Source organism: Corynebacterium sp. BF-R-2 (assembly GCF_024586525.1).
GTDB lineage: Bacteria > Actinomycetota > Actinomycetes > Mycobacteriales > Mycobacteriaceae > Corynebacterium > Corynebacterium singulare.
This window is the reverse complement of record NZ_JAMFTP010000002.1, coordinates 171011-223883: the sequence shown is the minus strand read 5'-3', so window position 1 is coordinate 223883 and position 52873 is coordinate 171011. Positions and strand designations below refer to the sequence as shown.

At 59.9% G+C, this 52873-nt stretch carries 49 protein-coding genes, 1 tRNA gene and 2 pseudogenes (1 of these 52 only partly in view); 21 read left to right on the top strand and 31 right to left on the bottom strand.

What is annotated here, in order from left to right:
- Positions 1–123: 123 nt before the first annotated feature.
- From M5J09_RS02180 to M5J09_RS02155, 6 genes and pseudogenes are all read right to left on the bottom strand, one after another.
- A pseudogene (locus tag M5J09_RS02180) lies at positions 124–414 on the bottom strand (transposase); the annotation flags it as partial.
- 375 nt (positions 415–789) lie between these two features.
- The gene (locus M5J09_RS02175; RefSeq protein ID WP_029158873.1) at positions 790–2562 is read right to left on the bottom strand and encodes an ABC transporter ATP-binding protein; all 1773 of its coding nucleotides are present in this window, start codon (positions 2560–2562) and stop codon (positions 790–792) included.
- On the bottom strand, positions 2555–4303 hold the full coding sequence (locus M5J09_RS02170; protein ID WP_257156809.1) for an ABC transporter ATP-binding protein: 1749 nt from the start codon (positions 4301–4303) through the stop codon (positions 2555–2557). Before M5J09_RS02170 ends, M5J09_RS02175 begins: the two co-directional genes overlap by 8 nt.
- Before the next feature lie 7 nt (positions 4304–4310).
- Entirely contained in the window at positions 4311–5780 is a 1470-nt protein-coding gene (locus M5J09_RS02165; protein WP_257156808.1) for an ABC transporter ATP-binding protein, read from the bottom strand.
- Positions 5777–6448 (bottom strand): energy-coupling factor transporter transmembrane protein EcfT, encoded by a 672-nt coding sequence (locus tag M5J09_RS02160; protein ID WP_232748473.1) that lies wholly within the window; start codon positions 6446–6448, stop codon positions 5777–5779. The genes M5J09_RS02165 and M5J09_RS02160 overlap by 4 nt, the downstream gene beginning before the upstream one ends.
- Before the next feature lie 50 nt (positions 6449–6498).
- Complete coding sequence (locus M5J09_RS02155) at positions 6499–7134, bottom strand: MptD family putative ECF transporter S component (protein WP_012714931.1); 636 nt, start codon at positions 7132–7134, stop codon at positions 6499–6501.
- A 140-nt stretch (positions 7135–7274) separates the two neighbouring features.
- Between M5J09_RS02155 and M5J09_RS02150 the strand changes: the two are divergent.
- Positions 7275–7552, top strand: a pseudogene (locus M5J09_RS02150) (IS481 family transposase); the annotation flags it as partial.
- Between the two features lie 21 nt (positions 7553–7573).
- Here the strand turns inward: M5J09_RS02150 and M5J09_RS02145 are convergent.
- The 5 genes from M5J09_RS02145 to M5J09_RS02125 all read right to left on the bottom strand — a co-directional run bounded on the left by M5J09_RS02145 (position 7574) and on the right by M5J09_RS02125 (position 10157).
- A tRNA-Arg gene (locus M5J09_RS02145) sits at positions 7574–7646 on the bottom strand.
- A gap of 71 nt (positions 7647–7717) precedes the next feature.
- Entirely contained in the window at positions 7718–8011 is a 294-nt protein-coding gene (locus M5J09_RS02140) for a mycoredoxin (RefSeq protein WP_010187687.1), read from the bottom strand.
- Positions 8011–8556, bottom strand: a complete 546-nt coding sequence (locus tag M5J09_RS02135; protein ID WP_070447306.1) for a dihydrofolate reductase — start codon at positions 8554–8556, stop codon at positions 8011–8013. The genes M5J09_RS02140 and M5J09_RS02135 overlap by 1 nt, the downstream gene beginning before the upstream one ends.
- On the bottom strand, positions 8556–9362 hold the full coding sequence (locus M5J09_RS02130) for a thymidylate synthase (RefSeq protein WP_144791629.1): 807 nt from the start codon (positions 9360–9362) through the stop codon (positions 8556–8558). Before M5J09_RS02130 ends, M5J09_RS02135 begins: the two co-directional genes overlap by 1 nt.
- Before the next feature lie 36 nt (positions 9363–9398).
- Positions 9399–10157 carry a 3'(2'),5'-bisphosphate nucleotidase CysQ gene (locus M5J09_RS02125; protein WP_186302136.1) on the bottom strand — a complete coding sequence of 253 codons (759 nt, stop codon included), beginning with the start codon at positions 10155–10157 and terminating at the stop codon, positions 9399–9401.
- 34 nt (positions 10158–10191) lie between these two features.
- On the opposite strand from M5J09_RS02125, the gene M5J09_RS02120 reads away from it, so the two are divergent.
- The 4 genes from M5J09_RS02120 (at position 10192) to M5J09_RS02105 (ending at position 17634) form a co-directional block, all read left to right on the top strand.
- The gene (locus M5J09_RS02120; RefSeq protein WP_257156807.1) at positions 10192–15135 is read left to right on the top strand and encodes a DEAD/DEAH box helicase; all 4944 of its coding nucleotides are present in this window, start codon (positions 10192–10194) and stop codon (positions 15133–15135) included.
- A gap of 138 nt (positions 15136–15273) precedes the next feature.
- A complete protein-coding gene (locus tag M5J09_RS02115) occupies positions 15274–16095 on the top strand; it encodes a DNA-formamidopyrimidine glycosylase family protein (RefSeq protein WP_257156806.1) in 822 nt (273 codons plus the stop codon).
- A 10-nt stretch (positions 16096–16105) separates the two neighbouring features.
- The gene (locus tag M5J09_RS02110; protein WP_042530020.1) at positions 16106–16519 is read left to right on the top strand and encodes a YccF domain-containing protein; all 414 of its coding nucleotides are present in this window, start codon (positions 16106–16108) and stop codon (positions 16517–16519) included.
- A 50-nt stretch (positions 16520–16569) separates the two neighbouring features.
- Positions 16570–17634 carry an HNH endonuclease signature motif containing protein gene (locus M5J09_RS02105; protein WP_257156805.1) on the top strand — a complete coding sequence of 355 codons (1065 nt, stop codon included), beginning with the start codon at positions 16570–16572 and terminating at the stop codon, positions 17632–17634.
- Positions 17635–17779: 145 nt separating this feature from the next.
- Here M5J09_RS02105 and pgi read toward each other — a convergent pair whose 3' ends face one another.
- The 4 genes from pgi to M5J09_RS02085 all read right to left on the bottom strand — a co-directional run bounded on the left by pgi (position 17780) and on the right by M5J09_RS02085 (position 21799).
- Positions 17780–19414, bottom strand: a complete 1635-nt coding sequence (gene pgi, locus M5J09_RS02100) for a glucose-6-phosphate isomerase (protein WP_257156804.1) — start codon at positions 19412–19414, stop codon at positions 17780–17782.
- Between the two features lie 82 nt (positions 19415–19496).
- Positions 19497–20417, bottom strand: coding sequence for a S1 family peptidase (locus tag M5J09_RS02095; protein WP_257156803.1), 921 nt, complete (start codon positions 20415–20417; stop codon positions 19497–19499).
- A 151-nt stretch (positions 20418–20568) separates the two neighbouring features.
- Positions 20569–21411, bottom strand: a complete 843-nt coding sequence (locus M5J09_RS02090) for a hypothetical protein (RefSeq protein WP_042530027.1) — start codon at positions 21409–21411, stop codon at positions 20569–20571.
- A gap of 25 nt (positions 21412–21436) precedes the next feature.
- The gene (locus tag M5J09_RS02085) at positions 21437–21799 is read right to left on the bottom strand and encodes a chorismate mutase (protein ID WP_042533137.1); all 363 of its coding nucleotides are present in this window, start codon (positions 21797–21799) and stop codon (positions 21437–21439) included.
- A 121-nt stretch (positions 21800–21920) separates the two neighbouring features.
- Here M5J09_RS02085 and pcrA point away from each other — a divergent pair, with 121 nt between their 5' ends.
- Positions 21921–24503, top strand: a complete 2583-nt coding sequence (gene pcrA / locus M5J09_RS02080) for a DNA helicase PcrA (RefSeq protein WP_374982090.1) — start codon at positions 21921–21923, stop codon at positions 24501–24503.
- A gap of 4 nt (positions 24504–24507) precedes the next feature.
- On the opposite strand, the gene M5J09_RS02075 is transcribed toward pcrA, so the two are convergent.
- From M5J09_RS02075 to M5J09_RS02055, 5 genes are all read right to left on the bottom strand, one after another.
- Complete coding sequence (locus M5J09_RS02075) at positions 24508–25260, bottom strand: M23 family metallopeptidase (RefSeq protein WP_257156802.1); 753 nt, start codon at positions 25258–25260, stop codon at positions 24508–24510.
- A gap of 421 nt (positions 25261–25681) precedes the next feature.
- Positions 25682–28369 (bottom strand): FtsX-like permease family protein, encoded by a 2688-nt coding sequence (locus M5J09_RS02070; protein ID WP_257156801.1) that lies wholly within the window; start codon positions 28367–28369, stop codon positions 25682–25684.
- Between the two features lies 1 nt (position 28370).
- Positions 28371–29087 (bottom strand): ABC transporter ATP-binding protein, encoded by a 717-nt coding sequence (locus M5J09_RS02065; RefSeq protein WP_042530035.1) that lies wholly within the window; start codon positions 29085–29087, stop codon positions 28371–28373.
- A complete protein-coding gene (locus M5J09_RS02060; RefSeq protein ID WP_042530037.1) occupies positions 29084–29635 on the bottom strand; it encodes a PadR family transcriptional regulator in 552 nt (183 codons plus the stop codon). Before M5J09_RS02060 ends, M5J09_RS02065 begins: the two co-directional genes overlap by 4 nt.
- Positions 29636–29857: 222 nt before the next feature.
- Positions 29858–30610: a M23 family metallopeptidase gene (locus tag M5J09_RS02055; protein ID WP_257156800.1), complete on the bottom strand. Its 753-nt coding sequence runs from the start codon at positions 30608–30610 to the stop codon at positions 29858–29860.
- A gap of 407 nt (positions 30611–31017) precedes the next feature.
- On the opposite strand from M5J09_RS02055, the gene M5J09_RS02050 reads away from it, so the two are divergent.
- Genes M5J09_RS02050 through purH form a run of 3 tightly spaced genes read left to right on the top strand, consistent with a single transcriptional unit; the run spans position 31018 to position 34942 of the window.
- Entirely contained in the window at positions 31018–32721 is a 1704-nt protein-coding gene (locus tag M5J09_RS02050) for a DUF6350 family protein (RefSeq protein WP_257156799.1), read from the top strand.
- Between the two features lie 42 nt (positions 32722–32763).
- Complete coding sequence (gene purN / locus M5J09_RS02045) at positions 32764–33369, top strand: phosphoribosylglycinamide formyltransferase (RefSeq protein WP_042530039.1); 606 nt, start codon at positions 32764–32766, stop codon at positions 33367–33369.
- A 40-nt stretch (positions 33370–33409) separates the two neighbouring features.
- Positions 33410–34942, top strand: a complete 1533-nt coding sequence (purH, locus tag M5J09_RS02040) for a bifunctional phosphoribosylaminoimidazolecarboxamide formyltransferase/IMP cyclohydrolase (protein WP_257156798.1) — start codon at positions 33410–33412, stop codon at positions 34940–34942.
- A gap of 107 nt (positions 34943–35049) precedes the next feature.
- On the opposite strand, the gene M5J09_RS02035 is transcribed toward purH, so the two are convergent.
- A complete protein-coding gene (locus M5J09_RS02035) occupies positions 35050–35961 on the bottom strand; it encodes a hypothetical protein (protein WP_257156797.1) in 912 nt (303 codons plus the stop codon).
- A gap of 238 nt (positions 35962–36199) precedes the next feature.
- On the opposite strand from M5J09_RS02035, the gene M5J09_RS02030 reads away from it, so the two are divergent.
- Both M5J09_RS02030 and M5J09_RS02025 read left to right on the top strand, forming a co-directional pair.
- Positions 36200–37066, top strand: a complete 867-nt coding sequence (locus tag M5J09_RS02030) for a hypothetical protein (protein WP_257156796.1) — start codon at positions 36200–36202, stop codon at positions 37064–37066.
- 8 nt (positions 37067–37074) lie between these two features.
- Positions 37075–37971 (top strand): hypothetical protein, encoded by an 897-nt coding sequence (locus tag M5J09_RS02025; RefSeq protein WP_257156795.1) that lies wholly within the window; start codon positions 37075–37077, stop codon positions 37969–37971.
- A gap of 25 nt (positions 37972–37996) precedes the next feature.
- Here M5J09_RS02025 and M5J09_RS02020 read toward each other — a convergent pair whose 3' ends face one another.
- A complete protein-coding gene (locus tag M5J09_RS02020) occupies positions 37997–38644 on the bottom strand; it encodes a hypothetical protein (RefSeq protein ID WP_257156794.1) in 648 nt (215 codons plus the stop codon).
- A gap of 144 nt (positions 38645–38788) precedes the next feature.
- Here M5J09_RS02020 and M5J09_RS02015 point away from each other — a divergent pair, with 144 nt between their 5' ends.
- Positions 38789–40066, top strand: coding sequence for a serine/threonine-protein kinase (locus tag M5J09_RS02015; RefSeq protein WP_257156793.1), 1278 nt, complete (start codon positions 38789–38791; stop codon positions 40064–40066).
- Positions 40067–40163: 97 nt separating this feature from the next.
- Positions 40164–40844 (top strand): hypothetical protein, encoded by a 681-nt coding sequence (locus M5J09_RS02010; RefSeq protein WP_042530050.1) that lies wholly within the window; start codon positions 40164–40166, stop codon positions 40842–40844.
- 15 nt (positions 40845–40859) lie between these two features.
- On the opposite strand, the gene M5J09_RS02005 is transcribed toward M5J09_RS02010, so the two are convergent.
- The 6 genes from M5J09_RS02005 to rpmB all read right to left on the bottom strand — a co-directional run bounded on the left by M5J09_RS02005 (position 40860) and on the right by rpmB (position 43675).
- A complete protein-coding gene (locus tag M5J09_RS02005; RefSeq protein ID WP_257156792.1) occupies positions 40860–41576 on the bottom strand; it encodes a TetR/AcrR family transcriptional regulator in 717 nt (238 codons plus the stop codon).
- Positions 41577–41661: 85 nt separating this feature from the next.
- Positions 41662–42456: a hypothetical protein gene (locus tag M5J09_RS02000; RefSeq protein WP_144791557.1), complete on the bottom strand. Its 795-nt coding sequence runs from the start codon at positions 42454–42456 to the stop codon at positions 41662–41664.
- Between the two features lie 236 nt (positions 42457–42692).
- A complete protein-coding gene (gene rpsR / locus M5J09_RS01995) occupies positions 42693–42947 on the bottom strand; it encodes a 30S ribosomal protein S18 (RefSeq protein WP_010187626.1) in 255 nt (84 codons plus the stop codon).
- A gap of 15 nt (positions 42948–42962) precedes the next feature.
- Positions 42963–43268 (bottom strand): 30S ribosomal protein S14, encoded by a 306-nt coding sequence (rpsN, locus tag M5J09_RS01990; protein WP_042530056.1) that lies wholly within the window; start codon positions 43266–43268, stop codon positions 42963–42965.
- A 3-nt stretch (positions 43269–43271) separates the two neighbouring features.
- Positions 43272–43436 carry a 50S ribosomal protein L33 gene (gene rpmG / locus M5J09_RS01985; RefSeq protein ID WP_042530058.1) on the bottom strand — a complete coding sequence of 55 codons (165 nt, stop codon included), beginning with the start codon at positions 43434–43436 and terminating at the stop codon, positions 43272–43274.
- Between the two features lie 2 nt (positions 43437–43438).
- The gene (gene rpmB / locus M5J09_RS01980; RefSeq protein WP_005279911.1) at positions 43439–43675 is read right to left on the bottom strand and encodes a 50S ribosomal protein L28; all 237 of its coding nucleotides are present in this window, start codon (positions 43673–43675) and stop codon (positions 43439–43441) included.
- Positions 43676–44288: 613 nt separating this feature from the next.
- Between rpmB and M5J09_RS01975 the strand changes: the two genes are divergently transcribed.
- From M5J09_RS01975 to M5J09_RS01945, 7 genes are all read left to right on the top strand, one after another.
- Positions 44289–44558, top strand: a complete 270-nt coding sequence (locus M5J09_RS01975; RefSeq protein ID WP_005530151.1) for a type B 50S ribosomal protein L31 — start codon at positions 44289–44291, stop codon at positions 44556–44558.
- A 15-nt stretch (positions 44559–44573) separates the two neighbouring features.
- The gene (rpmF, locus tag M5J09_RS01970; RefSeq protein WP_039674524.1) at positions 44574–44747 is read left to right on the top strand and encodes a 50S ribosomal protein L32; all 174 of its coding nucleotides are present in this window, start codon (positions 44574–44576) and stop codon (positions 44745–44747) included.
- Positions 44748–44976: 229 nt separating this feature from the next.
- Positions 44977–45675 carry a response regulator transcription factor gene (locus M5J09_RS01965; protein ID WP_042530063.1) on the top strand — a complete coding sequence of 233 codons (699 nt, stop codon included), beginning with the start codon at positions 44977–44979 and terminating at the stop codon, positions 45673–45675.
- The gene (locus tag M5J09_RS01960; RefSeq protein WP_257156791.1) at positions 45672–47225 is read left to right on the top strand and encodes a HAMP domain-containing sensor histidine kinase; all 1554 of its coding nucleotides are present in this window, start codon (positions 45672–45674) and stop codon (positions 47223–47225) included. Before M5J09_RS01965 ends, M5J09_RS01960 begins: the two co-directional genes overlap by 4 nt.
- Before the next feature lie 110 nt (positions 47226–47335).
- Positions 47336–48877 (top strand): S1C family serine protease, encoded by a 1542-nt coding sequence (locus M5J09_RS01955; RefSeq protein ID WP_257156790.1) that lies wholly within the window; start codon positions 47336–47338, stop codon positions 48875–48877.
- 154 nt (positions 48878–49031) lie between these two features.
- Positions 49032–49598 carry a molybdenum cofactor biosynthesis protein B gene (locus M5J09_RS01950; protein WP_042533145.1) on the top strand — a complete coding sequence of 189 codons (567 nt, stop codon included), beginning with the start codon at positions 49032–49034 and terminating at the stop codon, positions 49596–49598.
- Positions 49598–49846 carry a hypothetical protein gene (locus M5J09_RS01945; RefSeq protein WP_042530068.1) on the top strand — a complete coding sequence of 83 codons (249 nt, stop codon included), beginning with the start codon at positions 49598–49600 and terminating at the stop codon, positions 49844–49846. Before M5J09_RS01950 ends, M5J09_RS01945 begins: the two co-directional genes overlap by 1 nt.
- An 89-nt stretch (positions 49847–49935) precedes the next feature.
- On the opposite strand, the gene mscL is transcribed toward M5J09_RS01945, so the two are convergent.
- From mscL to M5J09_RS01930, 3 genes are all read right to left on the bottom strand, one after another.
- A complete protein-coding gene (gene mscL, locus M5J09_RS01940; RefSeq protein WP_239179977.1) occupies positions 49936–50367 on the bottom strand; it encodes a large conductance mechanosensitive channel protein MscL in 432 nt (143 codons plus the stop codon).
- Between the two features lie 315 nt (positions 50368–50682).
- The gene (locus tag M5J09_RS01935; RefSeq protein WP_257156789.1) at positions 50683–51351 is read right to left on the bottom strand and encodes an SAF domain-containing protein; all 669 of its coding nucleotides are present in this window, start codon (positions 51349–51351) and stop codon (positions 50683–50685) included.
- 42 nt (positions 51352–51393) lie between these two features.
- Positions 51394–51960, bottom strand: a complete 567-nt coding sequence (locus tag M5J09_RS01930) for a 5-formyltetrahydrofolate cyclo-ligase (protein ID WP_257156788.1) — start codon at positions 51958–51960, stop codon at positions 51394–51396.
- 70 nt (positions 51961–52030) lie between these two features.
- On the opposite strand from M5J09_RS01930, the gene M5J09_RS01925 reads away from it, so the two are divergent.
- Positions 52031–52873, top strand: the 5' portion of a protein-coding gene (locus M5J09_RS01925; protein ID WP_257156787.1) for a UTP--glucose-1-phosphate uridylyltransferase. It continues 87 nt past the right edge of the window; the window shows 843 of its 930 coding nt (coding positions 1–843); it begins with the start codon at positions 52031–52033; its stop codon lies beyond the right edge, outside the window.

Sequence of the window (52873 nt, the reverse complement as noted above, 5' to 3'; positions counted from 1 at the left end):
GTCGATCGGATTAAAGGCCCGGCCGCTGGCCCCGACAAGGCCAGCTGCCCGGCCCTACCACCTAGTCGGAATCCAGCCCTACCACCGTTCCGCAACACCCCTACCAACAAGCCGCTCTCAGCAATTACCAGCGTGGATACGTGAGAGTTGACGCATAGCCAAACCTGGAAGGTAGCGAACGTCGATTCCGATATCTTGGGCAACCGCGACAGTTAGTCGCCCAATGTTGTTGGGCTGGTCCACGACGACAAGGACCTTGTGGTCGTTTGCGATAAACGTTGAAAAGAGTTTGCGCAGGGATTTTTCGTTTTGGTTGATGCGCTTTGATAGTACTTGGACGCCGTCGATATCTAAGACGCAAGCGTGGTGAAAGTATTTGCCAACGTCCATGCCGATGACATAGTCGTAGGTCATGCCAGACCTCCTAGCGAATTGAACGAGTATGAGACTTATTTCATCGCTGGTGATCGGACATACTTCACGCTGGCATCCACATTACTTTGAGACCTCACACATCCTGTGTGGGTCAGGTTCCTATTAGCAGTCTGGAGTATGTCACTGCCTTCGGCGGCATCACCCCCCGGATCATTTTCAGACAGGGACGAAAACAAGCCATACCGAAGCCAGCGACTAGTTCCACTGCCACAAGGGCAGAAGGAACGCAGATAAACATAGCCTGCCCCAGCATGGGGCTAGGAGTACGAATCCTGGGCTCCTTAAAGCGGAACTGCTAACAACGTAATGGGGAGAAGGGTGCCCCCGCAAACAACGCCGATCTCGGTGCCCGCGTTAATCGCGTCCCGAACTGATTTTCCACCCGCGTGCTGCTTTGCGTTGCTGCCAGAAGTGACGGTAGATACCGGGGACATCGGAAAGCTCAGAATGCGTGCCCAGCTGGCTGACTTGCCCGTGTTCATCCAAGACTACGATTTGATCAGCAGATTTGATTGTATCCAGCTTATGGGCGATGACAATAAAAGTAGATTGCTCCCGTAGCTCGTCCATCGCAGCAAGAATGTTTGCCTCATTTTCTGCATCGAGCGCGGAGGTAGCCTCATCAAAGAGTACAATCGGCGCTTGCTTGAGAAGCGCGCGAGCTACAGATACGCGCTGGCGTTCACCACCGGATAGAAGCCGACCGCCTTCACCAACAGGAGTATGCCACCCTAGGCGGTTGGCAATAGAAGTCACGCCTGAAAGATCAGCTGCGCGGAAGACTTCCTCATCGGAGGCGTCGGGACGACCAACGCGGATATTAGCGATTAACGAGTCGTCGAAGAGGTAGACATCCTGAAAAACCATGGACAGTCTGGACATTAACTGTTCGGTTCCAAGCTCGCGGATATCTACGCCGTCAACCATCACCGCCCCGGAATCTACATCCCAGAATCGCGAAATAAGGCGCGCAATTGTGGTCTTTCCGGAGCCAGAAGGACCGACAATGGCGGTAACGGTGCCTGGTCGAGCATGGAAAGCGATATCTACCAATACTGGTTTATCGCCGTATCCAAACGTGACATTACGCAGCTCTACACTTCCCGAACCATCGCCTGGGCGCGGAGTAGTGGGTTCCGGTAGGGAAGGGGCATCGGTGATGAGCTCAGTTTCTGTGAGCGCGATACGGCCGGCATCTAAACCGACGAAAGAAGAACCCAGCTGCTCAAGCGTGCGGGTAAACCTCAAGCTGATTCCGATGATCGCAATTGTTTCTAGTGGCGATAGGGCGCCTTCAACGGCAAGATCCGCGGAGACCATAATGAGAGCCACAATGAAGATCTGCACTACTATGCCGTTGAGTAGCAAAGCTAATGTGGATACCCATAGCTCGCGTATTCGTGCTTTATGGTCGATTTCTAGCGCTTGCTCTAGTGGCGCAAAAACTTGTGATTGTCCTGCCGCGCGCAGGGCTGGTTGACGGTTAGCAAATTCTACGATGCGCTGGGAGAGCTCTTTACTCGGCCCCAGTGCGCGGTTCGATGCTTTCTCACGAATCCATGCAGCCAACTGCATCACCACGAGCGCCAATGGTGCGATGATAAGAAGGACCAAGCCCAGCTTCGGGTTCCAGAAACACGCTCCTACTAACAAGGTGACAAGTGCCGCGCTATCGCGGTATATCGTTCCTTGAATATGCGCAATGGTCTCGGCCGCCACCATAAAGCGATCTGAAACGAGGCGAGATAGGCCGCCGGTATTAGCCGGTACGAACCAGCCGAGCGGTAGCGTTGCTAATTTATCGCCCACAGTCGTGTGCGCGGCTCGGATGAAATCCAAGGCCGTGTGGTAAGAGGCCATGGTTGCGAAAAATCGTAGCGCAAAAGCTACGAGCGCAATTGCCAAAAGCGTCCACATCCATGGTGCGATCGTCGTATCCCCATCGAGTGCCTTTGTAAGTGGCACGAGCGTGAGAACGGCGAGGCCATCAAGCACGCCAACGATAAGCGATAGACAAGCATACCTTTTATTGAGCTTATGGCCTACAGGACTTTGCAGCTTTTTGACACTGCGAGTGAGTAGCGGATCACGAAGACGCGAACTAACAGGCGTAGTGGCATTAGACATGAGAATTATCCTTCATAGGCTTGAGGCAGATTATTTGGTCTGCTCCTTGGATGGACTCCGGCTTGTGGGCGATGACTAAGACGGTCTTGCCTCTGACGAGTGTGGCTAGAGCTGCTTGAATTTCTGCTTCGCAGTCAGGATCAGTTGCCGCAGTAGCTTCATCCAGGATCAAGATTGGGGCATTGGTAATGATTGCCCGGGCAATAGAAATGCGTTGCTGTTGTCCACCGGATAAAGAGGTGTCCTCACCAACAACGGTGTCGAGCCCAGCCGGTAAAGCGCGAATATCAGCAGCTATGTGCGCAGCCTCTGCGGCTTGCCAGATCTCTTCATCGCGGGCTTCTGGGCGTGCAAGGCGAATGTTTTCCCGAATACTCATACGCAGTAAGTGAGGATCTTGTAAGACGAAAGCCACAATGCGGTACAAACTGTCGAAAGTGAGATCACGGATATCCACGTTGTTGATAGTGATTGTGCCCGAATCTGGATCCTGGAAACGCGCCAGCATCGTTGCTGCTGTGGATTTGCCAGACCCGGAGGGGCCAATCAATGCCGTGACAGTGCCTGCATTTAGTTGCGCAGAAAAGTCTTGGAGGACTGGTGTGTCTGGGGCGTAGCTAAAGCTGACCTTATGGAACTCCACCTCCATGTCTTGACTACTGGCATCGAGGCTCTTTTGGCCTTCTTTCACATGGGAAATTGTCATGACTTCATCAAGGCGCAACGCCGCATTGCCAGCGAGCTGGTAAGACCACATCATTTGGCCGACGGTTTGAATCGTGCCCGGGAGCACCAGCGCAATTAACGTTGTTGCGATGACTTCAGCGACCGTGACATAGCCACCAGCTATCAGCAGGGAACCGGCTCCTACATTGATAAGGATGAGGACAGGAACCGCCACCACAGACTCTGAGATTGCGGAAACACGCAGAAGCGGACGTAACCACTCGTAATAGAATTCCGCGAATTTTTGGGCAGCTTCGCGATATCGAGCGTGGGCTTTGCCAACGGTGCCGAAAGCCTTGACGACGGAAATACCTTCGAAGAACTCCACCGCAGTCGCAGAGACCTCACCCAGATAATTATCCATTTCCGCAGTTTTTGTGCCCATATCTTTCATTGAATACGCTTGGATTGCTAGGAAAATGGGCACAGTGGCAATAGAAAGTAGACCAAGGCGCCAATCCAAGATAAAGGCATAAACCAGAAGCGCGAGGGGCGTAAAGATCGCGGCGACCTTCTCTACAGGAGCGTGGGCTGTCAGGGTGTGCAGAGTTAGCGTATCGTCCTCGACGGCTTTGCGGACTTTGCCGGAATTAGTCTGGCTAAACCACGAGAGTGGTGCTTTCGCAATAGCGGTAATAATTCGGCGCCGGTTAATCCCCACCAGCTTTGCATCAGCGAAGTGGGTGATCGCAAGGGCAAGGAAATAGAAGAATAGCTGGCCCAAAAATGCAGCAAGTAGCCATTTCACAATGGACGAGACGTCACCAGTATTGCCGTCGATTAGAGCATTTCCCAGTGCCACCAACGCGACGTAGGGTGCTACGGCCAGTACCGAGGATATAAGCGCGAGAAACTGTGCGAAGTAGATGGTTGTTTGCACTGGGGCCAGTAGCTTTTTTAGAGCGACCTGGCCGGCTTTTTGTTTTGCGCGAGCCTCTTCTTCCGGTGACGCACCGTGTGATTCTGGTGCGTGGGTTCCGCTTGATTCTGTGGAACTTTGTTTTACTTCAGACATTACTTTCTCAATTCTTGTTGATGTCAGTCATATCGATGATTCTGGTGACTGATTCTTGGATGAATTCGTGGTCATGGGTGATGACGATGACCACTGATCCGCTTGCTGCAAGAGATCGAAGGAGCGCAGAGATGGATTGCAGTTGGCGCCAGCCCACGCCAGAGGTAGGTTCATCGAAGATGTAGACCTCTGCTTGCTTGGCTTGGGCTGAAGCTATGGCTAAGCGTTGCCGTTGCCCACCGGACAGAGACTGCGGATGCCGTTGGGCCATTCCTGCCAGATCGAGGCGATGGAGAATCTCATTGACATCGATATGGTCCCGCTTCTTCTTTGCCAGTCCGAGCGTTACTTCTTCTTCGGTGGTGGCTGCGAATAACTGGCGGCCAACATCTTGCATCACCATGTACGCGGTACGTCTGCGGGCAGCCGCTCCTACTCGTTTGCTGTTCAAACGAAGACTACCGCCGCGTTTGGGAGAAGCAAGACCACAAATGATCCTGGCGAGGGTGGTTTTTCCAGCGCCGTTGGGCCCGATTAAGGCGGTGACTTCGCCGCTGGGGAAAAATACGTGGTCAATGTTTAGCACCTCATGCGTGCCATAAGAAAAACAGATGTTGCTTAACTCGAGTCCGCTCCGCTGGGGATCGGCGTTTTCGAGCGTGGGTGGTACCGGCACGCTCGCGGGCAGGGGAACATGGTGTAAGCTGCGTAGCCCCAATTGTTTGCGTTCGGGTTCGTCTAAGGCATAAAACTCCTGAGCGCGGAAACTCCGCGTTATTTTTCCCTGAGTCAAGTAAATAACTTGGTCAGCGATATCTTTTAAGAAAAAGAGACGGTGATCAGCGATAATGATCGTTGTGCCTAATTCCTTCAAGCGGTGTAGCACGCGTGCAAGAATATCGATGCTTTCCATAGAGAGATTGGACGTGGGTTCATCGAGAAGCACGAGACTGCCCGGGGACACAAGCGCGCATGCGCATGCCACGGTTTGTAACTGCCCACCGGATAATTCTTTGAATCGCCGGCCCCGAAGATCGTTAATGCCTAGTAGCTCGACCGCTGATTGAATCCTCGACTCAATTTCTTTGGGATCTACACCAAGGTTTTCTAGCCCGAAGGCCAATTCTGCATTGACGCTTTCAGTGAAAAATTGTGTCCTTGGATTCTGGAATACTGAGGCGCTGAACTCGATGGCTCGGGACAGCGGTTCTTCCGCAGGGGTAAAAGCCTGGTCATCCTTTATAATAGTGATGGTGCCTAGTAGCTCTCCTGGATTGAAATGGGGGATGAGTCCGTTGATCAACTTGAGTACCGTGGACTTTCCCGATCCGGAATCACCGGTAATCAGTAGACACTGTCCTGGAGAGACAGAAAAAGACACATCAGATACACCTTGAATACCTGGCCGAGCTCCCAATGGATATGTAAAAGAAACGTTGTGGGCGTCTACACTGGTTGCGATACTGCGTTCGTTCATAAGTGGACCTCCGTGGGAAGCCAGACAGAGGCAACAACGAGGCCCAACCCAGCTAGTGCAGTTGCATCGACAAGCTTGAAGGAAAGATCGGCGGTGGTGGTTGGGCGTGCGGGTCCTCCCAATCCCCGGACAAGAGCAGAGGCAGCGAGCTCATCACCAGCGCGGACGACGGCACCTAATAAGGGGATGATCAACATCGCGGACGATTGTGTGGGCTGTGTGATCCAGCTTTTTACTCCAGGCTGGAGACCCCGAAGGACCATGGCATCGCGGATGGCTTTGGCTTCTGCCACGATGATCGGCAAAACGCGCAGGAAAACCGCCGGTGGAATGGTGGCCCAGCCTGGTAAACGCAGGTCCCGCAGTGCTGAGGTCAACGTGGATGGTGTGAGAGTGAGCAAGCCGAATGTGCCGATGGACATGCTGATGACAAAACGGCTTAGCCACGAAAAAATTGCCGCTGAAAAAGCGAAAAATGTGGAGCCAGGAAGCTGTAATAGGCCCCAGTACCCTAGATAGGATAATGCAAAAGCGAACAGGCAAATAAGACCATAGTGTGGCTTTACTGTAGCTAGTGCGATGGAGCTGAAAGCGATAGAAATCAGCAGTGTCGGTAGGTGGCCGTGGCTGAGAGCTACCGCATTGATTACTAGAACAGAAAGCAGCACGGTCCGTGGATCGATCGAAGATCGATGAAGCACGCCCTGTTTTTGCAGGCTCACAGGAGACCAGCGCTTTCAAAGTGTTTGCGGCTGACGCGAACTCCGACCTTTCCTCCGATAAAGCCGACGATGAGCGCACAAATGGCCAGTACTCCAATGGTCCATGGCTGGAAGATATCCGACATGGCATCGGCATATTCTTGACCCATTTGGTCTGCGATATCGACGTAGTAGGAGTCCGTATCCAGAATTAGCGGGATAAAAGGCATAGAAATCCAGACACAGAAGACGCTGTAGGCAATAGGGAAGGATTTGGCAATACTGAGGTGGCTTTTTGTAATAATCAAATCCGCGATAAACCCTAGAATTATGCTTCCCAGCAGGGTCCAGAAGTAGTGTCCGGTGAGCATGAATGCTAGTCCGTTAATACCACCGACGAGGGTGAAAGCACCCATTTTGGGCGTGCGGGCGGCATAAAGCGCTAGCACGATTCCGTTTGCGATTGCCGCGATGAACCATCCAATAAACATGAATTGTGGTCCTGCGAATCCAATCATTCCGCTTACAAAGGTGATTACAAAGTAAAGTGCAGCAAAGATGCCAGCGTTGATGAGATCTCTGGTGTTTAAACGTGCCGTCGACCCACTGGATGAGCTTGCACTCCGTGCGGGCGTAGAGGACTGTTGGGTCATAGTAAACCTCGATTTATGAACAGCAGGAAAGGTAAGGCTTACCTAAGTTAGGTAATACTGTTTATAAAACATTTCAAGTTTTGATCTGAAGATTCACCCTTAATGGGGGTGAATGCAGATAAGTAGACATCAAACCAGACCACGACTACCGACTAAGTACCGACAAAATCGGCACCAACGGCAAGACAACCCTGCGATGGGGAGGCAAACTACGCCGCCTCTACATCGGACGCAGATGGGGCGGGGAACCAATCACTATGGTCTGCATCGACAACCACGTCGACGTCAAAATAGCCATCACTGGGGCACAAATCGCCGCCTACACACTCACCGAAGAAAAGATCTACTACAACTAGAAAGACAACGAACTCAACCCCAGTCGGGGCAACTAAAAAATCTCGAGACACCGACCGGAACGATGTCTCGAGACTTCACAGCGTGCCCCAGAGAAGATTCGAACTTCCGACACCGGCTTTAGGAGAGCCGTGCTCTATCCCCTGAGCTACTGGGGCGGGGGTGCGTTGCGCACCTAGGTAAGACTAGCAGCCCCGCGTGGGGCGGCGTTAAATGCGTCGCCTTTCGTTTATTCGCCGGCCAGCTCCGCGTACTTGGCGCGGACCTCGCTGGCGGAAGGGTTGGTGGCGTGGGTGCCGTCGGAGTAGAGGACGGTGGGCACGATGCGGTTGCCGTCGTTGACGGACTCGATCCAGGCGTTGATGTCGGCGGTGTCGGGGGAATCCGCTTCGACGTTGACGAGCTCGTATGGGGTTTCGGTGCGGTCCAGGTTTTTGATCAGCTTGGCACAGAACGGGCACCAATCGGCGAAGAAGATGGTGACGTGCTCAGTGGTTTCGGGAGTGGCAACGTTGGTGCTCATTAAGCAGCAGCCTTTCTGTCGTAGGTGAGGAAACGGTATTTCATCGGCAGCTCGCTGGGCGGCTGGCCGGGAATGGTGAGGTGGCCTGATTCGGAGGTCAGCCAGTCACTATCGGCAGACAGACTGAACTCTTCAGGCACGGTGGGGGCCAGTACGACATCTGCGCCGTAGGCATCGCCGACTTGTACACCCATGAGGGTGAGCTCGATGGTATCCACGCGCTCGAGGGCGGAATGGTAGAGCTGGCCGCCGCCGATGATCCAGGCGTCGCCAGGCGCAGCATCAAGCGCGGCGTCGAGGTTATCCACCACGGTGGCGCCCGCAGACCACTCGCCGGGCTCGCGGCTAGAGAGCACGATGTTCTCCCGGCCTGGCAACGGGCGGAACTTGGGGTTGAGGGACTCCCACGTCTTGCGGCCCATGATGACAGGCGCACCCATGGTCACTTCTTTGAAGTGCTTCAGGTCTTCCGGCACGTGCCAGGGCATGACCACGCCGTCACCGATGACGCCGTCGAGGGACTGGGCCCAGATTGCGCCCAGCATTAGACGGACACCTGTGCCTTGATGGTGGGGTGGGGGTCGTAGCCGATGACCTCAAAATCATCGAAGTCATAGTCAAAGAGGCTCTCAGCCTTGTGGAGCTTGAGCTGCGGGTACTCGCGGGGCTCACGGGAGAGTTGCTCTTTGACCTGCTCTATGTGGTCGTTGTAGATGTGGCAATCGCCGCCGGTCCAGATGAGATCGCCCACCTCTAAACCTGCTTGCTGGGCAAACATGTGGGTCAGCGCGGCATAGGATGCCAAGTTGAAGGGCACGCCCAAGAACATGTCGGCGGAGCGCTGGTAGACCTGCATGGACAGCTTGCCGTTAGCGACATAAAGCTGGAAGAGCAGGTGGCAGGGCATGAGCGCCATCTTGTCCAGCTCAGAGACGTTCCACGCGGAGACCAAGTTGCGGCGCGAATCCGGGTTGTTCTTGAGCGTGTCCAGGGCGACCTGGATCTGGTCGATGTGCTGGCCATCCGGCGTGGGCCACGAGCGCCACTGCACGCCGTAGACGGGGCCCAGCTCGCCGTCCTCGTCGGCCCACTCGTTCCAGATGCGGACCTTGTTTTCCTGCAGCCACTTGACGTTGGACTCGCCGCGCAGGAACCACAGCAGTTCACCAATCACGCCGTGGAAGTAGACCTTTTTGGTGGTCAGCAGGGGAAAAGACTCCGCCAGGTTATAGCGAAGCTGGGCACCGAACAGGGAGCGGGTGCCGGTGCCAGTGCGGTCGCCTTTGGGAGCGCCTTCTTCCAAGACGCGGCGCAGGAGGTCCTCGTACGGAGTCTCAATCATGGTCGCCATGATAGCGCCCTTGCGTCCGTGCCATGTGCGCGGGGCTTAGTAGCCGCCGTTGGCCTCCGCGTAGGTGGCGGCGTGCTCCAGAATCTCCTCTGCCAGCTCCGGGCGGCAGATCAAAAGATCCGGGATGAAGGTGTCCTCGTTATTGAATTTGATGGGGGAGCCATCCAGTCGCGAGCAGTGCAGACCCGCCGCCAGAGCCACGCCCACCGGGGCGGCCTGGTCCCACTCGTACTGGCCGCCGGCGTGGATGTATCCGTCATAGTCACCGAGCAGCACGTGGATGGCCTTCGCACCCGCGGAGCCTACGCCGACGGTCTCAAAGCCCATCTTCTCCGCGACATAATCCGCTACCTTCGGCGGGCGGTTGCGGGAAACCACGAACTTCTTTGACAGCGGGCCGGTTACCGCGCGCACGTCAGAGGACTTAAAGGTCACACCCATGTCCGGCATGCCGACGGCCGCGTGGGTAGGGGTGCCGTTTTCCACCAGCGCAATGTGGACGGCCCAGTCCTGGCGGCCGGTAGCGAACTCCTTGGTGCCGTCGAGCGGGTCAACGATCCACACGCGTTCCTTCTTTAGACGGCTCAAGTCATCGGCAGCCTCCTCCGACAGGACGCCGTCCTTCGGACGGTGCTGCTCGAGGACGCGGGAGATCCACTCCTGAGCGGCCTCATCGCCGGCATCACCCAGCGCCAAGCCGCGCAGCAGGCCACCGTTGCGCACGCCTTTGAGGATTTCGCCGCAGCCATCGGCGAGGGAGTTGGTTAGACGGGAATCAGAAATCTCAACGGTCATAGTGACCAGATTAGCGCGCGCGATACAGTAGGGCATGTCTAAAAACGTTCTGGCGAAGTTCCGCCCACAGGTGGCCGGGTGGTTCCAGGACGTTTTCGCCGCCCCCACCCCCGTCCAAGAGCAGGCATGGGAGGCGATTTCCGGTGGTGCGAATGCGCTGGTTGTAGCGCCAACCGGCTCCGGTAAGACGCTCGCGGCCTTTCTGTGGGCGCTGAATTCTTTGGTGGAACGCGAGGGCCAGACTGCGCTGCCGCTGAGCAATGAACCCTCCCGCGAGGGCACTCATGCCGGCGTGAGAGTGCTGTATATCTCACCTCTCAAGGCCTTGGGCGTGGACGTGGAGAACAATCTGCGCGCCCCGCTCAACGGCATTGCCCGCACCGCTGAGCGGCTGGGCCTGGAGGTGCCGGATATTACCGTCGGTGTGCGCTCCGGGGATACCCCGCAGGCAGAGCGCGCCCGCCAGGTACGCAAGCCACCGGACATCCTCATTACCACGCCGGAATCGGCCTACTTGATGCTCACCTCCAAGGCGGCGGGGATTTTGAAGACCGTGGATACCGTCATCATCGATGAGATCCACGCCCTGGCCGGCACCAAACGCGGCGTGCACCTGGCGCTGACTTTGGAGCGCCTCGGGCTTATCGCCGGGGAGTTTCAACGCATTGGACTGTCGGCGACGGTGCGCCCGCTGAGTGCTGTCGCGAACTTCTTGGGCGGTGACCGTCCCGTGGATATCATCGCCCCGCCCGCGAAGAAGCGTTGGCAGCTCGACGTTCACGTGCCCGTCGAGGACATGTCGGACCTGCCCACCCCAGAACAGGGTTCCCCCATTGGGGAGGCGACTGTCGACGACCCCTTCGGCATCACCGAAGGCCCCCAAGACGCGTTGCGCGTGCACGCGCAACGCAAGGAAGAAGGTGGGGCAGGAGACTCCGCCCTGCCCACGGCGAAGTCCATCTGGCCCTTCATCGAAGAAGGGCTCTACGCCGAAATTATGGAGCAGCGCTCCACCCTCGTCTTTGTCAATTCCCGTCGCACCGCCGAGCGGCTCACCAGCCGGCTTAACGAGCTCTACGCCCAGGAACACGACCCGGAGTCCTTAAGCCCCGCAACCCGGCGCGACCCGGCCCAGTTGATGAAGCAGGTCGACGTCGCTGGCAAAGCCCCGGCCGTTATCGCTCGTGCCCATCACGGCTCGGTATCCAAGGACGAGCGTGCGCTGACGGAAACCATGCTCAAGGAAGGAACGCTCAAAGCCGTGGTGGCCACCAGCTCCTTGGAGCTCGGCATCGACATGGGAGCGGTGGAACTGGTGGTGCAGGTGGAATCGCCGCCGTCCGTGGCCTCTGGTCTGCAACGTGTGGGCCGCGCCGGGCACTCGGTCGGCGCGGTCTCCCACGGCTCCTTCTATCCCAAGCACCGCGCGGATCTCGTGCAATCAGCACTCACCGTCGCCCGCATGGAGGAGGGCCTCATCGAGGAAATGCACTCCCCGCGCAACCCGTTGGATGTCTTGGCACAGCAGACGGTGGCGGCGGTGGTGGCGTCGGCAAGCGCGGGCACGAGTGAGGGACTAGAGGCCGACACATGGTACGACACCGTGCGCCGCGCCTGGCCTTATAAGGACCTGGCGCGCGAGGTTTTCGACTCCGTGCTGGACCTGGTGAGTGGTGTGTATCCCTCGACGGATTTTGCGGAGTTGAAACCGCGGGTGGTCTATGACCGTGTGACGGGCGTGCTGACCCCGCGCCCCGGCGCACAGCGTGTGGCGGTGACCAACGGCGGCACCATTCCGGACCGCGGCATGTTCGGGGTGTTCCTGGTGGGAACTGGTGAGGCCGGTTCCGCGCCGCGCCGCGTGGGTGAGCTCGATGAGGAAATGGTCTATGAAACCCGGGTGGGGGACATCTTCACCCTCGGCGCAACGAGCTGGCGCGTGGAGGAGATTACGCGTGACCAAGTGCTGGTGACACCCGCGCCGGGGCATACGGGGCGTTTGCCTTTCTGGAACGGTGACCAAGCTGGGCGGCCCTATGAGTTAGGCAAGGCGCTGGGCGCATTCCGGCGTGAGGCGCACGCGGATGCGTCTATCGTGCGCGACGCTGACGAGAACGCGCGGCGTAATATCTCCGCCTACCTGCAGGAACAGAACGAGGCCACCGGGCTCATCCCGGATGAGAAGACGCTGCTGCTGGAGCGCTTCACTGATGAGCTGGGGGATTGGCGCGTGGTGCTGCACTCCCCGTTTGGCCGGCCGGTCAATGCGGCATGGGCCTTGGCGGTGGGGCAGCGCGTGGCGGAGCGCACAGGGATGGACGCGCAGGCCGTGGCGGGCGATGATGGCATCGTGCTGCGCCTGCCACAGGGTGAGTCCGAACCAGACGGGTCCCTGTTTGTGTTCGACGCTGACGAGATCGCGGACATCGTGACTGATCAGGTGGGCAATTCTGCGCTGTTCGCCTCCCGGTTCCGGGAGTGTGCGGCGCGTGCGCTGCTTCTGCCGCGACGCAATCCGGGCAAGCGCGCGCCGTTGTGGCAGCAGCGCCAGCGTGCGGAGCAGCTTCTCGACGTCGCCCGCAACTACCCCTCGTTCCCTATCATCCTGGAGACCGTGCGCGAGTGCGTGCAGGATGTTTACGACCTGCCGGCACTGACGGAAGTGATGCGGGAGCTTGCGCACCGCCGCGTGCGCATCGCGGAGGTTACGACGGAGCAGCCCTCGCCGTTCGCTTCGTCCCTGTTATTCAATTACACGGGCGCCTTCATGTACGAGGGCGATTCGCCGTTAGCGGAAAAGCGCGCGGCCGCCCTGGCCCTGGACCCGGCGTTGTTGGCCAAGTTGTTGGGCACGGTGGAGCTGCACGAGCTTCTCGACGCCAACATTATCGCCGAGGTCCACGCCCAGCTGCAGCGCACCACCCCGGAGCGTCAGGCGCGCACCACCGAGGAGGTCGCAGACCTGCTGCGCGTGCTGGGCCCGATTCCCGTCGACGAGCTGGGCGCACATTGCACGGTTCCGCTGAGCGCACTCGATGCGCTCGGTGCGCGCATTATGCGGGTGCGCATTAACGGCCGCGAACACATAGCCCAAGCGCTGGATGCGCCGCTGCTTCGCGACGGTCTGGGCATCCCCGTCCCGCCCGGCATCCCCGCCCAGCAAGCCACGATCACCGATGCCGTAGATCAGCTGGTCAGCCGGTGGGCGCGCACGCGCGGGCCGTTCATCGCGCGCGATGTGCAAGAAGCTTTCGGCCTGTCTGCTGCGGTGGCGCACTCGACGCTGAACAGTCTGGATTCCATACTGGCCGGCCACTACCGCCAGGGCGTGGAGGAGCAGGAATACTGCGCGGCCGAGGTGCTCAAGGTTATCCGCTCGCGCTCACTGGCGGCAGCTCGGGCGGCTACGCAGCCGGTCACGCCCGCGGCCTTTGGGCGTTTACTGCCGGAGTGGCAGCAGGTGGCCGCGGTGGGGCGGCGCCCGGTGCTGCGCGGGGTGGATGGCGTCTTCGCGGTTATTGAGCAGCTGGCGGGCGTGCGCCTGCCCGCGTCTGCTTGGGAGAGCCTTATCCTGCCCGCGCGTGTGGGGGATTATTCGCCGACCATGCTGGATGAGCTCACCGCTAGTGGCGAGGTCCTCATTGTGGGCGCGGGCAGGGCGGGTGCGAATGACCCCTGGATCATGCTGCTGCCGGTGGATTACGCCGCGCAGCTCGCACCCCAGGTCTCCGCGGAGGAGGCGGGCTTGTCCATGCTGCAAACCCAGATCCTTGAAGCCTTAAGCGGCGGCGGCAGCTACCTCATCTCCGATATCCAACCGCGCTTGAGCGGCACGAGCGAGGAGGTTCGCGAAGCGCTCTGGGGCCTAGTAGAAGCCGGCTTGGTGAGTCCCGATTCCTTCTCCCCGATCCGTGCTCACCTGGCTACGGGCGGCCGCGCGGGGCGGGCTGCTCACCGCGCTAAGCGCCGGCCAACCCGGTCCCGCCTGCGCATGGGGCGTACGTCCTTTGCCCAGTCCCACAATGCTGCTGGTGCGGCAACCGCGCCCGACGTGGTGGGACGCTGGTCCCTGTCCGTTCCCGCCGCCACGGATGCGACGTCGCGGTCCATCGCGCATGGCGAAGCCTGGCTGGATCGCTATGGCGTGCTCACCCGCGGTTCCGTGGTGGCCGAGGACGTCCTCGGTGGTTTCGCCTTAGCCTATAAGGTGCTCTCTGGCTTCGAGGAGTCCGGCAAAGCCATGCGCGGCTACGTCATCGAGGGCCTAGGCGCCGCGCAGTTCTCCACCCCGGCTGTTATCGACCGCCTGCGCGGCTTGGCGGATTCACCGGACGTGACCGGCTGGCCCTCGGGAACCCGCGAGCCGCAGGTCTATGTCCTAGCCGCCACGGATCCCGCGAACCCGTATGGCGCGGCGCTACCGTGGCCGCCTTCCGACGGCACCGACTCCGCACCCCGCCCCACCCGCGCTGCCGGTGCGCTGGTGGTGCTCATGGATGGCCTGCCCGTCGCACACCTGACCCGCGGCGGTAAGACGCTCACCACGTTCTTCGGGGCGCTGCCCGAGGGCATCGAGAGCGCCGAGGTATTGACTGCGATTCTTAACGGCCTCAACGAACTTGTGGCTTCTGGACGGCTAAGCAAGCTCGTGATTGAAAAAGCCAACGGCCGCTCCATCTTCGAAACTGAGCTCGCCGGCGAACTGCGCGCCCTGGGCGCCGCGCTGACCCCGAAGGGAGTGCGCATGAGCGGCTCCGCACACACTTCTTCTTCCAGCCGTGCAGGACAGCACGGCGAACCTGGAGGGGACGCGCGCTCCGCCGAGCCGCACCGTCCCCTGCTCCGAGGCGGGCGCCGCGCTGTGGACGCCATAGAGGAGCTGACTTTCGACGACCCCGTGGACTCCTCTGAGCCTAACGACCCACCATCTGCGCCCAGCAGTCCCGGCGGCTTCCGCCCGCGTCGACGCCGACGCTGATTGCTCTTCATCGGCGTTTCGCCTGTGTCGGCGAATTATTCGCCGCCGAGATTTAGAACACTCTCCGCCTCCTTGGCATTCGGTGTGGGAAAGGACGCACCGGTAGAGTAGGCACCCGTTTGGTGAGGAGGTTCTGCTGTGCCAGAGGGTGATTCCGTTCTGCAGCTGTCTAACCGGCTACAATTCATGGAAGGCCGGCGCGTGACCTCCTCCTCCCTGCGCGTGCCGCGCTATGCCACCGTGCGTTTCGATGGGCTGGTGTGTGAGGAGGTCTGGCCCTATGGCAAGCACCTTTTCATGGATTTTGGTGGCGAGCTGATTCTGCATACTCACCTCAAGATGGAGGGCACATGGGCCATCCATTACGCTGGGGACCGCTGGCGCAAGCCCGGCCACAGCGCGCGTGTGGTGCTGCAACTGGAGAATTCACCGCGCGATATCGAGCTGGTGGGCCACTGGCTGGGGCTGGTTGAGGTTTTCCCGGCACGCGAGTTTGAGCAACGTATGGCGCACTTGGGTCCTGACATCCTCGCGCCGGAGTGGTTAGAGGGCGGCTTTGAGGAGGCAGTGCGGCGCATCGAGTCGCGTCCTGAGCGCAGCATTGGCGCGGCACTCCTGGACCAACGCAATGTGGCGGGATTGGGCAACGAGTATCGCGCAGAAATCTGCTTCCTGGCCGGCATCCATCCTGCAACGCCCACAGCGCTTGTCGACGTCCCCCAGATCCTCACCATCTCCCGTCGCCTCATCTGGGCCAACCGCGATTCCCCGGTCCGCGTGACTACCGGTGTCAAAAGAGCTGGGGAGACCACCTACGTCTTTGGTCGCAACCGGAAGCGCTGCCGGCGTTGCGGCGCGCTCATTGAAAAATCCACGCTGGGTGGGGTGGACGCCGGTGGTGATGATGGCGAGCTGGAACGCGTCATCTGGTGGTGCCCGCACTGCCAGCCGCGCGGCTAGGCTGGGTGTCATGAAGATCATTTTGAACATCATCTGGCTTGCAACGGGTGGCCTTGTCCTCGCGCTGGGCTACCTCCTTCTCGGCATCCTGGCCTGTATCCCCATCGTGACTATCCCCGCTGGCGTGGCCTCGATGCGCATGGCGAACTTCGCGCTGTGGCCCTTTGGGCGCTCCGTCATTCAGCCGGTCAAGGGTACTGGTGGAATGTCGCGGTTCTCCAACGTCGTCTGGTTCCTCGTCGCCGGCCTGTGGCTGGCCATTGGTCACGTCACGACTGCTGCGGCCCAGGCCGTGACCATCGTGGGCCTTCCCGTTGCGTGGGCCAACCTGAAGATGATCCCGGTAACCTGCTTCCCCTTCGGTCGCAAGATTGTCGATTCGGATGAGATTCCCTTCGGTTGGGAATCGATGATCAAGCTCTAAATTTTCTCTGCGGTTGCGGAGGTGAGGAGACTGGTTTAGTCTCCTTTGGCATGGGGGATTTAGAGACCTATTTCTCCTTCCGCAACTCGGGGATTTCTTTGGTGGAGCAGGCGGTAGGAGGCGAGGAACACTTACGCGCACTCGGCGCGGCACCTGCCGATGCCGCCGAATTAGCACGCCTGCACCACATCTACTTCGGGGCTACCAAGTTCACGGGTAAGCAACGCACCGCGCGTGCGCGGGCCCTAGACCAGGGCCATGATGTGGCCACGCTAAGCCTTATCGAGTCCTACACTTCGAAACTCAAGAATCAGTTGGATGCCTGGAATCTAAGGCTCAGACTTGCTGGCACCGACGCACACAACATCCCAGCAGTAGCCACCAAGCGGTTAAAAGAGCTCAAGCCCAAGCGTGTGCCGAAACCCGGGGTGCGCATGACCTACCGTAAGCAAGGCCCGCACTCGCTGACTATTACTGGTGATGCGTTGATGATTACTGAGATGCACGGCACCTTAGAATCCATCAACCACACCAACCTGCTGGAGGCTTGCAAACAGGTCTTCTTCAGCGACACTCATGGTGGAACAAAGCCTGCGGTGCTTACCAGCGTGGTGGTGACCTTGGATAAGCTTGACAAGATTGTCTCCGGTGACGGTGACGACATTGTCCTCGAACTGACTAATGGTGGGCGTATGACCGGGGCTGAGTTTTTAAATTACAAGTTTGCTGAAATCGGCTACGTCACCCTAATCCACCCCACCATCGGGCCGGTATGGCTACACCGAATGCAACGCTTCGCTGGGTTTGAGCAACGCATGATGGCCAGTGCCGAGCACCCTACGTGTGCCAGGGAAGGCTGTAACAAGCCTGCTGATTATGCCCAGGTGCATCACCTGGTGCCGTGGAAGGCAGGAGGGGAAACCAATCCACCGAATTTAACCATGTTGTGTGCTTATCACAACGGGATTAACGATGATGACCCGGATAAACCCACCGGGGCAGGCTATGTCTTCCGCCTGCGCGGTGAGGTTGGCTACATCCCGCCCTGGGCAGAACCAATCACCACCCAGGCGGCTTATCAACAAGCCCAGAACAACCTGCCCCGGCCAGGGTAAACCCCCAACGCCACACCGCCCACGCGGACGCCCCACCAGGCATCCGCGACGTTGGTGATCCCGAAGAACAATCCAGTCCTCTCATACGTATAAACCCCCGACCGTTTGATCGATCGGGGGTTGGTGAGACGTCGCCAAGCAGTGCTTAGCGGTGGTTGCGGTACCAACCGATGAGAGCATCGGTGGAACCGTCGCCGGATGCGGCTTTCTCCTTGCCGGAGACGGCCGGTGCCAGGTCGTTGGCTTGCTGCTTGCCCAGTTCCACGCCCCACTGGTCGAAGGAGTTGACGTCCCAGATAATGCCCTGGGTGAACACGATGTGCTCGTAGAGCGCGATGAGCGCGCCGAGGGTCTGCGGGGTCAGTTCCTCAGCCAGAATGGTGGTGGTGGGGCGGTTGCCTGGCATGACCTTGTGCGGAACCACGGCAGGATCTACGCCCTCAGCTGTAATTTCCTCCGCGGTCTTGCCAAAGGCCAGCACCTTGGTCTGCGCGAAGAAATTACCCATGAGCAAGTCATGCATCGAGCCGGTGCCGTCGGCGGTGGGGAAGTCCTCCTTCGGGCGGGCAAAGCCGATGAAGTCCGCCGGGATGAGGCGGGTACCTTGGTGCATCAGCTGGAAGAAGGCGTGCTGACCGTTGGTGCCCGGCTCGCCCCAGTAGATCTCACCGGTGCCGGTGGTCACGGCGGTGCCATCGCGACGCACGGACTTACCGTTGGACTCCATAGTTAGCTGCTGCAGGTAAGCCGGGAAGCGGCCGAGGTCCTCGGAGTAGGGAAGCACTGCGTGGGTCTGAGCGCCGAAGAAATTGGAGTACCAGACACCGAGCAGGCCCATCAGTGCGGGCACGTTCTGCTCCAGCGGTGCGGTGCGGAAGTGCTCATCCATGGCATGGAAGCCTTCGAGGAAGCGCATGAAGTCCAGTGGGCCGATGGTGCACATGAGCGACAGGCCGATAGCAGAATCGACGGAGTAGCGGCCGCCCACCCAGTTCCAGAAGCCGAACATGTTCTGGGTGTCGATGCCGAACTCGGCGACCTTCTCCGCGTTGGTGGAAACCGCAACGAAGTGCTTGGCCACGGCGGACTCATCGCCATCAAACTGCTCGATGAGCCAGCGGCGAGCGGCGTGTGCGTTGGCCAGGGTTTCCTGGGTGGTGAAGGTCTTGGAGGCCACGATGAAGAGGGTGGAGCCGGCGTCGAGGCCGTCGAGGGTCGCAGCGAGATCCGCTGGGTCCACGTTGGAGACGAATTCCGCGCTAATACCCGCTACCTCGTAAGAACGCAGGGCCTTGGCAGCCATGGCTGGGCCCAAGTCGGAGCCGCCAATGCCAATGTTGACGACCTTCTTGATGGTGTGGCCGGTGTGCCCCAGCCAGGTGCCGGAGCGTAGGGCAGTGGCGAAATCACGCATGCGGCCGAGGACCTCGTGGACGTCGGCAGCCACGTCCTGGCCATCGACGCTGAGATCCTTCTCCACGGGCAGGCGCAGTGCGGTGTGGAGGACGGCGCGGTCCTCGGTGTTGTTGAGGTGCTCGCCGCCGAACATGGCGTCGCGGCGGCCCTCGACGTCGGCAGCGCGGGCAAGGTCCACAAGCTTGGCGACGACCTCCTCATCAATGAGGTTCTTCGACAGATCCACATGTAGTCCTGCGGCATCGAAGGAATAGTCGGCGGCGCGGGAGGGTGAGGAGGCGAAGAGCTCGCGCAGATTGAGGTCCTTCTTCTCTTCAAAGAGCGAGCTGAGCGCGGCCCACTGCGGCTGTGCGGTGATGTCCATTGCAAAAGCCTTTCTGGCAGGTAGCAGACATGAAACTTACTGTTTCTACCGTAGTCCAGAACGCGCGACGCTGCCGGGGGAGTTAGATGTAGAGGGTAAGACCAAAATGCTGCATTGTGTTGCCGATTTCCATGGCGCCGGCTTTCTGGTTATCGGGCTCATCAACGACGTATGACATGACGCCCACGGCGTAGAGCTCGTTATCGATGACGGCGTAGACGGGGCCGCCGCTGTCTCCACGGTCGCTGTCGTTACCGAAGGCAAACAACCCCTGGTCAGCATCTCGCCCAATGTAGTTACCACAAGACACTCCTCGCGTGGACCCGGCGCGGCAGATGGTGGGGTGTGCTAGGTCGACTTCGTCAAGGCTCATCCAACCGATCAACGGTGCGTTGAGAGCCGGGGATGTGGATACCTTGGCTGCGGGATTAGAAACTTCGATCAAGCCGATATCGGCGGAGTTGATCTGTTCGGTGTTGGTGTTGCGTGCTTCGAGCACCATCTCACCAATCTTGACGCGGTTTCCGGCGGTGTCGTTGTAATAGAACGTATCGCCCTTATCGCCGCAGTGGCCTGCGGTGAGAATAAAGAGGCGTTGGCCGTCACCCGCAAAATGGCCTGCGGAACAGCGTCCGTCATTGTCGAGATTGTAGATTGCAACCCCCGGGGTTAGCACTCCTGCCGTCATGAAGTATTCGGCTGCTTCGGGCTGAGCTAGGTCAACGCGTGGTTCGGGGCGCTCGGCCTGGGGGATTTCGGTGGTATTATCCCACAAAGCGTCGCCATCGAGGACCTTGTCCGAGCCTTTCTCCGAGGCCTGCGTATCGGGGTGCTGCTCATTATCAGGGGCGCGGCCGCCCTCCAGGCCGGCGCCTGCACCTGGAAGGTTCAGCGTAGTCGTGGTAATCGTTGCGACCGTGGAAGAAGAGCTGCCACAGGCACTGAGCGCTACGGCGGAGGTGATCGCGATGAGAGAGGCCGCGAGGCGGGAGGGAAGGCGCATGCCGCGAGCTTAGCGCATGCTGAATGCCTCTGTTCTCAGTTGGGGAGCAGTCCGCGGCTGTCCACGGGGCACACCGAAAAGTTTGAGAGTGTGACGACACAGTTGACGAGGTGGCGGATCCCCACAGTGACCTTAAACGCAGGGCTGATTCTTAGGAATAGACCTTGAGCCCGAAGTGATTCATGATGTGGCCTAATTCCATAGCCATCGTAATCCGATTATCTGTGGTCAGAGAGCCGGAGTAGATACCCACGGGGTAGTACTGACCATCAATGAGCGCATAGACTGCTCCGCCACTATCACCGAAGTAGCCGTCGTTTCCGAAGAAGAAGGCACCGATCTCTGGTTTCGCAGTGAGGTAATTGCCGCAGGAGTACCCGCGGGTAGCACCAATGCGACAGATAGTTGGCTTTATCCGATCGACTTGTTCGAGGGACAACCAACCATTGACCTTGCCATTGAGCGCTGGTGTCGCTGAGTACTCCGCGGCGGGGTTGGTGATCTGAATGAGGCCGATGTCAGGAGAAGAGATAAGACCGTCCCGGTTGGTGTTCTTGGTCTCTACGGTCATCTGACCGAAAAACACTGGTTTCCCCGCGCGGTCACGGTAAAAGAAGCGGTGTCCGGGATTGCCGCAGTGCCCAGCGGTGACAACAAAAACGTTGTGCCCATCGCCCACAATATGACCTGCAGAGCATTTCTTCTGTTCGTCGTGGTTGTAGATTGCAGATCCAGGCTCGACGCGTCCAGCGTTGGTGAAGTACTGAGCAGCATTCCGGTCGGCGACATAAATCTCCGGCTGCAGGTTTCCTGGAAGCGAGATGCTGCCATCCCCTGTGGGAGCCAAGGCATCAGCGAGGCCACCTATATCAAGCTGCGATGACCCTGAGCTGAGCTGCGCCAAGCCCAACTGGGCCTGTGCTGCAGGAGCCCAGAGGCTCGCAGCGATGGCAGCTGCGGTGACTGTAGAGAGAATGCGAGAGAGAATTTTCATTGTTGAGCGGTCCTGTCCGGCGGGTCTAGCCCAGCTTGCCGCGACCCAAGCGCAGCAGAGCGGAGGCAATGGAGGGGCCTTCCTCGCCGAGTTCATCGCGGAACTCATTGAGGATGGCAATCTCGCGGGTATGCACCAGGCGGGTGCCGCCAGAGCTCATGCGAGTCTTACCTATTGTGCGGGAAATATCTGTGCGGCGCTTGATGGCATCAAGGATGACGCGGTCGAGGCGGTTGATTTCCTCGCGGTAGCGCTGAATTTCGGCGTCGCTCAAGGGATCGTCCGTGCCGGAGGGCATGCGGATGTTCAGCCCGTTGTCCACGACATTGGGGTCGTGGTGCTCCGGGTTCACGCTTGCGGAGGAGGAATCAGCATGTGAAGAGCTCATGCCATCAGATTTTGCCACCCCGCCAAACAAAAAGGAATCGCTTCTGGTGGTTCCGTGGTTGGTGCAGGTGACATGTGGTTTACGGGGAATGTCCAGCGGGGCTAGTAGGTTGGAGAGCATTATGAACAACGAATCTCCTTTTAGCCCTCGTCCCTCCGCGCCACAGTCCTCTTCACCGTTTAGCTCTGCGCCGTCGGAACCTGCCGCTGACGATGCCTTGTTTGGTCTGCCGGCGGAGCCACCAATGGAGCCGGAACCGGAACCAGAAGAGCCGGAAATGGGCGTTGATCCACTGCTGGAAGGACTTAACCCACAGCAGGCAGAGGCCGTAACCCACTCTGGCTCGCCGCTGCTTATTGTTGCCGGTGCAGGATCCGGCAAGACGGCAGTGTTGACGCGACGCATCGCCTTTCTTATGCGCTCGCGCGGGGTAGCTCCTTGGCAGATTCTCGCTATCACCTTTACCAACAAGGCAGCTGCAGAGATGAAGGAGCGCGTCGGCCAGCTCGTCGGCCCGGTGGCTGAGCGCATGTGGGTGTCTACGTTCCACTCCATTTGTGTACGCATCCTGCGCAACAATGCGCAGCTCGTGCCGGGGCTGAAAACGAACTTCACCATTTATGACGGCGATGATGCGCGCCGGTTGCTCACCATGATTGCCAAAGACATGCAGCTGGACCTTAAGAAGTACTCTGCTCGCGTTCTGGCTAATCAAATTTCGAACCGCAAGAATGAACTTATCTCTCCAGAGGAGGCACGCGCTGAAGCGGAGAAGACGAAGAATCCCTTCGAACTCACCGTGGCGAAGGTTTTCGAAGAGTACCAGCGCCGCCTGCGTGCAGCGAACTCAGTGGATTTTGATGACCTCATTGGTGAGGTTGTGCGCATCTTCAACCAGCACCCACAGGTGGTGGAGTTCTATCGTCGCCGCTTCAAGCATGTGCTTATCGACGAATACCAGGACACCAACCACGCGCAGTACGCTCTCGTCTCTGCTTTGGTAGGAAGGGGAGAGCTTCCCCATGATGCTCCTGAATTGTGTGTGGTGGGTGACTCGGATCAGTCCATTTATGCCTTCCGCGGAGCCACGATCCGTAATATCGAAGAATTCGAGCGTGATTACCCGCAAGCGCACACGATTCTTCTGGAGCAGAATTACCGCTCGACCCAGACCATCTTGAATGCAGCGAATGCTGTCATTGCCAAGAATGATGGCCGCCGCAAGAAGAATCTGTGGACGGCACACGGCGAAGGCGAGCAGATTGTGGGTTACGTGGCGGATAACGAGCACGATGAAGCTCGCTATATCGCTTCTGAAATCGATTCTCTTGCGGATAAGGGGATGTCCTATTCCGATATTGCGATCATGTACCGCACGAATAATGCTTCCCGTGCGCTTGAGGACGTGTTCGTACGTTCCGGCATTCCCTACAAGGTGGTAGGCGGAACACGCTTCTATGAGCGCCGCGAGATTCGAGACCTCGTGGCTTATCTGCGCATTATGGATAACCCAGATGACACCGTGAGCCTGCGCCGCATTATCAATGTCCCCAAGCGCGCGATCGGTGATAAAGCCCAAGCGCAGATTGCTCTCCACGCGGAGAACTTGGGTGTCAGTTTTGGTGCTGCTCTGCGGGACGCTGCGGAAGGACAAGTCGCTGGGCTGGGAACACGCGCAGTTAATGCGGTGAGCAAATTTAACGAGATGATGGACGGCGTGCGTGAACAGCTGCCGGGCATGACCAATGAGGTCACCGGCCAGCCGGACCTAGGGGAGCTGCTGAATGCACTGCTTGATGCCACTGGCTACCGCGCCGAACTGGAAAACTCCAACGACCCTCAAGACGGCGCCCGTCTGGATAACCTCAACGAATTGGTGTCCGTGGCTCGTGAATTCAGCTCAGAGGCAGCCAACCAAATGGCCTTTATGGGGGCGGATGCGCAAGAGACTCCTGAGCTTGCGGAAGGAGAGGCCGCGCCGGGCTCGTTGCAAGCCTTCCTTGAAAAAGTCTCGCTCGTGGCAGACGCGGACCAGATTCCGGACCACGAATCCGGAGTCGTCACACTGATGACTCTGCACACTGCAAAGGGCCTGGAATTCCCGGTGGTCTTCCTCACCGGCTGGGAGGACGGCCAGTTCCCGCACATGCGCTCTTTAGGTGACCCGAAAGAGCTCAGTGAGGAACGCCGCCTTGCCTACGTGGGTATTACCCGCGCTCGGGAACAGCTCTACCTCACGCGCGCGATTCTTCGTTCGTCGTGGGGCAACCCGGTGACGAACCCGGCCAGTCGCTTCCTCGCCGAGGTCCCGGAGGACCTCATCGACTGGCGCCGTGAAGAACCAGACAGTTCGCTGTCCGGCGCGTGGGGTGGAGATGATTCCTACCAATACGGGCGTAGCTTTGGCTCCGAGAGCGGATTCTTCCGTTCCCGAAGCGGTGGCAGCCAGGGTGGTTATGGCTCGCGGGGCGCTGCGTCTTCCCCTTCGCAGCGCTCACGCAAGCCAGCGTCAGCATCGTCGATGCCAAAGAATAACCATCTCAATTTAGTTGTAGGGGACCGCGTCAACCACGCGAAGTACGGGCTGGGCACGGTCATCGAGGCCTCCGGAACCGGTGCGCGCGCAACGGTTACCGTGGACTTCGGTTCAGCGGGCAAAGTCCGCCTCATGCTCATCGGCGGTGTGCCGATGGAAAAGCTCTAAAGCTTTAGATGAGGATGCCGCGCTCGTCGAACCACTCCACTGGGTCAACAGCTGCGCCGCCGCCTGGGTGAACCTCGAAGTGCAGGTGCGGGCCGGTGGAGTGGCCCTCGTTGCCGATGACGGAAATCTGGTCACCGGCCTCGACGCGGTCGCCTACGCTGACCAAGAGCTGGTCGCTCGGCATATGGCCATAGACGGTGATGGTGCCGTCATCGTGCTGGATGCGAATCCAGTTGCCGAAGCCTTGGGCTGCGCCTGAAGAAATGACCTCGCCGTCCATGACGGCGTAAATCGGGGTGCCAACCGGGTTCGCCACATCGATACCGTTGTGGAAGGAACCCCAGCGTGGGCCGAAGCCAGAGGTGAACGTGCCGGACGTCGGGAACACTACGGTGTTGCCATCCGCATCCTCGCCGCGCATAGGGGTGAGACCAGAGTGATCGCCTTCAGGGGCGAAGGCCTCCGCGAGGCCGGGAATGCTGGAAGGGTCGAGAACGATGTCATAGCCGTTCTCAGTGGCATTGACCGTGGGGACGGATGCGCCGTTCAAAGCACCGGCCGTGGAGATGAGGAGCCCAGTGAAAGCCTTGAAAAGGTCGGACTGGGACTCTTCGTTGACGTCTGTAGTGACCGTGCCCTTGGAGGACCCGTCGGAGACATCTACGCTCGCCGCTGGTTCGGCGGCGAACGCCGGAGCCGTGACGGTAGCGGCGGCGCTAACTGCCACGGCGGCGAGTGCGCAGAGGGTGCGCTTCATAACTTCACGTCCTTATGAACTGCTCTGGCTAGCTGTATCGGCGACTTCTGCTGAGGTAGGGCCCTCAGCATGAAACCTGTGAGTGATGGGCTGCGGTCCTAACAACCGCGGTGCCGCCGCGCGGCCAGCGACACGCCGGCGTCTTAACGCCATCGTGTGAGTCCGTGTGGCAACGAGATACAAACTATCCCGGGTTGACCCCCTGTGCAATGTGAAAAATGCAGGTAAACCCAGGAATTGTTCGAAAAATCATCGAACAGCCCTGCATGTTACGCATGTGACTGAAGTGAAAATAGTTACAAGGGTAAAGTAGTGGTTTAAAGAATGGGGGTATGAAATGGGGGTGCCCCGGACCGGAGGTGGTCCGAGGCGGAGAGGGGTGTCGAGCTCGTGCTAGCGAGCTGGGGTGGTTCCAGACACGTTAGGTCAGCGACCTGCTCTCACTACGGTCACGAGCTGTGAGCGCAGCTCCTTCCCGCGTGCGGTTCACGGCGGCGGCAAGGGCTGCAGCGATCAGCGGCACCACAAGCACCGCGAGGAAAGACCACCAGTCGGGGACGAAGTAGTCCTGGCCGCGCAGCGCATAGGAAGGCGGATCGAGTAAGTAGCGCGGGTTATCGCAGAAGACATACGTGCCAATGTGACCAGCCAGCACACCGAAGAGCATGCTTGCGGTGGCCACCAGCCAGGTCTGCCACGCCGACACCCGTGACATGAGCCCCGGGTCAGCGCCGATGGACTGGAACACGTTGTTCTCCTGACGCATGCTCGTGGCGGCATTAGCGATGATGAGCGCCAGAACCACCAAGCAGACCACACCCATGCCGAGGGCCGGGTAGAAGCGAACGTCCTCAACGGGACCCGAGGCCCAGGCAAGGTAGTACTGGGACTGGGAGGCTTGGGCGGCGGCGTCGCTAAGCTCCTCGCGCGTCGTGTTATCCGGAACCTCGTCTAAAGCAATAGCACGTCCCTCATAGAACGGTTCCATTCCCAAGGCCTCGCCTGCCTGCGGGCTCACAAGAACGATGTCACGTGCCATGGTGGGCAAGGCTTCAGTGATGGGCAGGTCAGCAGACCGTGTGTCGGTCTTTGCACTGGCAGAAGAATCCTCGAACGTATCCACAGTCACCGTGCCTTCAGTGTGCGTTCCAACATGAGAATTGTGGGCAAGCACAATGCCTCCGGCATCGAGTGTGCGGGCAGCGGCCTGGCGGTCCTGTTCCGTATCGAACTGCCACAGGTCCAACTGCGCGGAGTCAGCCTGGATGAGGCGGGAATCAGAGATCATCGAGTTACTGACGTACATCGTCATCATCTCGTGTGCGCACTCCTCGCGCGCTTCCTCTGATTCATCGGTGCGGCGTCCTTGCGAGTCGATGAACACGGCCCTGTCAACCGGCACGGTGATATCAACTTGCTCGCACAAAAAATCAAACTCGGTGCTGAGGTCGTAGATCTCTCGATCTTCCTCTGCCCAGGAGTAACCCCCATAGGACGGGTACGTGTAATAGGGGTGAGTGGAGCCTGGGGCGGTGTTGATGACGGCGTCGGCAGCCGCGCGTTCCGCCTCATTCGATTCCTTCACAGGATCGCCGTACGTTTCACTCTGGATGAGCGCTGAAGTTCTCGGCATGATGATCTGCTCTTCAGCGCGGTGCTTGGCGTCCTCGGTCATGGTGGACACGCCGAACACTGTGGCGACGAACGAGACGGCGACGATGGCGATGGCCGTCGGCAATGCATGCATGCTGCGGCGGGTCAGGCTGCGACCTGCAAGTCGGAGCGTCAACGGCCCGCGCCGGGCAATCTTTGAGCAGAGGAAAACTAGTGCGGGGGCGGAGCCGGCGATGGCGATCATGCCGAAGAGCACAATGAGAGCGGAAAACATCCTGCCAAACGGGGTGAAGCTGAGGAGTAACAGGAGCGGCAACGCCACAGGACCGATGGCCATCCACGGCCGGAAGCGCAGCAGACGGTCAGGAGCGCCGCCCTGAATAGCCGCGGCCAAGGCGCTGCGTTGAGCCAGCCACGCCGGGACGATGGACACCACCACTGATCCCACGACTGCGACGAGCCAGGCAATGATGCCCTCAGCCCATGGCATGTGGACGGGGAAGTCCGGGTACCGCGCCGTCCACGCCAGCCATCCGCCACCCAGTCCCAGGGTCAAGCCGATCGTGGCGCCGAGGATGCCCATGAAGAAACCGTAGGCCATAACCGCCAGCATGATATGGCGCGGCATTGCTCCTTGACTGGACATGAGTGCATAAAGGCGCGTATTGCGCCCCATGGCGAGTGTGAATACAGGTGCCAGGAGGAAAAGAATGAGTAGGCCAGCGATGATATAGACGCTGGCGAAGAACACGAAGAAAACGACGGTTTCTAGTGCTTCCCCGGGGGTGGGCGCGTGTGCTTGGTCTGGGAGAGATTCGCTTAGCTCGGGGCCCCACAGGTCGAGTCCCTGCTGCGCGGCGGCGTCCTCCATCTCAGAGGTGAGCTGGACATCGCCGTTGATGGCCCACGTAGTGTTGGTCGATGCGTGACCCGGGGGATCTCCTAGGGCAGGGGCGGTGACGAAACTGAAATTGTCTGGTCCGATGGCGGCCACTGTGGCGTGGCGCTCGCCGTCGATGGAGCGGCCCAGAAACGTCACGGTATCGCCCACTGCGGCATCGAGCTCGCGGGCAGAGCCGCGCGATAGGACGATCTCGTTTGGTCCAAGCCCCAGCTTGTCGACGACCTCCCGCGCCTTCTCCGGTGGATTCTCCGCATCAAACTGCACCAACCAGGAACTGGTAGACCGGTCACCTACGAGTACCGACGTGTTGGCGAAGCTGGTGATAGGCGAGACGGTTGCGCCTTCAGGGAGAATCTCAGAAGCGAGCTCGGGAACGTCAGCGTTGGTGGTCTCCTTCTGGTCGCTACGGACCTGAATGCTACGCTCGGGTGACAGAAGGAAAGTATTGAACGTGGAGGACGCCGAGAACAAGGAGAATCCCACCACGAGGGCCACTGGTAGTGCGATAAGGATGATGGCGGCACATGTGCGCCACGGGTGGCGCCATAGGTCGCGCCGGGTAGGGCGGGTAGCGGCGGTAAGCGCTGACATACTAGCGTGCCTCCTCACCGGTGAGGCGGCCGTCGCGAACCATGACAACGCGGTCGGCCCAGCCGGCAAAGCGCGGCTCGTGGGTAACGAGCAGCCCAGAAGCCCCGGCGTCGATGCGGGAGCGCAGTACCTTCATGATGTCCTCACTCGTTGCGGTATCGAGGGCTCCTGTCGGCTCATCAGCGAGCAGCACCTTGCGTGGCCCGATGAGCGCGCGAGCAATGGCGACACGCTGAGCTTGGCCGCCGGAGATTTCCTCGGGGAAGCGGTCAATGGTGCCGTCGAGGCCCACCTCGCTTAATGCTTCCTCTGCAGCATCGCGGCATTGTGACGGTGAAAGTCCATCCAGCTCAAGGGGTAGAGCAACGTTCTCACCCACGGTCAGGGACGACACCAGGTTAAAGTGCTGAAATACCAAGCCGACATGGCGGCGCCTAGCCAGCGCAGCCTTGGCCTTGGAGAGGTGGGAGGCGTCGGCGCCGTCGAGAAGCACGCGGCCCGATGTGGGTGGCTGTAGGAGCCCCGCCACGTTGAGCAACGTAGATTTTCCGGAACCGGAAGGACCCATAACGGCTACTAGCTCGCCGGGGGAGAGCTGGAGGTTGACTGAGTCCAGTGCGGTGACCTGGCGAGCGCCGCTGCCGAAGACACAAGTGATGTTCTCCAGCTCGAGCGGGAAGGGCAGGTGCTGTGTTGCTGGCACAGAGGTGGGAGTCATTGCGGGGCCTCCTCGGTATCGGTGGGGGTGGATGGGTTGGCCAGGGATTCCACGCGGTCGAGCCAGCGTGAGAGGGATTCAAGGTCGAAAATGTGGCGTTCGACGGCGAGGCGCTGGGCGCTGCGTTCCGCGGGGAGTTCAGCGGCCTGGCGGTTGAGCTCGCGGAGCTGGCGGACGGTGGCGAAGCGCTGGGCGTCCAGCACAGCAATGACGTCCACATCGGAGCGCCGTGCGGCAAGCGTTACTTTGAGGACGAGTTCGTCGCGCTCGATAGCGTCTTTGTTGGTTGTTGACGTCCACCAACCGGCTAGCTCGTCCCGGCCGGCGTCAGTAAGGGCGTAACTCGTGGAACGCCGCCCGGTGGGGCCGGTAACTTCGCCGTCGACGGTGATGAGGCCGTCGCGCTCGAGGCGGCTCAAGGTCTGGGCAATTTGACCCATGTTGAGCGGCCAGAGGTCATCAAAGGACTCAGCAAAGCGGGTCTTGATTCGGCTGGCGGTGGCGGGTTCCTCACTGAGTAATGCGAGGACGGAATGTTTTACGGACATGGTCACCTCCCGGGGGAGTTATCAGTAAAATGTGTTGCATACCCGGTAAGTTACCGGGTAACCATCAGTCGAGTCAAGGGTGTAGTAGCTGGGGGTAACGCTTTGGCCCCGGGTGAGATCTTCTGCGAGGCGCGGTGGGGGAGGCTTTAACGCCAAAGGCGGCCCAGAGCGTGAGTGCTCTGAGCCGCCGGGGCTGGTGGAAGGTTGAGAAGAGTTGGGGTTCTAGGAGATGACGACTCCGCGCTCTGCCAGCCACGGAATCGGATCTACGGCGCCTTCACCCGTGGGGTGAATTTCGAAGTGAAGGTGGGAGCCGGTGGAAAAGCCCTCGGAACCCATGCCTGCAATCTTCTGGCCGGCATGCACGCGCTCGCCCACAGCAACGTCGAGGGTCTGCATGTGGCCGTAGACGCTCATGGAGCCATCATCGTGCTTGATGCGGATCCACTGGCCGAAGCCGGAAGCCGGGCCGGAGTCGATGACGGTGCCGTCCATGACGGAAAGGATGGGAGTGCCGACTGCGTTAGCGATATCGATGCCAGAGTGGAAGGAGCCCCAGCGCGTGCCGAAGCCAGAGGTGAATACACCCTCGGCCGGGCGAGCGACGGAAGGCGCACGGTTGGCCTCATCGGCCGCGGCGCGGGCATTGGCGGCCTGGATGGCCTTGTCGAGCTGTGCGGAGAGATCTGCAACCGGCTTAGACTCGGCGATGGCGAGAATCTGGGGTGCGGCATCCTCGATGGACGTCTGAACGTCCTTCAGCGGATCGGTATCTGCCTGAAGGGCGTAGTCGATGGGCTGGGTCTTAGTCTCCTCAGTGCCGCCAGACTGAATGGTGCCTGCGGCTGCGCCGCCAACACCTGCGGTGGACACGGCGCCAGCAGCGACGGTGACGACTGCAATGCGTCCCTTCGCGGTCTGCGAGGTGGTGATCTTGCGGTGGCGACCTGCGCTCCGCTGAGTCTTGCTTCGCATGAACTCTTCTTCCGTCTTCATTCACCATCGTCCGTCCGGCGTCAACGTTACGTTCTCGGCCGGTTGGTTATCCGATTGTGACCTTCCTGTTACCAACGAGATGTAACAGTAGCGTCTCAGGAAAGTTAGGGCAACCCAGTTTGCTGTTTTTCCTTTGTATGTGCCGTAAATCCTAACAGTAATGGTACTGAAGCTAATTGTTGTGATGAGTGTGACTACCCAACGGGGGTAGTGCAAGAATATTTGCATCTACCTGAGGGCTTGAGTCTGTGGGCTGAGATTTTGCTGTTTGTGTGGGCTGTCTCTGTGTGGCTTCTCGGCCACCACCTGCGGCCAAGCGATCATTTGGGTCTAGCCCCGCCGCGCCACCCCTGTTGGGGGAGTAGGGCGTGGCAAAGTGGACGCCAATGAATAAGAAAACGAGTCCCCAGTCACGGTCGGCAACCCGGCCGCGCACTCAGGTGCGTGGACATGGCCAGGATGGCGAGCGTTCCAAGCGTTCTTCCCGCCGCGATCGCCGCGCGCCTGCTCAGCGAATTAAAGGGGTGGAGTCCGCTAAGGCTAAGGCGCGCCGCGCCCAGGGGCCTACGACGCTGCGGGAGCGTATCCGCCGCATGCTCATGGTGGTTGCCGTCCCCAATCTGGTGGTGGTGCTGGGCATTATTGTCGTGGTCATCGCCGCGCTGTTGCTGACGAGCTCGCCATCCGCATGGTTCAACACCATCGTGGCGGAAGCCTGGATGGTCTTTAACCTCGCGCCAATTCGTGCTGGAGGCGTTGATCTTGGTTTCTTGCCGGCCTTACCTGCGGTGCTGCTGGCCTGGTTGGTGGGGTCCCGCGTGCGCACAGCGATTAAGGACAAAGTCAGTATTAATGATCTGATTGTCCTCACCGGCTGTGTCTTTGCCGTACCGCTCGTCTTGACATGTCTGGCCTGGCTGATGCTGTGGGACGCTGGTAAGGCCTATGACGTGTCCCCACCGGCGCTTTATGTGGTGCTTCCGCGCATGCTTCTCCTGCATTCAGCAGCGCTCATCGGAGGTATGGGCACGCGTCTGTGGAAGGCGCTGGCTAAGCGGGGCGGGGTGCCGCACGTGCTTGTCGACGCCTCCCGCATCGGTCTCAGCTACCTCGGATACCTCGTCGTCAGTGGTTTCGTCCTCGTTGTTGTCCTGTGGGCTCTGGGGTGGCCGCGACAGGCTGAGATGCTGGCGCAGTATCCGGCGCTTGATGCCCTGGGGACCGCCGGACTGATTTTTGTGAGCATTCTGTACCTGCCTAACGCCGTCGTGGCCGCGGGTTCCGTGCTGAGCGGTTCGGAACTGCACATCGGGCCGGAGAGTAGCGTGAGCCTGTTTAGCAGTCATATGGTGCCTTTGCCGCCGTTGCCGCTGGCAGCCGCCGTGCCTCCGAGCGTTAGCTCCTGGGCTGTGGTTCTCCTTGCACTGCCCGCTCTGGCTGCTGCTGTGGCCTTTGCTCGTCGCCGAGCGTTGGTGAACTTCCAGGTGGCCGTCACTGCGGCTGTGGTTGCTGCCCTTGCTGCGTTGGCTGCCGTTTACGGTGTCTCCGGCACCCTTGGGGCCTACGGCTATACCGGTCCCGAGCTCTGGACTGCGGTGGGGCTCAGCGCACTGTGGTGCCTTGTCGTGGGGGTCGGCTTCGCCGCGGCTAATGCGTTGATGGCCTGGCGTCGCGGTGATGGAACCGAAGCCAAGACTGCCGGCGTCAAGGCCGATGTCGAGAATGCTGCGGTGCCCACTGCGACAACAGAGACCACAACAGGGACCGTCGCAGCTGACTCTACTGAGTCCACTGAGTCGTCTGAATCTATTGAACCTGATGTGGTCGAGGCCGAAGTTGATTCTGAAGCCGCGACTGCAGTGCCTGTATCCGCCATGCTCGCTGATGAGACTGATGACGCTGAAGCAGCGGCAGACCCTGAGGAAGCAATAGACCCTGAGGAACCGGCGGAGGATGAGACACCGGCGGAGGATGAGACACCGGAAGCTCCAGAAATCAGTGATGCGGACGAGGACCACGGTGGCGTGAGTGATGAGGGTGATGAGGGGGACGTCGCCAAGCACGTGCACTCGGACCCCACTAAGGAGTAAGAAATTCCCTGTTTAGGCTTCGCAGCGGCTAGGCTGTAGCGCGTGACTACACCGCACCAGCCCGCTACTTCTGCCCGCCTCAACGTCGTGGTTCTCGTTTCTGGAACCGGCTCCTTGCTGCAGGCCATCCTCGATGGTCAGGACGAACACTACGGCGTAGTCAAAGTCATCGCGGACGTGCCCTGTAAGGGCATCGAACGCGCACAGGCGGCGGGAATCGCCACCGAGGTCGTGGAAATGGGTGCTGACCGTGCCGAATGGAATAAGAGTCTGGTTGCTGCAGTAGATGCTGCGCAGCCAGACATTGTTGTTTCTGCGGGATTTATGAAGATTCTGGGGAAGGATTTTCTGGACCGCTTCGAAGGTCGCACCATCAACACCCACCCGGCGTTGTTGCCTGCCTTCAAGGGCGCGCACGGCGTGCGCGACGCGCTGGCTTACGGTGCCAAGGTCACAGGCTCCACAGTCCACTTTGTTGATGCCGGTGTCGATACTGGCGCCATCATCGCCCAAGAACCCGTGCGAGTGCTGCCTGAAGATGACGAAGCCAGCCTGCACGAGCGCATCAAAGTGGTCGAAAGAGAACTCATCGTCACTGTCCTGCGGGCATCCCGCGCGCAGGATGCGGCGCTGACCATTGAGCTGTAACAACTGCAACAACCGCAAGGAAGGCTAGAGTCCCCACACCATGAGCGAAGATCGTAAGACCATCAAGCGCGCACTGATTAGCGTTTACGACAAGACCGGTTTGGAGGACCTTGCCCAGGCCCTCGACAAGGCCGGAGTAGAAATCGTCTCTACCGGCTCCACCGCGAAGAAGATTGCGGATCTGGGCATCGAGGTCACCCCCGTGGAGAAGCTTACCGGCTTCCCGGAGTGCCTGGAAGGCCGCGTCAAGACTTTGCACCCGCGCGTGCATGCCGGCATCCTGGCGGATACCCGCAAGGACGATCACCTTAACCAGCTGTCTGAGCTCGACGTGGAGCCGTTCCAGCTCGTCGTGGTCAACCTGTACCCCTTCCGTGAGACCGTAGCGTCCGGCGCGGACTTCGATGGCTGCGTCGAGCAAATCGACATCGGCGGCCCCTCCATGGTCCGCGCGGCCGCAAAGAACCACCCATCGGTGGCGGTTGTCGTGGACCCGGCTCGTTACGGCGATGTCGCTGAGGCCGTCGCCACCGGCGGTTTCACTCTGGAGCAGCGCCGCGGCCTAGCCCGTGATGCCTTCCTGCACACTGCCGATTATGACGCCGCGGTGTCTGCATGGTTCGTCGATCAGCTCAGCGAGGAGCCTACAACCACCTCGCTGCGCTATGGCGAGAACTCCCACCAGACCGCCACCGTGACCCGCATCGGCACTACCGGACTGGCTAATGCACAGCAGTTCAACGGCAAGGAGATGAGCTACAACAATTACCAGGACGCCGACGCTGCCTGGCGCGCGGCTTGGGATCATGATCGCCCCTGCGTGGCGATCATCAAGCACGCTAATCCGTGTGGCATCGCGGTATCTGAAGAGTCCATCGCGGCTGCTCACCGCGCAGCACACGCCTGCGACCCCATGTCCGCCTTCGGTGGCGTTATCGCCGTCAACCGTGAGGTGACCGTGGAGATGGCCGAGCAGGTCAAGGAGATCTTCACCGAGGTTATCGTTGCCCCGTCCTATGAGGAGGGCGCCATTGACGTCCTCAAGGCCAAGAAGAACCTGCGCGTGCTGCAGGCAGAGCACGAAGCGCCGGAGGAGGAAGTTAAGTTCATCTCCGGTGGTGTGCTCACCCAGGAGCCGGATACTTACCAGGCAGAGGGAGATAACCCAGCCAACTGGACGCTGGCTGCGGGCGAGGCTCTCAACGAGTCCGACTTGGCACAGCTCGAGTTTGCCTGGCGCTCCGTGCGCGCGGTGAAGTCCAACGCCATCCTGCTGGCCAAGGATAACGCCACCGTGGGCGTGGGCATGGGCCAGGTCAACCGCGTGGACTCTGCCAAGCTCGCCGTCGAGCGTGCCAACACTCTGGCGGACGGCACCAACCGTACCGAGGGCTCCTTCGCAGCCTCCGATGCTTTCTTCCCGTTCGCTGATGGCCTCGAAGTCCTCCTTGAAGCCGGCGTGAAAGCCGTTGTTCAGCCGGGTGGTTCCATCCGCGACGAAGAGGTCATTGAGGCCGCGAAGAAGGCCGGTGTGACCATGTACTTCACCGGTACGCGCCACTTCTTCCACTAAATTCCCTGAAAGCTTTGTCCTGACGGTATGCGCAGGACCTGACAAAGCCGCCCCTCAGCTCGGTGCAGCGCACTGGTTGAGGGGCGGCTTGCGTGGTATGCGGGTTATTACTGCGCGTGCAGTGAGGCCACCGCGAAGCCGGTGTTCTCAGCAGGATTGCCGGCGGAATCCTTGTAGGTAAAGGTAAAACGCAGTGTCTGGTGATTCGCCACGTTGATGGGCATTTCCACTGCTTCCTCGACGGGGACCTCGAACGATGCAAGCTCTGCGCCATCACTTCCATTGACGGTAACTGTAGCGCTGGCAGCCTTGGTGTTCTCACGATTATCAATAAACCCAAAGACCGCGATGAGTTGGCTCTGCCCCTCAGCCAGCTGCACATCAGCGATATTTGTGCTGCCTCCGTGGGAGACATAGGAATCCGGAAACAGAGTGCGTGCGATAACCGCATCCTGTTCGGTGAGATCCGTCTCGATGCTGCCATGCGTGCTAATCGGAGTGCCGGCGAGCGCGGCTGTCGACGTCTGCTCCGAGGACGCCCCTGCCTGTGCAGCATCGGCGGAGTCACGGCCCCAGATAAACCACGCGCCAACACCTAAAACAATGGCGAGGACAACGAGGAGGGCAATGAGCGCGCCAATCGCGCCGCTGAACCTGCCTTTTCCTTTGCCGGCGCCTTGCGGGGACGTCGGGGCGGAGTACTGCGGTGTCTGTGGCTGATGCGGGGGCTGGTTCGGGGCGTGGAACGACGACTGTGGTTGGCCCGACTGGGCATGACCCGGGGGAGGCGTCGACCCGCCACCGAAAACGGGCTGCGCGTTGGCGCTACTACCGCCAGTAGGAGCACCCGGATACGACCCCGGGCTCTGGGGGCGGCTGCCGAAGGGCGGCGGCCCACCATGGCCGGAACCCCCAGAACTCCCGGCAGGAGATCCAAAGCCGGGACGAGGGGTACCGAAACCGGAGTTACCTCCTGAGCGTCCAGATGGTGTGCCCGAGGGGCCAGAAGGAAATGTCATGGGTCCGTACCCGCCTTTCCGCATGCGTGAGAGGTGTCTCTAACAACTTAAACCGTATCCGCCTTATCCCGCGCGGTGCTTGCCACTTTTGAGGGATATTCCCCGCGCGCTCGTGACTGCGCTAAGAAATTGAGCAAGATATCCGTCACCACTGTGCAAAGATGGAGGCACTGTACTCGCTGTAGCGGCAACCACTCCAGACATCGACGCTGCAGGCACTGTAGAAACGGAGGTTTCGGTGACTGACTCAGAACGCAACCATGGATTCGGCGCGCCCCACCCTCAGGAACACGGCGGCCAACCGCACTCATCGCGCAAGGATACCCACCCGGAGACTGTGGACTTTGAGCCTCAGTCAGGCCCTTTGAGCCAAGATCGTCAGTACTCCAATCCCTTCGCACAACCGGGTACTGCACATCCGACCCAGCAGTTTCCTACACAGGAACAAAGCCCAGGTCAGCAGGGCTGGCAAGGACAGCAGAACCAGTGGGGACAGCAGGCAGCGCCCGCTGGTGGTTCGCCTGCCGCATACCCGCAGCAGGCCACGGCACACTCTAGCTCCTCCAACGGCGGCAAGATGGTTCTCATCGCCGTTCTGATCCTCGCCGTTCTCCTCGTCATTGCTGCGCTGGGCTACCTCTTCTTCTTTAAGAACTCCACTTCTGGGCATCAGGCCCAGCCGCCACTGACCACGGGCGTGCAGGCAACCGAGGAGGCCACAGGCGATGAGGGCGAAGCAAACTCTACAGCGGGAACCGCGGAGTCACCGACCTCTTCGGAACAGACTACGAGCTCCGAACCGAAGAAACGCCCCGAGCACCCTGAGCTCCCAGCTGGTGCTGAGCCCGTGAACGACGCTGCCCGCAACAACGAACCGGGCGGAAACTTTAACAGCATATACCGCGGTTCCACGGTTACCTCCGAGGCCTTTGCCAACATCGTGCGCGATGAATACGTGAAGCACTACGTCGATACCAAAGAACTCAACGCGACGATTTCCGCCTACAGTCCGGTGACCAAGCAGACCTACTCGATGGACTGCTCCGATAACGGTAAATTTGTCACGTGCACTGGTGGCAACAACGCGATCGTGTACATCCTCTAATGCGCCGAATGTTGACACTGCGCGATTCCGCGCTTGCTACCGCGACCGTCGTGTCGGTAGCGCTGCTCAGCGCCTGCACGATTGGGGACGTCTCCTCCCATGACTCTGCCGAGGATCCGTCAGCACTCGGCCCCTCGACTCCGCAGCCTACGCTGCCGGAAACCTCATCCGCCCCCGACACGATGGAGGACGTTCCCGTGATTGAGGCGGCTAGCCCCCAGGAAGCCCTCGACGCCATCGCGGCGGAGAACCCCGGAACCGGCATCGCCGTGGCCGGTGCTGACGAAGTCTTTGCCGCGGGAATCACCGACCCAGTGGCCGCATGGTCGACGTCGAAGGTTCCCCTCGCCATCGCCGCTGAGCGTGCCGGGGTAGCTGATTCCGGTGCTGTGTCTCAAGCAATCACGTATTCCGATAACGCTGCTGCTGATTCGCTGTGGTCCGCACTCGGTGGTGGTGAGAAAGCAGCGCAGGCAACGCAGGACGTCATCGGAACGGTCACAGTGCCAGCGACCCCGCCGCGCGAGGGTTTTAGTTCCTTTGGACAAACCCAGTGGTCGGTGGCCCAACAAGCTGAGTTCGTTTCCTCCCTGGGCTGCATGGATGGCGCGGAGGCAGTGCTCGCGGCGATGGGGCAATCCGATCCGGCGCAAAACTATGGCCTTGGAAGCCTCGAAGGAGCAGTGAAGAAGGGTGGATGGGGTCCAGCCACCGATGGATCCTATGAGGCCCGCCAGATGGGGCTTATCACCCTTGGCGGCCGTACGGTAGCCGTGGCGATCTATGCCGAAGCTGAATCTGGGCAGTACGGCGATGCCCAACAGATGCTCACTCGCCTTGTGTCTCAGCTGGAGTCCGCTGACGTGGAGTGGCCTTCGGCCGGCTGCCAGCAGGGAGCGGTATAACGTCGAGGCAGAAGCTCGCCCACCCTTATTTCGGCCAGTACACGTCAAAGACTCCGGTATCGTCGTCGATGGCATAGTCCTTGCCGCGGATAGTCAATACTGAACCAGTGGTGGCGCCACTTGCGGGATCCACAATGGCAGCGCTGAAATCAGTGCCGTTGCCTCTTGCCGGTCCAAAGGCAGCGCCGCTTGACCACACACCGCGGTAGACGAGGGAATCGTGACTCTCGCAGATAACAATGTGTGAATTCGGGTCGGAGCCAGCTGCTGCGAAGACCATCGATTCACGGTTCTGACAGCGTGCCTCCGGGAAATCGGACCAACCGGCGGCAGTCAGGCCGGGCGGAACCGCAGCAACGTCGGAAGCATCCGCCGCGGCGTCTGTGATCGGTGGGGCCTCTTCCGCAGCACTGTCCTTGGGCTCAAGCTCTGGATCTTCCGAGGCCACGGCAGTGTCGGAGTTTTCTCCTGCCACAGGTACTTCTTGGCTGGTGGAGCGCACGTCGTTCCAAATAACGATTCCGGAGATCATGAGCGCGATGAGGATGGCGATCGCGCACATGATCGGCACATTATTGCGCTGTTCAGAGACAGCAGAAGCCGGGTGAGCAGAAGCCGGGGTGAGGTCGTGCTGCTCGGAATAAGAGTTCGTGCCAAATCCTGGGGTAGTCATAAAGTCCTTGGAAAGACGATTGAGAACAACAGCGATCATAACGAGCATGCCCGAACCGGCATCAACCGAGGGGAGTACCCTCCATTCGGGGGAGACGGGACATGGCAGACTCAGCGCACTCTTTGCATATGGTGCAATGGTCAGGTGACTAGTTCCTATTTCGTTCAGTGGCTTACCCAACATAAGCGCTACACCACCGTGTACCTGTTGGGTGAAGGCGGCATGGGGCAGGTCTTTCATGCGACGGATCCAGATCTCTCCCGAGAACTAGCGGTCAAGGTGCTGCTTGATGATGTCCGTGATGAAGCCTCACGCGCCCGCTTCCACAACGAGATGAAGGCGCTGACCCGTATCGGAAGCCATCCCGGCGTGGTTCAGTTCTACTCCAAGGAGTCAACTCCGCGTGGTGACGACGTTATGGTCATGGCCTTTATTGACGGTGGCACTCTCGCGCATGCGATTAAGGATCGCGCCCGCACTGGACGAGGCTTTAGCGTGAATGAGGTTGTCTATTACCTCAAGCCGATTGCCTCGGCATTGGACTACATGCACCACGAGTTACATCCTGGCTGGGTACACCGCGACGTCAAGCCGGCGAATATTCTGCTTCGGAAGCGTCCAGGTAGTCTCCCGCCAGCTGTCCTCACGGACTTCGGCATCAGCATTCAGGAAGGCCAGTCCCGCCTGACAAGGATTGGGCACATCGTAGGAACAGAAAAGTATTTGGCCCCCGAGAACAATGGCCGAGCTTATGGCGATGATGATCTCTCGGCCCGTGCAGACGATTACGCCTTGGCACTCATCGCCTTTGAAATGTTGACTCTGCATCATCTCAAAGACACGATGCCCCGCAGCGAGTGGATAGGGGAGCGTCGCCTCCCCGATCTGACGAGTGCGGCCTTTGCCGATTTCCTAGCTCCGGAAACCGCGCGAGTGGCTAGCCACGTACAGAAGGCGTTAGATAAAGCCCTCGATGGCGTGCCCATGCGCCGCTATGCCACGGCGCAGGAGTTCATCTCGGCTCTCGACAAGGCAGCGAGCTCGACCTCGTCTCCGGCCGCACTGCCTAGGCAGCACGTGCCCACACCAGAGGACCAGTCACAACCGAGGCCAGAGGCCCGTGTGACACCACCCTCGCAACCCGAACAGCAATCTCCGCTACCGCGCATATCGCAGCAGCAACAGCAGCTGTGGCCAGAGCCATCGGGGCCGACAGAACACAGTCGGCCAACCGGATTTTTCACACCGGCAAACCCCATCTCGTCCACGGAGCACATTGATCCTTCAGCGCCTGTAACTCCGGCGGTGCCGTCAGGTTCACGCATACCGGACAAGAAGGACAACACGAATGCACTTTTCATCGCTGCGACCGTCGTGGTAATCTTCCTTATTTTCCTGGTGACCTGGGCAGTTGTGGCTTAGCGGAAGGCTCTTTCAGAAGCTCCATAGGAGTTGGCGCTAGACTGAAAGACAATTTTCCGGGCATGATTGCCAAGTTGTGCCCCCGACGGAGGTGACTATGAGCACGCAACAACCACATACGCTTCAGGAAGCGGAACGCGGCCCACGGCTGCGGATTGATGATCTCATTGGTGGCGTGAGGATCGTTGCACCGGGGGAGGAAGTCGTTGTCGGCCGCGCCGGTGATTTTCGTGTGGGCGAAGGTGATCTCACCCTGCACCGTCATCTCTTCCAGCTGTGGTACGCCGGCCAGGGCTGGATGATTTGTAACGTGGGCAGCCACATCCCGTTACGCATCGAGCTGCGTGGGGTTAAGGGGTTCTCGCGAATCGACCTCGGCCCGCGGGCAGTGGCCGCCGTTCCGCCCGGACCATCCCGTATCACTTTTGAGACCCCCGAGTGCCCTTATGAGCTCTACATTGACGTGGAGAATAGCAATTATGCGCGTCGCACCAAGCGCGAGCAGGTGCAGGAAGAAGAACGCACCCGAACTCGCCACGTACCTAACGATGAGCAGGAGGAACTCCTGCGGCAGCTAGCGAGCTACCTCAAGAAACCCGGCTCAACGGATGCTGATATCCCATCCGTGCGTGAGATTGCGGACGCCCTGGAATGGACGGAAAAGAAGACGAACCACAAAATGGATCGCCTCGTTGACAACCTCAAAGCCGACGGCGAGAAGGTCTACAAACCCTATAAGACGTTTCTGGCGCACTACGCCATTCGTCACGGACGCTGAAGGCGCCGAGGGCTGCTAGCGTACTGCCTTCTTGCGGTCGGCGGCGGCAGCGGCGGCCGAGGAAATGGAGTCATTGCGGTTCTTGAGCAGCTCCAGGGTCGTGGCCTCTGCGGCGTCGGGAGGAGTGGTGCCGAGGACGGCCAGTGCGGCGTCCGCCAGCATGGCGGATTGCTCCGGCACGCGCTGGGAAGCGTCGAAGGGCGCGGTGCCATCATTGGGGCGCATTTCAATGACGGATAGGGCGATGTGGAAGGGGAGCTCAACGCGCGGATCATCTTCACCGACAATCCCGGCGGCCGCCGAGCGGAAATGCTCCTTCAGACGGTCACGCTGCTCGTGGTACTCCCCAAACTCCGGGGAGTTAGCCACCGGAAGCTGATATAGCCGGCCCACATTCCACGCGGAAGTCAGCAAGAGGCGCGACTCTGCCGCAACGAGAGACCACAAGCGCTGGGCCGGTGCGGCGTCTGAGGCAGCGAGCTCCTCTGCCAATTCGAGTGAGGGCTCAATAGTGGAGTTGAGCAGGGTAAGGAAAATATCCGTCTTGGACGGAAAGTGATAATACAGCGAGGCCTGGCGAATACCCACGGCATCGGCGATCTGGTGGGTTGAAGTCGTGGCAAACCCTTGTGTGGTGAACAGCTCGGACGAGGCGTCTAAGATCTCCTCGCGCGCGGTGTTGCCACGGCGGCGTGGGCTGTTCTTACGCGGCCTGCCAACGGTACCTGCCATCAGGCGGACTCCCTTCGATGAGCGTCACTCACTAATTATTTTCAATTCAACTATCGTACTCCGCACAGCGGGAAGGGCTTAATTCCTACCCTTTAGTTGTGCCTACCACACTACCGTGCCGCGCAACGATGGATTCTACAGTTGCAGAAACAGTGCGGCAGGCAGAGCCATAGGCGGTGCGATCGAGTGGGGGAAGGTCACCAAGAACAACGCCGTGCTTGTCGACGCCCTCGTACCACCTTCCGAGCTCAAGTGCCACGCCCGTGCCCCAGGCGAGGCTCAGCCCCTCGGCCTCGCTGGCGGTGAGCAGCTCGCGTTCCACTCCGATGGCCAAACGATCCGGAGTAGGGCGAGGGGCGGGCGCTGCCCAGCGGGCAATGGCGGAGACAGGAGCCAGTAGAGTCGGGCGGATGGCGACGTCAGCGGAACGGTCCGGCAGGCCATCGATGAGCTTGAGTGGGGCTGGGCGCTTGGCTAAGGCGTCGGTGTAGAGGTCCTCTTCGCCGCCAGCGCCCAATGGGAGGCCGGCATCGGCACGGGTGGCGGCGGATGCTTCAACCGCGGCGCAGTTAAGGCCAGCATCGGCGATTACCTGCTCCAGCTGAGGGTCTTCTCCTAGCCACGTAATGCGCATGGATGGTAAGAGATCGCCCCGGGCGGCAGGCCCAGTGAGACGTACAGGGCTGCAGAGGCCCGGAGAGCGCACGAGATCTGTGACCACGCGGGCAAACCACGCTGCCAGCTCGACGCCATCCGCGCGGTGCGCAGCAGCATTGCGGATGAGGTCCTGGGCCTCCTCCAGCAGGCCGCGGGCGTGCGCGGGGGAGTGGCAGTGTGCGGCGAGCTCGCTTAGATCAGTTAAGGATTCGTGCAGCGACATAGGTTCTCAGGCCCCTTTCTGTCAGGGTGTTTCTCGTTCTTCAATCTAGCAGTACAGCCACCGATGGCCATGTGGCGGGTGGTGCGAGGTTACGTCAGTTGTAGCGGTGAAAACGAGAACCGCCGCCCCAGCTCCTCTGAATGAGGAACGAGGCGGCGGGCCTGAAAGCTCTTTTGTCCTGTCCTAGTGAGTCACGAGTACAGCGGCAAAAGTGCGCTGTTGAAACCAGCTAGTGTTTAGCGGGACGTGAACGGCAGGAGAGCCATTTCGCGTGCGTTCTTGACGGCAGTAGCAACCTGGCGCTGCTGCTGCGGGGTCAGACCGGTGACGCGACGGGAGCGGATCTTGCCACGATCGGAGATGAACAGACGCAGAGTCTTGATCTCCTTGTAGTCAACCTTCTCAATGCCCTCGGCCTTGAGCGGGTTCTTCTTCGGGCGACGGGTCTGCTCCATACGGAACTTCTTGTGGTTATTACGCTTGACAGCCATTGTGTGGTTACCCCTTTACCAGCTGGACTTGCGAACGCCCGGCAGCTCACCACGGTGAGCCATGCCGCGCATACGGACACGGGACAGACCGAACTTGCGGAGGTAACCGCGCGGGCGGCCATCGGCAGCGTCGCGGTTACGGACGCGAACGCGGGCAGCGTCGCGCGGCTGACGGTTCAGCTCGAACTGCGCCTCGAGGCGCTCGTCGTCCGGGGTGTTCGGGTTCTTGATGATTGCCTTGAGCTCGGCGCGACGCTCCGCGTAGCGGGCGACGATTTCCTTGCGCTGCTCGTTCTTGGCGATCTTAGACTTCTTAGCCATAAATTATCGCTCCTCGCGGAATTCGACGTGCTTGCGGACAACCGGATCGAACTTCTTGAGGGTGATGCGATCCGGGTTGTTGCGCTTATTCTTGCGGGTCACGTAGGTGTAACCGGTGCCCGCAGTGGACTTCAGTTTGATGATTGGACGAATGTCATTACGTGCCATCTTTAGATCTTCTCCCCACGTGCGCGAATCTTGGCCACGACGGACTCGATGCCGTCACGGTCGATGATCTTCATGCCCTTGGTGGAAACATTCAGGGTGATGGTACGGCCCTCGGAGGGCAGGTAGTACCGACGACGCTGCACGTTGGGGTTCCAACGGCGCGAGGTGCGGCGGTGCGAGTGCGAGACCTGCTTGCCGAATTCCGGCTTGCGGCCCGTTACCTGGCAAATAGCCGACATGGGTCTTCTTTCTCCTAGCCGCCCACATCGAAAGCGACTAACGGAGTGCCTAATCCGCGGTGAGGCGCGGCGCTCGAAAAGTGAGGTTGAGCAGGAGGCTTAATCCGTTGAACACCAGTTGATGAGGGCGTAAAACGATTACTTTGACAACAGCAAGGGGAAATCTTACATGCCAGCCAGCTCAGAACCTAATCGCCGATCAGTTGAGCCATCGAGTAGGCGCGTGCGGTTGGCCGCGCTGAGGGGCGTGCGGAGGGGGAGGCGTCGCTAAGCATAGCGTGCCAGCTCTTGCCCTGCTCACCTCGCTGTAAGAGCAGGCGAAACTGGCGACGAGAGCGCATGTGTAGTGCCCGTCAGGTGTGTGATCTCTGAGGCCCTGTGTGGCTGGAGATATAAAGGAGATGTCGGCCCGTTGTCGCGATTTAGGTTTTGGAACCTCGGCCCTGTAGGATATTCCGAGTTGTCGGCGAGAGCCGCACAGTTTGTAAGCATTGAGACCCAACTCGGGCACGATCCTTACGCACGCTGTGGCGTTGCGACGTGTAGTGATGCACCCACGCACGGTGTGGAGAGAGGGAACCGACCCGTAGTTCAACCCTGAGGGAATCGACATATGAAGAAAGATATCCACCCGGATTACCACCCGGTGGTCTTCAAGGACGCCGGTACCGGCCACTCCTTCCTGACCAAGTCCACCGCTACCTCCGACCGCACCGTTGAATGGGAAGACGGCAACGAGTACCCGCTCATCGTCGTCGACGTGACCGCTGAGTCCCACCCGTTCTGGACTGGTGCCCAGCGCGTCATGGATACCGCTGGCCGCGTTGAGAAGTTCAACCAGCGCTTCGGTGCAATGGCTCGCCGTAAGAAGAAGAACGCGTAAGGAGGATAGGAAAAGATGGCAACTCCTAAGTTTAAGAAGTCCCGCGCGAATACCCACTCTCGCCGTTCCCAGTGGAAGGCTGACAACGTCGCCCTCCAGGAAGTCACCATCGACGGTCAGACCGTGCGTATCCCGCGCCGTCTGGTGAAGGCTGCCAAGCTCGGCCTCATCGACGTCGAGCAGTTCTAAGGCGTTTAAGCCTGCTGCTGTGACAGTATCCCCGGCGTAGTCATTCAAACTGAGTGATTATGCCGGGGATTTTTCTATCTTCACCCCGTCATTGAGCAGCGCGTTTCGGGGTTGAGGAAGGGGGGTATGAAGCCGGAGGGGTGATTTTCGTCCTTAAGGGGGGATTGAAGGGGGCGAAATAATACGTTTCGCTTCGTTAAAATGCCCTTCATAAGTCATAATTGGTTCTATGAAGATTCTAGTCGTGGATGACGAGCAAGCCGTACGCGAATCGCTTCGCCGATCTCTGAAGTTCAATGGTTACGATGTGGCGCTGGCCGCCGATGGTGTTCAGGCCGTCGAAGCAGTGCACAGCGATAACCCTGATCTACTCATCCTCGATGTCATGATGCCAAACATGGATGGCCTCGAGGTCTGCCGCACTCTGCGTAGTGAGGGCTGGGACCGTCCGATTCTTGTGCTTACCGCCCGTGATGGTGTCTCGGATCGTGTTGCTGGCTTGGATGCGGGTGCTGATGACTACCTGCCCAAGCCCTTCGCGTTGGAGGAGCTGCTCGCGCGCGTGCGTTCCTTGGTCCGTCGCGCTGCTGCTGATTCCATTGGTGCAAAGCCGCCGGCTGAAACCCAGCTGAGCTTTGAGGATCTCAAGCTGGATGCAGACACCCGTGAGGTCACCCGCGGCGGCCGTCAGATCTCTCTGACCCGTACCGAGTTTGCCCTCCTGCATCTGCTTATGGAAAACCCGCGCAAGGTGCTCTCCCGCAACACCATCCTCGAAGAGGTGTGGGGCTATGATTTCCCCACCTCGGGCAACGCCCTCGAGGTCTACATTGGATACTTGCGTAAGAAGACCGAGGAAGATGGCGAACCGCGTCTCATCCACACCGTGCGTGGCGTGGGCTACGTGATGAGGGAGGCTATCGCGTGATTCTCCGAAGGCCCGCGTCTCACGCGGTGCCTTCTGAAGCCTCACCGGCCGCCGCACAGGTGGCCATGTCCCCCCGCCGCGGCAGCTGGGCTTCACGGGCGCCGCTACGGTGGCGCCTTTCTCTCGTGACAGGCGTTGTCGTCGCTGTATCGGTTGCAGTCATGACATTGGTGACCTATTGGCTGGTGGCAGCGTCAATGACGGCGAGCGTGGATAAGCTCATGGCGCAACAGGCCGATGTGCTGATACGTCAAGCGCAGGATCCCAGCTTCGTCGGCAATATCGACCAAGAAATCGCGTCCTTCAAGCTGTACAACCCGGAGACACGGGTCTCCATTTCGCCTCCTTCGGCCACTTTTGCCTACGGTGATGCTCTCCCGGTGGGCGGGGATTTCAAGCGTGACGGTGACACGACGGAAACCTCCATCTGTACGGTGAATGGCGAGCGGGTGTTGGCTAAATCTCACGATGGCGGCGCCACGGTGGTCGTGGCTAAGAGCCTTAGCGCTACTGAGGAACTAATTTCTGCCGTGGGCTCAGCGCTGCTGATTATCGTTGCCTTCGGCGTGCTGCTGGCAATTTTTGCGGGCATGGTGGTGTCGAAGACAGGAATGCAGCCGATCGCGCGCCTGAAGCGCGCAGCAGATTACGTTACCCAGACCAATGACCTGCGCCCGATTGAAGTTGTCAGCAACGATGAGATGGCGCAGTTGACGGTGTCCTTCAACCGAATGCTGAGCGCCCTTCAGCACGCTCGCGTGCAGCAGTCCCAATTCGTGGCCGATGCCGGTCACGAGCTCAAGACGCCGCTAACCTCCATGCGTACCAATATTGAGCTACTCATGATGCTTAACAAGTCTGGTGGTGGATTCGGCATCAGCGAAGAAGATCGCCGCGACCTCGAAGACGACGTGATGGCACAGATGTCTGAGCTCTCCACTCTTATTGGTGATCTCGTGGACTTGGCGCGAGAGGACGCAACGGAGAAGGAACCGGAGCCGGTGGAGCTGCATGAGGTTTTGGAGAACTCTCTCAACCGAGCACGTCGTCGCCGCCCCGATGTGGATTTCCGCGTGAGGTTTATCCCGTGGGTGCTCGATGGCGATCCCTTTGCTTTGGGTCGTGCCACGCTCAACCTCATGGACAATGCGGCCAAGTGGTCTCCGCCTACCGGTACGGTCCGCGTGTCTATGCGTCAGGTGGCAGCGAACAAGGTGTTTCTGCGCGTCGATGACTCTGGCCCCGGTATTGCCCCAGAGGAGCGGGAAAAGGTGTTCGAGCGTTTCTATCGCTCTGCGGAAGCTCGTTCGATGCCGGGCTCCGGCTTGGGCTTGGCCATCGTCAAGGCTGTGGTTGAGCGCCACAATGGTGTCATCACCATCAAGGACTCCGCGGATGGCGGAACGCGTATGGAAGTCATTTTGCCGGGCCGCCCCACGGAAGGCGATGCCATGGTGGACGGACTGGAAGAACAGCCTAATGAGTTTCAGGAGGATACCCCCGCTGACCGTGGCCAGATCTTTGCGGAGCGGTGGTTCAACCAAGGCTAGCCAGAGGCTAACGTCCCAGTTCATGACATACAGGAAACGTTCAGCTTCTTGTAGCAGAATTGCAGTGCACTAACAGATCCGCATCAGCGCTGTAGTGCACACTAGATGGCATGAACGTGAGGAACTCGAACATGGATAACTCGCAGGAACCCCGTAACACTCAGGCGGGGAGCGAGTCGACTGGCTGGAACCAGCCGCGCTCTGCGGCACAGACCCCGCAAGGCTTTGGGAACCGTCCCAGCCACAACCCTGAGCAGAAAGGGTCCAATGACGCTTCGGGGGCGTCGGCCCCGCATGCGCCTCAGGCGCCGCACTCTCCGTACGCCGGCCAGGAACCCATGGGCGGGGAGACGTCGCATAGCGGCGGCAGCTCCTATGGCTTTGGTGGCCCGCGGCCACGCAACGGCTACAACGCGCACAGCACTCAGCAGCAGCAACCCTATGCCGGACAGCGAGCGTTCGGCACCGCTGCCAGCACTGGTCACAACCCCCAGAATCAGCCAGTGTTCGGCGGCCAACAGAACGCTGGTGTTCACATGGTTCCTACTGACAAGCAGTCCACACCCAAACGCACAGTTGGCTTAGGCACCGCGTTGGCGATGCTGGTAGGTGCCATCGCTGCGGGTGGTGTGACCGGCGCTGTCGTCGGCGCGATGAACAATGACAAGGATTCGACGTCGACGGTCAATGAGGTGTTGCAACAGCAACCCGTGGTCAACAGCACGGGCAAAGAGCCTGCCGATGGCTCCGTGGAGGAGGTGGCCTCGAAGGTGCTCCCAGCAGTGGTGTCGATTTTTAGTATGACGCGCTCGGGTGGTGCTGAGGGCTCTGGGTCAATCATTTCCCCGGATGGCTATGTTCTCACCAACCACCACGTGGTCGCGGGAGCGGATCAAGGCGGGCGCCTTGAGGTAACGATGAATGACGGCTCGCATCATTCCGCAACCTTTGTGGCCTCAGATGCCACGACAGACGTTGCCGTAATCAAGATCGATGATGCGAAAGACCTGCCGTTCTTGCAGTTCGGCGATTCTGATTCCGCCGCAGTGGGCCAGGAAGTCGTCGCAGTAGGCTCGCCGCTGGGACTCAATGCGACGGTGACGTCCGGCATTGTGTCAGCAAAGAACCGTCCAGTGCGCGCTTCACAGGAAGGCGGGGAGTCTTCGCTTATCGACGCCATCCAGACCGACGCCGCGGTAAACCCCGGAAACTCCGGCGGACCACTGGTCGATATGGAAGGTAATATCATCGGCATGAACTCGATGATCGCCTCCCTGTCCAGTGGCGCTAACGCTGAAGGTGGCTCCATTGGGTTGGGCTTTGCCATCCCGTCCAACTTTGCTAAGCGCATGGCTGATGAGCTCATTAACAACGGCAAGGTCAAGCACCCCACGTTGGGAGTGAAGGTGCGCGCGCAAAGCACTGTCTATGGTGCAGAAATCGTCGAGGTGGAACCCGACAGCCCCGCTGACAAGGCAGGCTTGAAGGACGGTGATATTGTCACCCGAGTCAACGATCGCCTCATTGAGAGCTCCGATTCGCTGATCGCGGCCACACGTTCTCAGGAGTTCGGTGCGACCGTCACCCTTGAAGTGACGACCAAGGACAGCGAAGATTCGCGACAGGTAGAGGTAACGCTGGCGAGCGAGTAAGTTTACACATAGCCAGGCGGTTGACGTGGGCGCCGTGTTCGGGGCCGCACAGAGACCGCCGCACCTAGACCACGCAGAGAACACCCCACGGACAACACTGAGCCTTTGGCCTTAAGGAGACACTCCCTTGGCAGAGAAAACCGATACCACAGACATGCTGGGACGCGACGCCTCATACGAGCTTGATGACGTCAACGAACCCGATGACGCCTTCCTTTTTGCCAGTGAACAGGAGCAGAGCGTGCAGGCGCCACGTCGTGCGCTCGTCGTCATCGTGACGGATCACCCAGATGACACTGCGCAGGATACTTCCCGCCTCGCGGGCGAGCTGCTGTCGGAAGCAGAGTTTACCGTTGATGGTGCTGTGATTGTCCGCTCGAAGAAGTCTAAGATCCGCCAAGCCATCGAAACAGGTGTCGTAGGTGGCGTGGACCTCGTGCTCACCATCGGCGGTACCGGCGTGGGGCCGCGCGATAAGACTCCGGAGGCCACTCGCGCAGTGCTGGATCAGATGGTCCCCGGTGTGGCACAGGCGCTGCGGTCCTCCGGCCAGGCGTGTGGTGCGGTGGATGCATGCACGTCCCGCGGTATCTCCGGTGTCTCCGGTTCGACGGTGATTGTCAATGTCGCAGCGTCGCGTGCCGCGGTCCGTGACGGCATGGCTACGCTGACGCCGCTGGTACACCACCTCGTTGACCAGCTGCAGAAGTCTAGCGTCTAATGGCTGAATCAGATCGGCGTCCTGCACGTCGTCGCCGCCGCGTACAGCGCCCGTCCACTGCGCAGAATTATGACCGTAGCTTTGATGCACCCAGCACGGATTTCCGCGACACCGCAGGAAACGTGGGTGATGACGAGCTGCGCAGCGTCGCGCTCGACAATGACTCCGTCGTCGGAAACGACGATGAGCCCACCGGTGAGGCCTTCTACCGCGAGAACATGCCGCCGCATTTCGGGGCTACCCAGTAGAGCAGGCGGCCGTAGGCAGTGCATGAAAAAAGGGCGGGCCTTCCTCCTCGGAACGGCCAGCCCTCCTTGTGTTTTACGCCCTATGCTGATTACTTCTTGGTGGCGTTGGTGTTCTGGCCCGTAGCACCACCGCTCTCAGCAGCGAGCAGGTCACGAATCTCCGCGAGAAGCTGCTCGCTGGTCGGTGCAGCCTCTTCAGGATCGACACCCTGGTGGCGCTTGGCGCGCTGCGTCAGAGCATCGATCGGCGCAATGATTCCGAAGTAGACCACAGCGGCGATGATGAGGAAATTGATGACGGCGGTGATGACGGCGCCGAAGTCCAGGAAGGTTTCCGGGCTATCGGTGATGCTGAACCCTAGGCCGCCCATATCCGGGGAGCCGAAGGAATTGATGAGCGGCTGGATGAGGTGATCTGTCACGGAGGTGACAATGGCGGTGAACGCCGAGCCAATGATGACTGCGACAGCTAACTCAATGACGTTTCCGCGCATGATGAAGTTTTTAAAACCCTTGAGCATATGAATGTCCTTTTCTAATGAAAACCTCGTTCGCCTTACAACCTTCCTCGTAGGGATGTCGGTGCAGTGCGCCATACGTAGCGTGCCCACTGCGATGTATTCGATGCTGTGGTGGGCTAACGGGAAAGAGGGGCGAGACGGAGCGGGAAACTACTGCGATGAGAGGCCACTGACTGGCGCACTGCCGGCAGCTCCCTGTGGGCTAGTGGGCTGTGGCGCCTGAGTGGACATAAACACACTAATCCGCGCAGGTTAACGGAGGCAACGTGCAGAGACAGGCATCCGAGAAAAGGCGCTGACAAACACAGAACCTGACTATGTGTGAGCGCGGTCTCCAACAATGACCACCGTGAGCGGTTGCGCCAGGGACGCGGCGGCGACGGCTTCAGCAGCCTGCGCGGGTAGTGCGACGAGGAGTGTGCGTGTGCGGGCGCCAGCGTCCGGCGCGTCAACCGAGACGACGCGTGCGCCGCTGGCGATTGTGGCGCCTTGTGCAGAGGAACCATAATCATCGAGAGCGACCGCGTCATCCACATCGCGGGAGTCTGTGCCGCCGACGATATTAACGGTATCGCCGTGATGCAGGTTGGATGCGATCTCCGGTTCCGCCAAGGTCAAAGGGATGAGGTGGGCATCTGACATCCCGAAGTCCGCGACGAGGTCGGAGCTCAGCAGCCGCGTAGTAGTGAGGATTTCACCTGCGCCAGCCGATGCCACGAGAACTCGGCCGACAGCCTCCTCCGGGTTACTTCCTAGGGCTGTGGCGGGAAGAAGAGACGAGGGGACACGAGCCACCGCAACATCACCCTGGGCAAGTTTCTCGCCCGCAGCTACCTCGCGTGCCATGACCACAGTGCGAGGCTGCTCACGAGTAGAGGCTAGAGCGCTCACGGCAGCAGCCACGAGCAGCATGCAGGCCAGAGTTCGCCGAATCAGCACGCTGCGTCGGTGCCCTGGTGTGCGCAGGATATGAACGAGTTCCATATCTTCTTAGACTGTGCAGAGCTCCGTGCGGTTCCCAGGTCGCTACATCCAACTCATCCCGAGCTCAGTGAGGATGCCATCGACGGGACGATCGTGGTCCTCAAAGGGAACCTCACGTACTTCGGTGGAATGCACGAGAGCGACCACAGGCGGCTGGCCAGTCGTGAGGGGAGCCAAGGCGCGGTCGTAGTAACCGGCGCCCTTTCCCAGGCGCATGCCTGCTGGGCTCACGGCCATGGCGGGAGCCAGAATGAGATCCAGCTGTGCCAACACCGCGCTGGAGTGGCGTTTGCCAACCGGTTCCGCAATGCCCAACGCGCCGGGACGCATGGAATCTGGGCCGTCGTAAAGCGTCCACAGCAGCTGACCATCGGTGCCGGAAATCGGCAGATAGACCTCGCGACACGCAGCAGCGATGCTGTCCACCAGCTCTGGGCCACCCGGCTCAGTGCCGAGCGGGTGGTACGCTGCGACCCGCATTGCAGGCGTGAGAAGTGCACGAACCCCGGCGCACCACGCCTTGTTATCTTGAGCGCGCTGCTCGGGGTTGCGCGCTCGGCGCGACTGAAGAAGCTGGGCCCTGAGAACAGCCTTAGGGGTGGTTGTCATGGATATAAATCATAGATCGCTGGCGTAGCGCACCGCGGAGCTGTGGTCGGCGCATTGTAAACTGGAATCTATGGCTATTGCACATGAGGATTCCCCCACTGGGATCGCCACGGTTGTTGTCCCCGCAGCTGGCATGGGCACCCGCTTTTTGCCCGCCACCAAAACTGTGCCGAAGGAGCTGCTCCCTGTCGTCGATACGCCGGGTATTGAGCTGATTGCGGAGGAAGCCGCATCCGTAGGCGCACAGCGCCTGGCCGTCATCACCGCACCTAATAAGCAGGAAGTGATGCGCCATTTTGAGGAATTTCCTGAGCTGGTTGAGACTCTTGACGCTCGCGGCAAGGATGAGCAGGTGGGCAAGGTTAAGCGTGCCGCTCAACTGATTCACCCCATCTCCGTTCCACAGGAGAAGCCCCTTGGTTTGGGGCATGCAGTCGGCTTGGCTGAGTCCGTTTTGGACGAGCACGAAGACTTCTTCGCCGTGATGTTGCCAGATGACATCGTTCTACCCGCGACCGTCATGGGTGAGATGGCTCGCGTGCGTGCAGCGCTCGGCGGCAGTGTGCTGTGCGCGTTCGAGGTGTCCCGGGAAGAAACCTATAACTACGGCGTCTTTGACGTAGAGGACACCAATGTCCCTGGCGTGAAAAAGGTCGTGGGCATGGTGGAGAAGCCGGAGCCGGAGGACGCTCCGTCCAATCTGGTGGCGACAGGCCGCTACCTGCTGGACCGTAAGATTTTTGATGCCCTGCGCCGTATTAAGCCGGGCAAGGGCGGCGAGTTGCAGCTGACCGACGCCATTGAGCTTCTCATCAAGGAAGGCCACCCGGTTCACGTTGTGGTTCACCAAGGCAAGCGCCATGACCTGGGTAACCCGGGTGGATATATTCCCGCAAACGTGGATTTCGGCCTG

Bases quoted from the DNA above. Each gene is read 5' to 3' on its own strand.
- M5J09_RS02175 (WP_029158873.1), bottom strand. From the start codon at position 2,562: ATGTCTAATGCCACTACGCCTGTTAGTTCGCGTCTTCGTGATCCGCTA.
- M5J09_RS02170 (WP_257156809.1), bottom strand. From the start codon at position 4,303: ATGTCTGAAGTAAAACAAAGTTCCACAGAATCAAGCGGAACCCACGCA.
- M5J09_RS02165 (WP_257156808.1), bottom strand. From the start codon at position 5,780: ATGAACGAACGCAGTATCGCAACCAGTGTAGACGCCCACAACGTTTCT.
- M5J09_RS02155 (WP_012714931.1), bottom strand. From the start codon at position 7,134: ATGACCCAACAGTCCTCTACGCCCGCACGGAGTGCAAGCTCATCCAGT.
- M5J09_RS02140 (WP_010187687.1), bottom strand. From the start codon at position 8,011: ATGAGCACCAACGTTGCCACTCCCGAAACCACTGAGCACGTCACCATC.
- M5J09_RS02135 (WP_070447306.1), bottom strand. From the start codon at position 8,556: ATGCTGGGCGCAATCTGGGCCCAGTCCCTCGACGGCGTCATCGGTGAC.
- M5J09_RS02130 (WP_144791629.1), bottom strand. From the start codon at position 9,362: ATGGCGACCATGATTGAGACTCCGTACGAGGACCTCCTGCGCCGCGTC.
- M5J09_RS02125 (WP_186302136.1), bottom strand. From the start codon at position 10,157: ATGACCGTTGAGATTTCTGATTCCCGTCTAACCAACTCCCTCGCCGAT.
- M5J09_RS02120 (WP_257156807.1), top strand. From the start codon at position 10,192: ATGTCTAAAAACGTTCTGGCGAAGTTCCGCCCACAGGTGGCCGGGTGG.
- M5J09_RS02110 (WP_042530020.1), top strand. From the start codon at position 16,106: ATGAAGATCATTTTGAACATCATCTGGCTTGCAACGGGTGGCCTTGTC.
- M5J09_RS02105 (WP_257156805.1), top strand. From the start codon at position 16,570: ATGGGGGATTTAGAGACCTATTTCTCCTTCCGCAACTCGGGGATTTCT.
- pgi (WP_257156804.1), bottom strand. From the start codon at position 19,414: ATGGACATCACCGCACAGCCGCAGTGGGCCGCGCTCAGCTCGCTCTTT.
- M5J09_RS02095 (WP_257156803.1), bottom strand. From the start codon at position 20,417: ATGCGCCTTCCCTCCCGCCTCGCGGCCTCTCTCATCGCGATCACCTCC.
- M5J09_RS02090 (WP_042530027.1), bottom strand. From the start codon at position 21,411: ATGAAAATTCTCTCTCGCATTCTCTCTACAGTCACCGCAGCTGCCATC.
- M5J09_RS02085 (WP_042533137.1), bottom strand. From the start codon at position 21,799: ATGAGCTCTTCACATGCTGATTCCTCCTCCGCAAGCGTGAACCCGGAG.
- pcrA (WP_374982090.1), top strand. From the start codon at position 21,921: ATGAACAACGAATCTCCTTTTAGCCCTCGTCCCTCCGCGCCACAGTCC.
- M5J09_RS02075 (WP_257156802.1), bottom strand. From the start codon at position 25,260: ATGAAGCGCACCCTCTGCGCACTCGCCGCCGTGGCAGTTAGCGCCGCC.
- M5J09_RS02070 (WP_257156801.1), bottom strand. From the start codon at position 28,369: ATGTCAGCGCTTACCGCCGCTACCCGCCCTACCCGGCGCGACCTATGG.
- M5J09_RS02065 (WP_042530035.1), bottom strand. From the start codon at position 29,087: ATGACTCCCACCTCTGTGCCAGCAACACAGCACCTGCCCTTCCCGCTC.
- M5J09_RS02060 (WP_042530037.1), bottom strand. From the start codon at position 29,635: ATGTCCGTAAAACATTCCGTCCTCGCATTACTCAGTGAGGAACCCGCC.
- M5J09_RS02055 (WP_257156800.1), bottom strand. From the start codon at position 30,610: ATGCGAAGCAAGACTCAGCGGAGCGCAGGTCGCCACCGCAAGATCACC.
- M5J09_RS02050 (WP_257156799.1), top strand. From the start codon at position 31,018: ATGAATAAGAAAACGAGTCCCCAGTCACGGTCGGCAACCCGGCCGCGC.
- purH (WP_257156798.1), top strand. From the start codon at position 33,410: ATGAGCGAAGATCGTAAGACCATCAAGCGCGCACTGATTAGCGTTTAC.
- M5J09_RS02035 (WP_257156797.1), bottom strand. From the start codon at position 35,961: ATGACATTTCCTTCTGGCCCCTCGGGCACACCATCTGGACGCTCAGGA.
- M5J09_RS02025 (WP_257156795.1), top strand. From the start codon at position 37,075: ATGTTGACACTGCGCGATTCCGCGCTTGCTACCGCGACCGTCGTGTCG.
- M5J09_RS02020 (WP_257156794.1), bottom strand. From the start codon at position 38,644: ATGACTACCCCAGGATTTGGCACGAACTCTTATTCCGAGCAGCACGAC.
- M5J09_RS02010 (WP_042530050.1), top strand. From the start codon at position 40,164: ATGAGCACGCAACAACCACATACGCTTCAGGAAGCGGAACGCGGCCCA.
- M5J09_RS02005 (WP_257156792.1), bottom strand. From the start codon at position 41,576: ATGGCAGGTACCGTTGGCAGGCCGCGTAAGAACAGCCCACGCCGCCGT.
- M5J09_RS02000 (WP_144791557.1), bottom strand. From the start codon at position 42,456: ATGTCGCTGCACGAATCCTTAACTGATCTAAGCGAGCTCGCCGCACAC.
- rpsR (WP_010187626.1), bottom strand. From the start codon at position 42,947: ATGGCTGTCAAGCGTAATAACCACAAGAAGTTCCGTATGGAGCAGACC.
- rpsN (WP_042530056.1), bottom strand. From the start codon at position 43,268: ATGGCTAAGAAGTCTAAGATCGCCAAGAACGAGCAGCGCAAGGAAATC.
- rpmG (WP_042530058.1), bottom strand. From the start codon at position 43,436: ATGGCACGTAATGACATTCGTCCAATCATCAAACTGAAGTCCACTGCG.
- rpmB (WP_005279911.1), bottom strand. From the start codon at position 43,675: ATGTCGGCTATTTGCCAGGTAACGGGCCGCAAGCCGGAATTCGGCAAG.
- M5J09_RS01975 (WP_005530151.1), top strand. From the start codon at position 44,289: ATGAAGAAAGATATCCACCCGGATTACCACCCGGTGGTCTTCAAGGAC.
- rpmF (WP_039674524.1), top strand. From the start codon at position 44,574: ATGGCAACTCCTAAGTTTAAGAAGTCCCGCGCGAATACCCACTCTCGC.
- M5J09_RS01965 (WP_042530063.1), top strand. From the start codon at position 44,977: ATGAAGATTCTAGTCGTGGATGACGAGCAAGCCGTACGCGAATCGCTT.
- M5J09_RS01955 (WP_257156790.1), top strand. From the start codon at position 47,336: ATGAACGTGAGGAACTCGAACATGGATAACTCGCAGGAACCCCGTAAC.
- M5J09_RS01950 (WP_042533145.1), top strand. From the start codon at position 49,032: ATGCTGGGACGCGACGCCTCATACGAGCTTGATGACGTCAACGAACCC.
- M5J09_RS01945 (WP_042530068.1), top strand. From the start codon at position 49,598: ATGGCTGAATCAGATCGGCGTCCTGCACGTCGTCGCCGCCGCGTACAG.
- mscL (WP_239179977.1), bottom strand. From the start codon at position 50,367: ATGCTCAAGGGTTTTAAAAACTTCATCATGCGCGGAAACGTCATTGAG.
- M5J09_RS01935 (WP_257156789.1), bottom strand. From the start codon at position 51,351: ATGGAACTCGTTCATATCCTGCGCACACCAGGGCACCGACGCAGCGTG.
- M5J09_RS01930 (WP_257156788.1), bottom strand. From the start codon at position 51,960: ATGACAACCACCCCTAAGGCTGTTCTCAGGGCCCAGCTTCTTCAGTCG.